General features: G+C 37.6%; 43 protein-coding genes, 2 tRNA genes, 1 pseudogene and 1 other annotated feature (2 of these 47 only partly in view). Of the genes and pseudogenes, 8 read left to right on the top strand and 38 right to left on the bottom strand.

The annotated features are described in order from the left end of the window. The 15 genes and pseudogenes from RK01_RS07470 to RK01_RS07535 all read right to left on the bottom strand — a co-directional run. Positions 1 to 253: the 5' portion of a class II fructose-bisphosphate aldolase gene (locus RK01_RS07470; RefSeq protein ID WP_016172687.1), read on the bottom strand. The gene continues 617 nt to the left of window position 1, outside the view; only the first 253 of its 870 coding nucleotides appear in the window; it begins with the start codon at positions 251 to 253; its stop codon lies off the left edge, out of view. 413 nt (positions 254 to 666) lie between these two features. Next, a complete protein-coding gene (locus tag RK01_RS07475) occupies positions 667 to 2,268 on the bottom strand; it encodes a CTP synthase (RefSeq protein WP_016172688.1) in 1,602 nt (533 codons plus the stop codon). A 332-nt stretch (positions 2,269 to 2,600) separates the two neighbouring features. Then, a pseudogene (gene pflA, locus RK01_RS13525) lies at positions 2,601 to 2,783 on the bottom strand (pyruvate formate lyase 1-activating protein); the annotation flags it as partial. Continuing rightward, the gene (gene pflB / locus RK01_RS07480; protein ID WP_016172689.1) at positions 2,783 to 5,032 is read right to left on the bottom strand and encodes a formate C-acetyltransferase; all 2,250 of its coding nucleotides are present in this window, start codon (positions 5,030 to 5,032) and stop codon (positions 2,783 to 2,785) included. The gene pflB and the pseudogene pflA, both read right to left, overlap by 1 nt. A gap of 20 nt (positions 5,033 to 5,052) precedes the next feature. Further along, on the bottom strand, positions 5,053 to 5,739 hold the full coding sequence (lrgB, locus tag RK01_RS07485; protein WP_016172690.1) for an antiholin-like protein LrgB: 687 nt from the start codon (positions 5,737 to 5,739) through the stop codon (positions 5,053 to 5,055). A gap of 1 nt (position 5,740) precedes the next feature. Further along, on the bottom strand, positions 5,741 to 6,160 hold the full coding sequence (gene lrgA / locus RK01_RS07490; protein WP_016172691.1) for an antiholin-like murein hydrolase modulator LrgA: 420 nt from the start codon (positions 6,158 to 6,160) through the stop codon (positions 5,741 to 5,743). Between the two features lie 143 nt (positions 6,161 to 6,303). Beyond that, entirely contained in the window at positions 6,304 to 7,029 is a 726-nt protein-coding gene (locus RK01_RS07495) for a LytR/AlgR family response regulator transcription factor (protein WP_016172692.1), read from the bottom strand. Beyond that, complete coding sequence (locus RK01_RS07500) at positions 7,029 to 8,771, bottom strand: sensor histidine kinase (protein WP_016172693.1); 1,743 nt, start codon at positions 8,769 to 8,771, stop codon at positions 7,029 to 7,031. Before RK01_RS07500 ends, RK01_RS07495 begins: the two co-directional genes overlap by 1 nt. Before the next feature lie 165 nt (positions 8,772 to 8,936). Further along, entirely contained in the window at positions 8,937 to 10,277 is a 1,341-nt protein-coding gene (gene glnA, locus RK01_RS07505) for a type I glutamate--ammonia ligase (protein WP_016172694.1), read from the bottom strand. A gap of 42 nt (positions 10,278 to 10,319) precedes the next feature. Continuing rightward, a complete protein-coding gene (locus RK01_RS07510; protein ID WP_016172695.1) occupies positions 10,320 to 10,697 on the bottom strand; it encodes a MerR family transcriptional regulator in 378 nt (125 codons plus the stop codon). A gap of 168 nt (positions 10,698 to 10,865) precedes the next feature. After that, on the bottom strand, positions 10,866 to 12,128 hold the full coding sequence (locus tag RK01_RS07515; RefSeq protein WP_016172696.1) for a methionine gamma-lyase family protein: 1,263 nt from the start codon (positions 12,126 to 12,128) through the stop codon (positions 10,866 to 10,868). After that, positions 12,112 to 13,356 (bottom strand): GTPase HflX, encoded by a 1,245-nt coding sequence (hflX, locus tag RK01_RS07520; protein WP_016172697.1) that lies wholly within the window; start codon positions 13,354 to 13,356, stop codon positions 12,112 to 12,114. Before hflX ends, RK01_RS07515 begins: the two co-directional genes overlap by 17 nt. 1 nt (position 13,357) lies before the next feature. After that, on the bottom strand, positions 13,358 to 14,281 hold the full coding sequence (miaA, locus tag RK01_RS07525) for a tRNA (adenosine(37)-N6)-dimethylallyltransferase MiaA (protein WP_016172698.1): 924 nt from the start codon (positions 14,279 to 14,281) through the stop codon (positions 13,358 to 13,360). 8 nt (positions 14,282 to 14,289) lie between these two features. After that, positions 14,290 to 15,030: a glycerophosphodiester phosphodiesterase family protein gene (locus RK01_RS07530; protein WP_016172699.1), complete on the bottom strand. Its 741-nt coding sequence runs from the start codon at positions 15,028 to 15,030 to the stop codon at positions 14,290 to 14,292. Positions 15,031 to 15,299: 269 nt separating this feature from the next. Continuing rightward, on the bottom strand, positions 15,300 to 15,812 hold the full coding sequence (locus RK01_RS07535) for a hypothetical protein (protein ID WP_195517167.1): 513 nt from the start codon (positions 15,810 to 15,812) through the stop codon (positions 15,300 to 15,302). 270 nt (positions 15,813 to 16,082) lie between these two features. Here RK01_RS07535 and clpP point away from each other — a divergent pair, with 270 nt between their 5' ends. Beyond that, positions 16,083 to 16,664, top strand: coding sequence for an ATP-dependent Clp endopeptidase proteolytic subunit ClpP (clpP, locus tag RK01_RS07540; RefSeq protein ID WP_016172701.1), 582 nt, complete (start codon positions 16,083 to 16,085; stop codon positions 16,662 to 16,664). Between the two features lie 41 nt (positions 16,665 to 16,705). Here clpP and RK01_RS07545 read toward each other — a convergent pair whose 3' ends face one another. The 4 genes from RK01_RS07545 to RK01_RS07560 form a co-directional block, all read right to left on the bottom strand. Next, the gene (locus RK01_RS07545; RefSeq protein ID WP_016172702.1) at positions 16,706 to 17,641 is read right to left on the bottom strand and encodes an NADP-dependent oxidoreductase; all 936 of its coding nucleotides are present in this window, start codon (positions 17,639 to 17,641) and stop codon (positions 16,706 to 16,708) included. A 151-nt stretch (positions 17,642 to 17,792) separates the two neighbouring features. Then, a complete protein-coding gene (locus tag RK01_RS07550) occupies positions 17,793 to 18,281 on the bottom strand; it encodes a gamma carbonic anhydrase family protein (protein WP_016172703.1) in 489 nt (162 codons plus the stop codon). Between the two features lie 104 nt (positions 18,282 to 18,385). Next, a complete protein-coding gene (locus RK01_RS07555) occupies positions 18,386 to 20,149 on the bottom strand; it encodes an ABC transporter ATP-binding protein (RefSeq protein WP_016172704.1) in 1,764 nt (587 codons plus the stop codon). Continuing rightward, positions 20,146 to 21,879, bottom strand: coding sequence for an ABC transporter ATP-binding protein (locus tag RK01_RS07560; RefSeq protein WP_016172705.1), 1,734 nt, complete (start codon positions 21,877 to 21,879; stop codon positions 20,146 to 20,148). The genes RK01_RS07555 and RK01_RS07560 overlap by 4 nt, the downstream gene beginning before the upstream one ends. A 646-nt stretch (positions 21,880 to 22,525) precedes the next feature. Between RK01_RS07560 and RK01_RS07565 the strand changes: the two genes are divergently transcribed. Continuing rightward, a complete protein-coding gene (locus RK01_RS07565) occupies positions 22,526 to 22,738 on the top strand; it encodes a DNA-directed RNA polymerase subunit epsilon (protein WP_016172706.1) in 213 nt (70 codons plus the stop codon). A 1-nt stretch (position 22,739) separates the two neighbouring features. Continuing rightward, a complete protein-coding gene (rnjA, locus tag RK01_RS07570) occupies positions 22,740 to 24,416 on the top strand; it encodes a ribonuclease J1 (RefSeq protein ID WP_016172707.1) in 1,677 nt (558 codons plus the stop codon). Between the two features lie 296 nt (positions 24,417 to 24,712). On the opposite strand, the gene RK01_RS07575 is transcribed toward rnjA, so the two are convergent. The 11 genes from RK01_RS07575 to ezrA all read right to left on the bottom strand — a co-directional run bounded on the left by RK01_RS07575 (position 24,713) and on the right by ezrA (position 38,615). After that, positions 24,713 to 24,913, bottom strand: coding sequence for a cold-shock protein (locus RK01_RS07575; RefSeq protein ID WP_016172708.1), 201 nt, complete (start codon positions 24,911 to 24,913; stop codon positions 24,713 to 24,715). Positions 24,914 to 25,064: 151 nt separating this feature from the next. Next, a complete protein-coding gene (gene radC, locus RK01_RS07580) occupies positions 25,065 to 25,742 on the bottom strand; it encodes a RadC family protein (RefSeq protein ID WP_016172709.1) in 678 nt (225 codons plus the stop codon). 56 nt (positions 25,743 to 25,798) lie between these two features. Next, positions 25,799 to 26,455, bottom strand: coding sequence for an HAD family hydrolase (locus RK01_RS07585; protein ID WP_016172710.1), 657 nt, complete (start codon positions 26,453 to 26,455; stop codon positions 25,799 to 25,801). Then, positions 26,445 to 27,764, bottom strand: a complete 1,320-nt coding sequence (locus tag RK01_RS07590) for a bifunctional folylpolyglutamate synthase/dihydrofolate synthase (protein WP_016172711.1) — start codon at positions 27,762 to 27,764, stop codon at positions 26,445 to 26,447. Before RK01_RS07590 ends, RK01_RS07585 begins: the two co-directional genes overlap by 11 nt. Before the next feature lie 212 nt (positions 27,765 to 27,976). Beyond that, positions 27,977 to 30,616, bottom strand: coding sequence for a valine--tRNA ligase (locus RK01_RS07595; RefSeq protein WP_016172712.1), 2,640 nt, complete (start codon positions 30,614 to 30,616; stop codon positions 27,977 to 27,979). A 145-nt stretch (positions 30,617 to 30,761) separates the two neighbouring features. Then, positions 30,762 to 30,972: a binding site (T-box leader), on the bottom strand. A gap of 40 nt (positions 30,973 to 31,012) precedes the next feature. After that, positions 31,013 to 31,504, bottom strand: a complete 492-nt coding sequence (gene tpx / locus RK01_RS07600; RefSeq protein ID WP_016172713.1) for a thiol peroxidase — start codon at positions 31,502 to 31,504, stop codon at positions 31,013 to 31,015. Positions 31,505 to 31,599: 95 nt separating this feature from the next. Continuing rightward, positions 31,600 to 32,259, bottom strand: a complete 660-nt coding sequence (locus tag RK01_RS07605; RefSeq protein ID WP_016172714.1) for a redox-sensing transcriptional repressor Rex — start codon at positions 32,257 to 32,259, stop codon at positions 31,600 to 31,602. A gap of 162 nt (positions 32,260 to 32,421) precedes the next feature. Beyond that, positions 32,422 to 34,035: a SpaH/EbpB family LPXTG-anchored major pilin gene (locus tag RK01_RS07610; protein ID WP_016172715.1), complete on the bottom strand. Its 1,614-nt coding sequence runs from the start codon at positions 34,033 to 34,035 to the stop codon at positions 32,422 to 32,424. Between the two features lie 346 nt (positions 34,036 to 34,381). Next, positions 34,382 to 35,593 carry a tRNA uracil 4-sulfurtransferase ThiI gene (gene thiI / locus RK01_RS07615; RefSeq protein WP_016172716.1) on the bottom strand — a complete coding sequence of 404 codons (1,212 nt, stop codon included), beginning with the start codon at positions 35,591 to 35,593 and terminating at the stop codon, positions 34,382 to 34,384. Positions 35,594 to 35,610: 17 nt separating this feature from the next. Continuing rightward, positions 35,611 to 36,753, bottom strand: coding sequence for a cysteine desulfurase family protein (locus RK01_RS07620; RefSeq protein ID WP_016172717.1), 1,143 nt, complete (start codon positions 36,751 to 36,753; stop codon positions 35,611 to 35,613). 137 nt (positions 36,754 to 36,890) lie between these two features. Further along, positions 36,891 to 38,615: a septation ring formation regulator EzrA gene (gene ezrA / locus RK01_RS07625; RefSeq protein ID WP_016172718.1), complete on the bottom strand. Its 1,725-nt coding sequence runs from the start codon at positions 38,613 to 38,615 to the stop codon at positions 36,891 to 36,893. Positions 38,616 to 39,086: 471 nt separating this feature from the next. Here ezrA and RK01_RS07630 point away from each other — a divergent pair, with 471 nt between their 5' ends. Continuing rightward, complete coding sequence (locus tag RK01_RS07630) at positions 39,087 to 40,436, top strand: aspartate kinase (RefSeq protein ID WP_016172719.1); 1,350 nt, start codon at positions 39,087 to 39,089, stop codon at positions 40,434 to 40,436. Positions 40,437 to 40,467: 31 nt separating this feature from the next. On the opposite strand, the gene RK01_RS07635 is transcribed toward RK01_RS07630, so the two are convergent. Both RK01_RS07635 and RK01_RS07640 read right to left on the bottom strand, forming a co-directional pair. Beyond that, positions 40,468 to 40,989, bottom strand: coding sequence for a pyrophosphohydrolase domain-containing protein (locus RK01_RS07635; RefSeq protein WP_016172720.1), 522 nt, complete (start codon positions 40,987 to 40,989; stop codon positions 40,468 to 40,470). Positions 40,990 to 41,030: 41 nt separating this feature from the next. Beyond that, entirely contained in the window at positions 41,031 to 41,867 is an 837-nt protein-coding gene (locus RK01_RS07640) for a Cof-type HAD-IIB family hydrolase (RefSeq protein ID WP_016172721.1), read from the bottom strand. A gap of 167 nt (positions 41,868 to 42,034) precedes the next feature. Here RK01_RS07640 and RK01_RS07645 point away from each other — a divergent pair, with 167 nt between their 5' ends. Continuing rightward, entirely contained in the window at positions 42,035 to 43,003 is a 969-nt protein-coding gene (locus tag RK01_RS07645) for an asparaginase (RefSeq protein WP_016172722.1), read from the top strand. A gap of 92 nt (positions 43,004 to 43,095) precedes the next feature. On the opposite strand, the gene RK01_RS07650 is transcribed toward RK01_RS07645, so the two are convergent. The 6 genes from RK01_RS07650 to RK01_RS07675 all read right to left on the bottom strand — a co-directional run bounded on the left by RK01_RS07650 (position 43,096) and on the right by RK01_RS07675 (position 48,623). After that, positions 43,096 to 43,830, bottom strand: a complete 735-nt coding sequence (locus tag RK01_RS07650; RefSeq protein ID WP_034864791.1) for an acyl-ACP thioesterase domain-containing protein — start codon at positions 43,828 to 43,830, stop codon at positions 43,096 to 43,098. Between the two features lie 34 nt (positions 43,831 to 43,864). Further along, on the bottom strand, positions 43,865 to 44,701 hold the full coding sequence (locus RK01_RS07655) for a fructosamine kinase family protein (RefSeq protein WP_016172724.1): 837 nt from the start codon (positions 44,699 to 44,701) through the stop codon (positions 43,865 to 43,867). A gap of 18 nt (positions 44,702 to 44,719) precedes the next feature. Then, positions 44,720 to 45,502, bottom strand: coding sequence for a tyrosine-protein phosphatase (locus tag RK01_RS07660; protein WP_016172725.1), 783 nt, complete (start codon positions 45,500 to 45,502; stop codon positions 44,720 to 44,722). A 209-nt stretch (positions 45,503 to 45,711) separates the two neighbouring features. Then, positions 45,712 to 47,040 (bottom strand): C1 family peptidase, encoded by a 1,329-nt coding sequence (locus tag RK01_RS07665; RefSeq protein WP_016172726.1) that lies wholly within the window; start codon positions 47,038 to 47,040, stop codon positions 45,712 to 45,714. A gap of 135 nt (positions 47,041 to 47,175) precedes the next feature. Next, positions 47,176 to 48,213, bottom strand: a complete 1,038-nt coding sequence (locus RK01_RS07670; RefSeq protein WP_016172727.1) for an acyltransferase family protein — start codon at positions 48,211 to 48,213, stop codon at positions 47,176 to 47,178. A gap of 336 nt (positions 48,214 to 48,549) precedes the next feature. Further along, a tRNA-Asn gene (locus RK01_RS07675) sits at positions 48,550 to 48,623 on the bottom strand. Positions 48,624 to 48,756: 133 nt separating this feature from the next. Here RK01_RS07675 and RK01_RS07680 point away from each other — a divergent pair. From RK01_RS07680 to RK01_RS07690, 3 genes are all read left to right on the top strand, one after another. Continuing rightward, positions 48,757 to 49,983, top strand: a complete 1,227-nt coding sequence (locus RK01_RS07680) for a serine hydrolase domain-containing protein (RefSeq protein WP_016172728.1) — start codon at positions 48,757 to 48,759, stop codon at positions 49,981 to 49,983. Between the two features lie 195 nt (positions 49,984 to 50,178). Continuing rightward, positions 50,179 to 50,251, top strand: a tRNA-Thr gene (locus RK01_RS07685). A 457-nt stretch (positions 50,252 to 50,708) separates the two neighbouring features. Next, on the top strand, positions 50,709 to 51,472 hold the 5' portion of the coding sequence (locus RK01_RS07690) for a C69 family dipeptidase (RefSeq protein WP_016172729.1). It continues 712 nt past the right edge of the window; 764 of the gene's 1,476 nt are visible here — the first part of the coding sequence; it begins with the start codon at positions 50,709 to 50,711; the stop codon falls past the right edge of the window.

Below are 51,472 nucleotides of genomic sequence, written 5' to 3' on the forward strand. Positions count from 1 at the left end.
CTAAGTGGATTGCAACTGGAACTGTAATATTCATTGATTCAACTAAGTCGTTGATCATGTTAACAGCTAATTTGTAACCACCCATGTATTTTGCTGCACCCATTGAAGTTTGGATTAGAACAGGGGCTTTTTTAGCTTCTGCTGCTTCCAAAATCGCTTGAGTCCATTCTAAGTTATTTGTGTTGTAACCGCCGACAGCGTAACCACCTTTACGGGCTGCTTTTAGAAATTCTGCTGCTGATACTACTGGCATAAAAAATTCCTCCTAAGTTTTAATAAACTTTATTTGTTAGGCATATCCTAACCACCGCTACTATTTTAGCAAATATTTCCTGCTATTACCACTAAAATGGCAGATTAATTCTTTCATAAAAAGATTGCACAAATTTAAATAGCGGCTGTTTTCAATAGTTTTTCTGAAAAACTTTGTTACATTCCGCTTTGCCATTGCTTTTTCCTTTCAAAAGATAACAACGCTAATTCTTTTTCTCTGCAAATTATTTCACAGACTTTTTTTAATTTTTTCGTCTATCTTAAAAAAAAGCAAAAAAATACCTGAAATTAGTTATGTGTCTACTCCTCTTTTTTAGCTAAAAGAACAGCTTTTTTCACAACATATTTCAGGTATTCCGTTTATTGATTTAACACGTTGTGACGAACAACGGATTATTGATTTTCTAACGCTGCTCCGACAAAAGCTTTAATTAATTGTTGCGGACGTGTTGGACGAGAAATTAATTCAGGATGGAACTGACAACCGACAAAGAATTTTTTATCTGGTAATTCAACAATTTCTACTAAACGATTGTCTGGTGAAACTCCGGAGAAGACTAAGCCTTCTGCTTCAAACATTTCACGATACTTGTTGTTAAATTCATAACGGTGACGATGACGTTCTTGCACTACTTCTTCATTTCCATAAGCAGCTGCAGTTTTTGTTCCTTTTTTCAACTTACATGGGTACAAACCTAAACGCAAGGTTCCGCCCATATTTTCAATATTTTCTTGATCCGCCATTAAATCAATAATATTGTTTGGTGTGTCTGGATTTGTTTCTGCTGAATTGGCATCTTTCAAGCCGACAACATTGCGGGCAAATTCAACACAGGCCATTTGCATACCTAAACAAATACCCAAAAATGGTACATCATTTTCTCGAGCGTAACGAATCGCTTCAATTTTCCCTTCGACACCACGGTCCCCAAATCCACCAGGAACTAAAATGCCGTCTGCATCTTTTAATACTTCCGCAACATTCTCTTTATTAACATCTGCAGATTGGATCCAGTCAATGGCAATATCAGAATCAAAAGCAAATCCAGCGTGTTTTAATGCTTCTACAACAGAGATATAAGCATCTGGTAATTCCACATATTTTCCGACTAAAGCAATTCGCGTTGTTTTCTTCAAGTTTAGGACTTTTTCTTCTAAAGCACGCCATTCAGTCATATCTGCTTCTGGTACATCTAATTTTAAATGTTCACATACAATTTGATCCATTTTTTGCGCTTGTAAAGCTAAAGGAATCGAATATAATGTTTCCACATCACGGGATTCAATAACAGCTTCTGGTGCTACATCACAAAATTGCGCCAATTTATTTTTAGTACTTTGGGAAACAGGTTGTTCTGTTCGTACTACCAAAATATTGGGTTGAATACCTAACCCACGTAATTCTTTTACACTATGTTGTGTTGGTTTAGTTTTCATTTCACCAGCAGCTTTTAAATAAGGAATTAGTGTCGTATGAATGTACATGACATTATCTGAACCAACATCAGCCTTCATTTGGCGTAGTGCTTCTAAAAATGGTAAAGATTCAATATCACCAACAGTTCCGCCGACTTCTGTAATAATTACATCAGAATCAGTAAGCTTCGCTGCACGCATAATTTTTTCTTTAATTTCATTGGTAATATGAGGAATAACTTGGACAGTGGCGCCTAAGTACTCGCCTTTACGTTCTTTACGTAAAACTTCAGAATAAATTTTACCTGTCGTAACATTGGAATATTTGTTTAAGTTAATGTCAATAAAACGTTCGTAGTGACCAAGATCCAAATCCGTTTCGGCCCCATCATCTGTTACAAAAACTTCTCCGTGTTGGTAAGGACTCATCGTACCAGGATCGACATTGATGTAAGGATCAAATTTTTGAATCGTCACCTTTAAACCACGATTTTTCAATAGACGTCCTAGCGAAGCGGCCACAATACCTTTACCAATCGACGACACAACGCCGCCGGTTACAAAAATATATTTTGTCATTAATTAAAAACTCCTTCTATATTTTTTTACAGGAAAAGCTTCTGTAAATAAAAGAAGCTCCCTATCCAAATTGAATAGGGAGCATATTTTCCAGAACTTTGACCCTAAAGTAATTAGGGTGCCCAAGTAGGATATTACAATCTCTACTATCTTTTGTCAATAACCCATTTTTATAAAAGGCTTTCATCTTAAGAAATAATTTAGTCGTCATTTCCCGTCAGTAAAACCGCCAGCTTATTCTGCTATATTCCAATGCCTCAGCTAAAAATGTGAGAGAATTTTCTAATTTTTATCTGCTTCCTCAAAATAACGCTAAAAACGTTTTCTTAAACTTAAACGCGCAATGGTTCTCTTTCTTGATAACCGGTATAGTTTGCAACGTGTAAAAGTTCCTTTGCATTTTTTATGCGAGTTTCAGTTGGTGGTTCAATGCCTTCCAAAGGATATTTCAAGCCCATTTCCTGCCATTTGTACTTGCCCATCGTATGATAAGGTAAGATTTCTACCTTTTTTATTACATCGATTCGTGCATTGTCCGCGCAATGACATCATCTTGTTGTTCTTTGGTTAACTTGATAAAGTTCACGGCATAACCGGATACCCGAATAGTTAATTGTGGGTATTTTTCTGGATGTGCTTGCGCATCTAACAAGGTATCCCGATTGAAGACGTTAATATTCAAGTGGTGACCACCTTTTGCCGCATAACCGTCTAACATTGTAGCTAAGTTTTCTTCTTGTGTTGCTTCATCACGACCTAATGCCTTTGGCACGATAGAGAAGGTATTGGAAATACCATCTAGTGAGTAGTCATAAGGAATTTTCGCTACAGAAGACAAGCTTGCTAACGCACCGTGAGTATCGCGACCGTGCATTGGGTTAGCTCCTGGCGCAAATGGTTGACCAGCGCGACGCCCGTCTGGTGTATTTCCCGTTTTCTTCCCGTAAACAACATTGGAAGTAATCGTCAAAATAGAAGTGGTATGTTTAGCATCCCGATATGTTTTGTTACGTTTTACTTTTGTCATGAAGGTCTTCAATAAGTTCACAGCGATTTCGTCGACGCGATCATCGTTGTTCCCATATTTTGGATAGTCTCCTTCAATGATATAGTCTTCTACGATACCATTTTCATCACGAACTGTTTTAACTTTGGCATATTTAATCGCAGATAAAGAGTCAACGGCTACAGAGAAGCCTGCAATACCAGTGGCCATAGTGCGTAAGATATCGGTATCTTGTAATGCCATTTCAATACGTTCGTAGGAATATTTATCGTGCATGTAATGGATAATGTTTAATGTATTCAGATACAATTCTGTGATCCAGTCCATCATGGCATCGTATTTTTCAACAACTTCGTCGTAAGCGAGATATTCAGAAGTAATCGGTTGATATTTTGGTCCCACTTGTGCTTTTGATTTTTCATCAACCCCACCATTAATCGCGTATAACAATGTTTTCGCCAAGTTGGCACGCGCGCCAAAGAATTGCATTTGTTTCCCAATGCGCATCGCAGAAACACAACAAGCGATTCCGTAATCGTCACCCCAATGTGGACGCATTACATCATCGTTTTCATATTGAATTGCGGAAGTTTGAATACTCATCTTGGCACAGAATGTTTTGAAGTTATGTGGAAGACGTGTCGACCATAAAACAGTCAAGTTTGGTTCTGGCGCAGGCCCTAAGTTTGATAAGGTGTGCAAGAAACGGAAACTATTTTTTGTGACCATATGACGGCCATCTTCTCCGATACCCCCGATAGATTCTGTTACCCAAGTTGGGTCGCCAGAAAATAGAGCGTTGTAATCAGGTGTCCGCGCAAATTTAACCAAACGCAATTTCATTACAAAATGATCGACAATTTCTTGTGCTTCTTCTTCTGTTAAAACACCATTTTGTAAGTCACGTTCAACATAAATATCTAAGAAAGTTGATGTACGACCAAGAGACATTGCCGCACCATTTTGTTCTTTAATCGCAGCTAAGTAGCCAAGGTATAACCATTGGAAAGCTTCTTTGGCATTAGTAGCCGGTTGTGAAATATCAAAGCCATAAATCGTACCAAGCTCTTTTAATTCGTTTAACGCCCGTAATTGTTCATTTAATTCTTCCCGTTGGCGAATTACGTCATCAGACATCGTACCATTGCCACAGTTGAATAAATCTTTTTGTTTTTCTTTAATTAAGAAGTCTACCCCATATAACGCTACCCGACGATAGTCGCCAATGATACGGCCACGACCATAAGCATCTGGTAAACCAGTGATAACGCCAGAGCGACGTGCTGCGCGCATTTCAGGTGTATAGGCATCAAAAACGCCTTGATTATGTGTTTTACGATAGTCACGGAAAATATGTGAAATTTCAGAATCGATTTCATAGCCATACGCTTCAGCGGCTTGTTCGGACATACGGATTCCACCGAATGGTTGTAAGCTGCGTTTGAAAGGTTTTTCAGTTTGGAAACCGACAACTGTTTCTAATTCTTTGTTTAAATAACCAGGGCCATGAGAAGTAATTGTCGAAACCACTTTGGTATCCATATCTAAAACGCCACCATTGTCACGTTCTTGTTGGTTTAATTCCATTACTTGATCCCAAAGTTTTGTCGTTGCTTCTGTTGGGCCAGCTAGAAATTCATCTGTGCCGTCAAATTGTGTGTAGTTGGCTTGGATAAAATCACGTACGTTCACTTCATTTTGCCAAGCTTTGCCTTTAAATCCGTTCCACGTATTTGTCTGTAAATCTGTCTTTTGCATTTGTCTATACTCCTTTATTTTTAAATAATTCCCATTACACTTGCTACAATTGGAACCACTACCGCTGTTGTAATTCCGACCACGACCACCGAAATACTGGCCATCGCTGTTTCTGTTTCTCCCATTTCCATGCTGACAGCAACCCCTAATGCGTGCCCAGCAGCACCCAAAGCCAAACCTTTTGCAATAGGATTTTTAATCTTAAACCACTTTAAGGCAATTGCGCCTAAAGCATAAACTAAAACGCCATTAAAAATAACTGAAAATGCTGCAATCGATGCAATCCCGCCCACAGAAGTTGCAACTGGAACTGCAATCGCTGTTGTTGCTGCTTGGGGAAGCAGCGATGCAATGAGTTGTGGATGCATTTTAATAATATAACCTGCTAAAACAACTGAGGCCGCTGAAACGACAGAACCAATCGTGATTGCCACCATAATTTCCATAAAATACTTTTTTAAGATATCCCGTTTTTTGTACAAAGGAATAGCAAAAGCAATCGTTGCCGGTTCTAGAAAGAACATAATAATTTTGCCACCTTCGTTATAATCGTCATAACTGATACCTGTAACTTTTAATACTAAAACACCTAAAATCATCGCAACAAATAATGGGGTAAATAAGAAGAAGCCTTTACTTTTCTTAAATAAAAAGGTTCCAATTCCAAAAACGACTAGAGAGATAATAATACCAACATAAGGTGTCATATTAAGAAACCTCCTTTAAACCTTTATTAAGTGATTTTTCTTCGCCTGCTTGGGTATGGCGATCTTTAACACCTAACAATAAACTTGAGCCCCACCCTGTTGCAGCCAGTAGCGCCAAAGTAGCAATTAAGATAACCGCCAGAATTTGAATACCTGAGCTTTTCATAATGCCTAGGGAATTTACTAATGAAATACCTGAAGGAACAAATAGAAAAGTGATGACACTGGATAGATTGTTTGCTAAATCTTCTATTTGTTCAAGTTTCACAATACCGGTACATAAAGCACCAAATAAAAGCAACATACCAATTAGTGAAGGCGAAATAGCAATTGGTAATATTTTTGCAATGCCATTTGAAATTAACATAATAAGGGCAAAGACGAAGGCTTGTTGTAAGAATGAATAAACTTTTTTTTCCATGTTTTTTCGCTCCTTTGTTTTGTTTACATGCTTAGTATACGAAAATCCACGTTTTTGTTACCGCTTTCTTCATAAGTTGCGCGATCTAGAACATGAAATGCAAAAAAAAACGCTTGACTTGCAGCAAGCGCCAGACAAAATATCTATTCTAAATTTAAGCGCTCTTTAAAAACTTTTAAATAAGAACGACTAACTGGTACTTTTTCACCATTTTCCATTGTAAGTTGTAAAGTATGATTAAACCAAGGCTGAATTTCTTTTACTTTTGTCACATTAATAATAAAACTTCGATGCGTTTTAATAAAAAGAGCTGGGGGAAGTTTTTGTTCAATTCCACTTAGTGTTCCAGTTGTTGAATAATGTTTATCATCAGTAAAAATACGAACGTTACGCTCATCTACAGAAACCATTTGCACGGTTTCTGGATGAATCAAAAAAATCCGATCATCGCTATGAATAGGAAAAGCAGACCATTGTTCAGTTGTCTGGGTGCTCGTATTTTGCGTGCGTGTCCTTTGTTTTTCTGCCTTATTAAGAATCTCCATTACTCGCTTTTCTTCAAAAGGCTTCAATAAGTAATCGTTGGCATTAACTTGAAAAGCTTGCAGGGCATAATCATCATAAGCCGTGGCAAAAACTAAGTAAGGAGGCTCCGTGAGATGCACCAATTTTTCCGCCAACTCAAAGCCACTTTCATCGGTTAAATGAATATCCAAAAATAAAATATCAGGTTTTTGTTCCATCATTTTACCCATTGCTTCTAAAACACCTTCTGCTTGTGCCACACTTATGACAGCAGGATGTTGGCTGACCAAATAACTCAATTCTTCTCTTGCCAGAGGTTCATCATCAACTAAAAGAACATGCATTATTCATTTCCTCCTTTAAGCTCTAATGGCAGCGAGATAGTAAAAATAGCCCCACCATTTTTTTTAGTTTCTACTTTTAACTCACCAGTCTCACCATATAAACTGTGTAAACGTCTACTTAAATTTTCTAAAGCAGTCCCCGTTCCTTTTTCTGAAACAACTGCTTGTTTCCCTAATTGTGACAACAAATCCGCTTTAATGCCAACACCATTATCTTCAACTTGTAAAATTAAAACATTTTTTTCACTGCGAATGGCAACTTCGACGTAATTATTTTCTTTACGATTGGCAAACGCATGTTTGATGGCATTTTCTACCAAAATCTGGACTGCATAAGGCGGGATTAAAGCATTGTTTAATGCATCGTTTGTCTGCACGTCAATCTGATACCGATTGGGAAATCGTGCCTGCTCCAATTGTAAGTAAGCCGCTAAATGTTGCAATTCTTGACTTAATAAAATTTTTGTCTGCCGTGCACCAGTTAAATTTCCTCGGAAATATGTGCTTAATTGCAGTAGTAAACTACGGGCTTGATCTGTATCTCGCCGCATCAAAGCAGAAATGGTGTTAATGGCATTAAAGAAAAAGTGAGGATTGACTTGTGCTTGTAAAGACTTAATTTCAGCATCTTTTAACAGCTGACTTCTTTCTTCTGCTTCCCCTAATTCTATTTGGGAAGAAAAAATAGTTGCTAAGCCTTCAGCTAATTCTTCTTCTACATAAGTTAATTTACTTTCATCAGTAAAATACATTTTTAGTGTTCCGACCACTTTTTCATGGGCAAAAAGTGGAATAACGATAGCTGCTGCTAACGGACAATTGGGATTTTTACAACCAATTTGTTCTTTAGAGTGGGCAATTAACATCTCACCTGACTGCAAAACTTTTTTAGACAGTTCAGTAATCACTTCAAGTTCAGGAATATGATGATCGCTCCCTGCTCCCACATGGGCTAAAATTTGATGCTTATCTGTCATACTAATAGCAGCCAGCTTAGTATAGCGTTGGATAATTTCTGCCGCTGCTTGACTCGATTCGCGTTTTAAACCTGCGCGAAAATAAGGCAGCGTTTGGGCTGCTAAGTTTAATACATCATGCGTTTGGACTGCTTTGGCTTGTTCTTCTTGCTTTAGCGTGATATTGATAATCGACATAAAAATAAACGTTCCGATCCCGTTAATCATAATCATCGGCCCCGCGATCATTTTGGCTAATTCAGTACCACTAAAAACCGCAACAAAAATCATTTGAACAGACTCCATTAAGATGCCAACTAACGCATATACAAAAGATTTATTTTGCCATTGTTTTTTGATTAAAAGCAGACGAATCAATCCCGACACAAGACCTATCAATAAAGAAGAAAAAATGTAAAAACTCCCTTCACCGCTTCCTTGAAAAAAGCGGTGCAAGCCGGCAATGCCGCCAACTGTTGTCCCAACGCTAGGACCACCCACGAGGCCCGCCACACTAATTACCAAAGTGCGGGCATTGGCAATGGAGGTATTCTCAGAAATATGGGTTAAAAAATTGCTAGGCACAATTTTATTACCGGTAATTTCAATGCCGGTAAAGTTAGTTAAGATCGCAAATAAACCAAAAACAACAATCAAAATCACTTTGGAAGAAAGTTGCTCTCTGTTTTCCAACACCCGTTTGAAATATGAAACATTAACTAATAAAAAGGCCAGTAAAATAATTAAGCCGACCCGCTCCATCATTAAAATAAATAAATCCAACATATGTACGCCCTCTTTTACTATCCATTTTCCTAATAGTAGTGGTCAAAAGGTCTGATTGTCAATTTTTAATGAGATAAAAAGCTATATCCAACTAAAATCAACTGCAGAATAAATACAAAACAAACCGCTCCAAGCCAAAGCTCAAAGCGGTTTGTTTTCCTGTTTTTAATACAACTCTAAATATTGTTCTCTTTCCCATTCTGAAACCGTTTGGCGGAATGAAGCCCATTCCAACCGTTTTGCTTCCACAAAATTTTGGCAAATGTGGTTGCCTAACGCATCCACCATTACTTGATCTTTTCGCAATTCTTTAATGGCATTGTGTAATGTTGAAGGCAAATCTTTAATTTGTGCTTCTTCTCTTTCTGCTTCATTCATGACATAAATATTACGGTCAACAGCAGGTGGTGGTGTTAGTTCCCGGTGAATCCCATCCAGACCAGCTTCTAGCAAAACAGCCATTGCTAAATAGGGATTAGCAGAAGGATCGACTGAACGCAATTCCAAACGTGTAGACAATCCACGTGATTCCGGTACCCGAATCAATGGTGAACGGTTGCGACCAGACCACGCTACATATACAGGTGCTTCATATCCTGGAACAAGCCGTTTATAAGAGTTAACGATTGGGTTGCAGACTGCTGTATATGCTCGCGCATGTTCAATCAATCCGCCTAAGAAATGATAAGCGGTCTGGCTTAAGCCCATTTCTCCTGCTTCATCATAAAAAGCATTTTCTTTGCCTTTAAATAAAGACATGTTGCAGTGCATGCCTGAACCGTTAATCCCAAACAATGGTTTTGGCATAAAGGTTGCATGTAATCCATGTTTACGTGCAATGGTTTTGACAACTAATTTAAAAGTTTGGATATTGTCACAAGCGTCAACAACATCCGCATATTTGAAGTCGATTTCATGTTGTCCAGGAGCTACTTCATGGTGAGATGCTTCTACTTCAAAGCCTAAGCTTTCTAATTCTAATACGATATCACGACGGCAGTTTTCACCTAAATCGGTAGGGGCAAAGTCAAAATAGCCACCAGCATCGTTTAATTCGGTCGTAATTTCTCCATCTTCATCTAATTTAAATAAGAAGAATTCTGGTTCTGGTCCTAAGTTAAATGAAGTAAAACCTAGTTGTTTCATGTGGTCCATCGCCCGCTTTAAATTACCGCGTGGATCACCAGCAAAAGGTGTCCCATCAGGATTATAAATATCGCAGATTAAACGCGCAACTTTACCATGTTCACTTTCCCAAGGGAAGATCATCCAAGTAGATAAGTCTGGGTATAAATACATGTCACTTTCTTCGATACGGACAAAACCTTCAATAGAAGAACCATCAAACATCATTTTATTATCTAAAACTTTTTCCAATTGGCTTACTGGAACTTCAACATTTTTGATTGTTCCCATGATGTCTGTGAACATTAGACGTAAGAAACGGACATTTTCTTCTTCGACAATACGTTTGATATCTGTTGCTGTGTAGTTTACGCGCGGCATATAATCCCACCCTTAATTAGTTTTTTTATTTTCAAACAACGCCTACATTCGCGGACCTTGCTTAAATGGATTTTGTTGAGTTAAACCACCTTGGCTTAGTAGTTCATCATAAAAAATTTGGCGTACATCTTGGTCAGTTAACGGTTTTTTATTTTTGGCAATCTTTTCTTGCTGTTTTTGCATCTCATAAGCATGTTTAATTCCCGCCATATTTAAACCTTCAGACAAGTAATCCTTGATTTCAAGCAAAATATCAATATCATTCAAAGAATACATCCGGCGGTTGCCTTCACTTCTTTCAGGATGAATCAAATCTTGTTCTTCGTAATAACGAATTTGCCGCGCAGTGAGATCTGTTAATTTCATCACTGTTCCAATAGGAAAAACTGACATGGATCGGCGCAACTCTTTTTCTCGCATGAAACTACTCCTTTCCGGTTGGTTTTTAACTTGGCATAACTATACCAATCTCATTTTTGAAAGTCAAGGGCATATGTTAGGTTTTATAACATAAATAATAAAAAATTTTCTGACAAATAAAAAGAACCTTGAATTGACAAGGTTCAAAGAATTATAAAAAAACTAAAATTATTTTTTATCTGAATAAAAAACAGCATTAACAGCATTTGCTACCGCAATTTTTACATGCTCATAGGTTAGACCACCTTGTACATACAATGAAAACGGTTCCCGTAATGGGCCATCGGCACTTAATTCAATACTTGCCCCTTGAACAAAAGTCCCAGCCGCCATAATAATATCATCTTCATACCCTGGCATATAAGCCGGTACCGGCGCAACAAACGCATCTACAGGTGAAAAACGTTGAATTGCTTGTGCAAATGTAATCATTGCTTCTTTTTCTTCCAGTTCAACTAACTGGATTAAATCGGTTCTCGGATCATTCCATTTAGGTGTGGAGTCGATGTTATACTCGGCTAATAAAGCAGAAGTAAACACTGCACCCTGGATTGCTTGACTTACAACATGCGGTGCTAAGAAAAAGCCTTGTAACATATCATAAACATTTCCCAACATCGCTCCGCCCTCTGCTCCGACACCAGGAGTTGTAAGACGATAAGCACATTTTTCAATTAAATCTTTCTTTCCCACAAGATAACCGCCTGTTTTGGCAATTCCACCACCAGGATTTTTGATCAATGAACCTGCCATTAAATCTGCACCTACTTGCGTGGGTTCCATTAATTCAGCAAATTCACCATAACAATTATCGACAAAAATCGTCACATCCGGCGCTACTGTTTTAACAAAATCACACATTTCCTTAATTTTGGCAATCGTAAATGAAGGCCGACTAGCATAGCCGCGAGAACGCTGGATTGCCACCACTTTTGTTTTTTCACTGATTTTATTTTTAACCGAATCAAAGTCTACTTCACCAATAGCGGTTAAATCGGCTTGCTCATAGGCAATATTGTATTCTTTCATAGAGCCAATGCCATTACCTGCTAAACCGATAACTTCCAGTAATGTATCATAAGGCGTCCCAGTAATATAAAGCAACTCATCTCCTGGTCGCAATACGCCAAATAACGCAGTAGCAATTGCATGAGTTCCCGAAACAATTTGAGGACGCACAAGGGCAGCCTCGGTTCCAAACGTTTCCGCATAAACTGCCTCTAATGCGTCTCGCCCCATATCATCATTACCATATCCTGTTGAAGGTAAAAAATGCGTTTCAGAAATATGCTGATTTGCAAAAGCCCGTAAAACTTTATTTTGATTATTTAAAGCAATTTGACGCAACTCTTCTAAGCGCGGAGCAATTTTTTGATCCACTCTTTCAATTGCTGCCACCAGCGTTGAATCAAATTCATCTGTCCAATTCATCTTCCATTCTCCTTATAATTGCAGTTTCTGGCAGGGAAAAACCTTTCACCAAATAATTTTCTGAAGCCGGTAAAAACTCTTCATGAACAAGTAGAGTTTCGCTTTTTAGCTGTGCCAGCAATTTCCCTTCATTTTGTGCTAAATAAACAGTATAAGGTTCCAAATTCTCCATTAATTGTAACCGAACTGCAGTCGTTAATTCTTCTTTACTACGACTGCTTTTAGCAGAAATTAAAACATTGGGAAAAAGTGTGGGCACAAAATGAGCAGTATCAATTTTATCCGCTTTATTATAAACCGTTAAAATCGGTGTTTTATCAAAGTCCAAGTCCTTGATTAAATCCAATACTGTTTGTTCTTGTTGACTGCGGTCTGGCGAACTGGCATCGACCACATGCAACAATAGATCCATATCACGGCTTTCTTCTAAAGTAGAATGAAATGCATCAATCAACTGCGTAGGCAAATCTTGAATAAAACCTACTGTATCTGTCAACGTTACTTCAAATCCTTCTGGTAACTTCCAACGTTTGGTTAAGGGATCTAATGTTGCAAAAAGCTCATCTTGTTCATAGGTTTTTGCTTCGGTTAAGACATTCATAATCGTCGACTTCCCTGCATTGGTATAACCAATCAAGCCAATTTGGAAACGATTATTTTTTCTTCTTTGGCGCGTCCGTTCACGGTGAGCAGCCACCTCTTTTAATTCCCGTTTTATGGCTGTAATCTTGTTACGAATATGGCGGCGATCCGTTTCTAGTTTTGTTTCACCTGGGCCTCTGGTACCAATTCCTCCACCTAAACGAGATAAATATTTTCCTTGGCCTACTAGACGAGGTAATAAATATTCTAGTTGGGCTAATTCAACTTGTAGCTTCCCTTCTTTTGATCGGGCGCGCAAGGCAAAAATGTCTAAAATAAGTTGGACGCGATCAATAACCGGTACTACAATAAAATCGGCAATTGTTTGACTTTGCCGCGGCGTCAGCTCATGATTAAAAATTACGAGATCGGCTTCATAGCTTTCAACTAGATTTTTTAATTCCGTTAGTTTTCCTTTACCTATAATCGTTTGACGATCCACTTGAGGACGTTTTTGAACCAAAGAAAAACAAACTTCCCCTTTAGCTGTCTTCGTCAATCCTTTTAACTCTTGCATGGATTCTCCAAAGTTCTTCCAAGTTTCTTCGGTTTCTACCCCAACTAAAATAACTTTCTCCTGTTCCATACTATTCCTCCAGCCATAACTGTATTTTTTGCTGTAAGTTTTCAATTTCTTCTGGTTGTGTAATCAAATCCACCCAAGTCCTCACCGTCATTCGATTGCGAAACCAAGTTAATTGGCGTTTTGCATAACGTCTTGAATCAAGTTTGATGTTTTCTTTTACTTCTTCAAGGCTTATTTGACCTTTGAAATAAGGAAAAAATTCACGATAACCGATTCCTTTTGCCGCTTGAACGTCCTCATAATTTTGTAACAGAGTGGCTTCTTCTAGGAGTCCTGTGGCAAACATCTGCTCTACCCGCTGGTTAATCCTTTCATATAGCACTTCCCGTTCTGTCGTCAAAGCGATTAAAAAATCATCGTAAATTTTTTGCGGTTTTTCTTTTGGTTGGGCGATACTATGTCCAGTCAAGTCAAAGACCTCTAGTGCTCGAATCACTTTACGCTCATTATTAAAATGAATTTTTTCACTCGCTAGTGGATCTTTTTGGGCCAAAACTTGCCACAATGCTTCTTTACCATATTGAGCCGCGTATTCAGTGTACTTTTGGCGTAAATTTTCTCCTTCTTGACCAAAACTTTCTGGGGCTCCTAATTTGTAATCGTAAAGAAGCGCCTGAATATATAATCCCGTCCCGCCTACCACAATTGGCAGCTTTCCTCTGGCAGTAATATCCACGATTTTATCCCGTGCTTCTTTTTGAAAATCAGCAGCAGAATAGTTTTCACTAAAATTACGAATATCAATTAAATAATGTGGGACAGCTTGCGCTTCTTCTTTCGTGACTTTGGCTGTGCCGATATCCAATTGACGATAGACTTGCAAAGAATCACCACTGATAATTTCACCGTCAAATTTTTGAGCCAATTGAATACTCAACGCGGTTTTCCCGACTCCTGTAGGTCCTGCGATCACTAATACTTTCATACGCTTCCTCATTTACTCCGTTTTGCATTACGAATATATTGTTGTGCTTTTTCCGGGAAATTTGTAATAATTCCAGTGGTATTTAACGCCACACATTTTTTCACTAACGCTTCTTCATCAATCGTCCATGGACGAATTGCTAAAGGTAAATCGGCCAAGCTGGCTTCATTTTTTAACACCCAATCCATTTTAGGGTGGATTCCTTCAATATAAGAACGATCCAGCGCTTCAATCACTTTTTTATTACTGGTACTTAAAATCAAGTCCAATTGTGTTTGTGGTTCCAATTTATGGATAATATCTAATGATTTAATATTAAAACTGCAATACCAATGCGTAAAAGGCCACGCGCGACTAGTCATTAAGGTGGCAGTTTTCATTTCAATTTCAGGATAATGATAATGGTCGGTTTTTAATTCAATCGTCAAAACCCCACGGAAATTGCGCATAACTAATAAGTCTAATACTTCTTTTAAAGTTGGAACTTTAGTATTTTGATACGCGGAAGAAAACCAACTACCCGCATTTAATTTTTTTATTTCCGCTAGTGTTTTTTCCCGAATTAACCCTTTACCATTGGTCGTACGTTCGACATCTTCATCGTGCATTACAATCAAATGCCCATCTTTTGATAAATGGACATCCAATTCAATCACATCACTATCTACGCGAACTGCTTCGGCAAAAGAAGGCAGGGTATTTTCCGGCCGTGTACCACTGGCACCGCGATGGGCTACAATTTGTGTCATCACGTCGCCTCCTTATCATTTTTTACTCACTACTAATTGTACCACTTCTAAGCTATTTTATTAACTTTGCAAACTAGAATTTCTAAATCCAAAATCCCAGAGAAATGCCTTTAACAATCTGTTTTTTGATTAATTGGTTAAAAAAATTCTGTGTATAGATACTAAGCAGCTTAAACGCTCTGAAGAAAAAATCGGACAAAGTTCACTCTTTAAAACAAAAAAGATGAGAAAATGTCAACAAGTACATTTTCTCATCCTCTGAAATTTCATTAAGCGCTAAAATAAGTTAGCGTATTGTCTGATAAGCGTTTTAACTCAGCTTTTCTTTCATTAATCAGTTGTGTTAAATCATCGGAAAAATGTTCCATAATGACCCGTCCGCCTTTATAGGCGTATCCTCCTACTTTTATCGTTTCATCGGGGGATAAAATGACTTTACGTTGCGCAATCTTTTTGAAAAATTCTTCTAAAATATAGTTCGGTAAATAAAAATTATTTTGTGCTGAAAAAGATTGCAGGTACGCATAATCGTCAATCGTAATATAACAATCATCAAAAGCGTCAAAGCTGACATACTCTTCCATCAAGACGCTACGCTTTTGCAAAATTTCATTGATTTTTTTATTTAACAGATTTAACGTTTCAATTTCTTTAACTTTAAGTTCTAAAGCGCGGCGCTTTTGTTCTTTTTTTTCATCGTAACGAATGCGTAAATTAAATGCAATCGTGACAATCAAAGCGCCGACAATAACACCCAAAAAACCAGCTACTGCTACTGCTATCATATTTTTCCTCCTGCTTATCAATCTGCCTGTCTTTTATTTTAGCATAAATTGTCGACAATTCGCATTTTTTAATCGCTTTTGCAACTGTAATTTTCCGTCTTATTTTGTCTTTGATTTTCTCTTCATTTTTTTTAATTCCACAGTGTTTTTCATTTGACCTATTTTGACCTATTCGTTATACTTCTTTTTAGAGGTTATCGCTTAAATGTGCTAAACTTGAGACGTATAATATATCACGTCGATTTGATTAAAGGAGGACTTTACATTATGAATTTAATTCCAACAGTCATTGAACAATCATCCCGCGGCGAAAGAGCGTATGACATCTACTCACGTTTATTAAAAGATCGCATTATTATGCTAAGCGGCCAAGTTACAGATGACTTAGCAAACTCAATCATCGCCCAATTACTATTCTTGGATGCACAAGATTCTGAAAAAGATATCTACGTATACATCAATTCACCAGGTGGCAGCGTAACTGCCGGGATGGCAATTTACGATACAATGAACTTTGTTAAAGCAGATGTGCAAACAATTGTAATGGGAATGGCAGCTTCAATGGGTTCATTCTTATTAACAGCTGGTGCGAAAGGCAAACGTTTTGCATTGCCAAATGCTGAAATCATGATTCACCAACCATTAGGTGGTGCCCAAGGACAAGCAACTGAAATTGAAATTGCTGCCCGTCACATTTTACAAACTCGTGATCGCTTAAATCATATTTTGGCTGAACGTACGGGTCAACCACTAGAAGTTATTGAAAAAGATACTGATCGTGATAATTTCATGACTGCTGAAGAAGCAAAAGCTTATGGCTTAATCGATGAAATCATGGTCACAAAATAATTAACACAAAAAAAGAATTGGGAAGTAATCCCAATTCTTTTTTATTTTGCAATGACAATTTTTCCTGCTGTCGGATGTCCAGCAATTTTTTCATGGGCTTCAATCACACTACTTAATTGAAAAGGTAATATTTCTGCGATATTAATAACTAAATTACCCGCAGCATATGTTTGCAATAAATAATCAAAAGCCACATGATCCAAATAATCTTTTTGAGGTGCAAAACCCAAATAGACTCCTTCTTTTCTTTTATCTTCAGAAGGTAAGTCATTTAACGCCACATAAGTACCACCAGGTTTTAAAATGGCTAATCCTGTCTCACTACTTTTACTGCCTTTTGTAGCATCAATCACGACATCAGCTTGTTCAAAAAATACATCCCCCGGATTTTCAGTATCATAAGGGACAAATTCATCAGCACCAAAAGCCCGCACTTTTTCTGCATTCTCTTTTCTGGCACTTGCCAAGATAAAATTACCATTTTGATGCAACAATTGTACTAATAAAGAACCAACTCCACCAGATGCACCTAACACCATTACTGTTTTTTTTGAATCGATTTTTAATAATTGAAACAATAAATTATAGGCTGTAATACCCGTTGTTACCATTCCTGCTGCTTCAGCAAAACTCATTTGATCTGGAATTTTAGCTGCTTTTTTATTTGGCAACACAACTTCTTCCCCATATGTCCCGCTAATCGGATGAATTACTACCCGATCTCCAACAGAAAAATCAGTTTCGTCTGCAAAAACTTCTGTCACAATACCGGCTGCATCATTTCCCAGTACATAAGGAAATGTCAAACTGCGATTTTCTTGCTGTGCCCCACTGCGTAATGAAACATCATACGGATTAATCGCAAAAGCTTTTACTGCCACGCGAATATGACCAGCTGTAAGTTCTCTTGGATTGGCTGTAATAGTTTCAAATACATCCTGCGGCTCTCCATAACCTGTTATTGCAAAGCGCTCCATCAAAATCCCTCCTTATTTCTTTTCGTATATAAAGTGTAGCGAGGAAACAAAAAAAGCGCAAAGATTTGCGCTTTTTAACCTTTCACAAGTGAGCCTCATATATTTAGAGCAACTACCTTTTTAACAAGCTGTCTTTTTTTCATTCTCTATTTCAATTTTTTATTTCGGAATACTTGCCTGCCATAAATTCTTTTCCTAATTGACAATAATGCTGAATATTGGCTTTGTTTTTAGCAATTTCTGCTGGTGTTAATTTGCGAATAACTTGTGCAGGACGTCCAAATGCTAAGACATTAGGCGGAATAATTGTTCCTTGGGTCACAAGGGAACCTGCACCAATGAAACTATTTTCCCCAATTACTGCATGATTTAAAATAATGGAACTCATTCCAATTAATGCACCTTGTTCCACTTTGCAACCATGTAACATACATTGGTGTCCCACTGTTACATCATTAGCAATTTCCGTTGGGGCATCATGGTCGACATGAATAATCGTTCCATCTTGAATATTCGTGCGGGCGCCAATTTTCACAAAATTACTGTCGCCGCGAATAACGCTGTTAAACCAGATCGTAGCCTCTTTTCCTAAAGTCACATTCCCTAATACAACAGCATTTTTAGCGATAAAATTTTCCATCTTTAAGCCTCATCTTTTCTTAAAATTCCTCTTTTATTATCGTCATTATAACACACCAAGAAGAGCTAAAAAAAAGGAGCGCTGCTTTAGCGCTCCTGCATCGTTTAATCGTAATCGCCCTCTTCGGCAAATTGACTTTGATAAAGTTTACTGTAAAAGCCACCTTCAGCCAGTAAGCTTTCATGAGTTCCTTTTTCAATAATGGATCCTTGATTCATCACCAAGATCAAATCCGCTTCACGAATGGTCGATAGTCGGTGAGCAATGACAAAACTTGTGCGTCCTTCCATCACTTTGTCCATTGCTTTTTGAATTAATGCTTCCAAGCGGGTATCGACTGAGCTAGTTGCTTCATCCAAAATCAAAATTTTAGGATCTGAAATAACTGCGCGGGCAATCGTTAACAATTGCTTTTGTCCTAAAGAAACGTTATTACCTTCAGCATTAATCATCATTTCATAACCATCTGGCATCGTTCGGATAAAATGATCGACATTTGCCGTTTTGGCAGCATCTACCACTTCATAGTCTGTCGCATCTAACTTGCCAAAGCGGATATTTTCACCAATGGTGCCTTCATATAACCAGGCATCTTGCAATACCATGCCAAAAACCGATCGGACCTCACTACGTTTCATTTTTTTTGTATCAATACCGTCGATTTTAATCGCCCCAGCATTCACATCGTAAAATCGCATCAACAAGTTAATTAAAGTGGTTTTACCAGCGCCAGTTGGCCCCACAATTGCTACCGTTTGACCTGCTTTGACACTAAAGTTCAAATCTTTAATTAATGGTTTGTCTGGTGTATAGCTAAAAGAAACCTGTTCGAAATCAACGTCTCCAGAAACAACTGTTGGCAGTGCTATATCAGTTTCATTTAAAACTTCTTCTGCTTCATCTAAGATTTCAAAGACCCGTCTCGAGGCTGCCGAGGCACTTTGTAAGACGGAAGAAAGTTGAGTAATATTTCCTAAAGGCTGACTAATTTGCCAAATATATTGAATGAACGCTTGTAATTGACCCACTACAATGACGCCGCCAATCACATAGTAACTTCCAAGAACTGCCATTACGATATACGTAATATAGGCTGTTAAAGATACCAAAGGCATCATTAAACCAGAGATAAAAGTGGCGCGAAAACCATAATGTTTCAATTTGTGGTTAACATTTTTAAAACCTTCTACTGTTTGCGCTTCCCGCCCATATACTTTTAAGACACTAAAGCCTGTCATATTTTCTTGAACGTAACCATTTAATTCTCCTAATGCATTTTGCATTCCTTGAAAATATTTTTGCGAGATTTTCACAATTCCTCGGGAAATGAGGAAAGAAGCCGGAATCATAATGATAGATAATAACGCCATATAAATATTAATATAAAACATCATTGCCAGTGCCATGATAATTCCTAATACCGCATTTACAATTCCAATTAAAGCTTGTTGCATTGCACCACTCACGGCATCCACATCATTGGTTACCCGGGATAAAATATTTCCCTGTTGATTTTTATCAAAATAAGAAACAGGCAGACGATTGATTTTTTCATCAATATCTTGGCGCAAATCATACATTGCACTTTGTACGACATTCGTAATTAAAAGGCCAGAACACAATTGTGCCACACAATACCCGACACCAACCGCAGTAATCCAAACTAAACACTTTAAGACATAGTCAAAATTAATTTTTTCTCCGTTGGCAATATTTTTAGCCACTTCGGTTGTAGGTAATCCTGCCACATAAGGCATCGCAGCATTTAATGCCACGGTTAAAACAACAAAAAATAAAACGAGAAAGACTGTAACCTTATATGGGTTCAAATAGCGTGCTAAACGTTTTAAAGAAGAGAATGATTTCATTGGGCTAATTCCTCCTCTGATAACTGAGAAGCTGCAATATCATAATAAATACTGCAATTTTTCAGAAGTTCTTGGTGAGTTCCCATGCCAACTACATTACCTTCATCTAATACAATAATTTTGTCAGCATGCATAATGGTTCCGACCCGCTGTGCGACAATTAAAACTGTTGATTCAGTCGTTTCTTTTTTCAAGCGTGCCCGTAATTTGGCATCGGTTTGATAATCTAAAGCGGAAAAACTGTCATCAAAAATATAGATTTCAGGATTACGAATAATCGCGCGGGCAATCGCTAAGCGTTGCTTTTGGCCACCAGAAAAATTCGTGCCGCCTTCTGATAAAAGAGCATCAAATCCTTCTGGCGTTTGGCTAATAAAATCCGCAGCTTGAGCGATATCCACCGCTCGCTGCATTTCTGCTTGGGTTGCATCTTCTTTACCGTAACGCAAGTTTTCCGCAATAGTGCCCGTAAAAAGCAAAGCTTTTTGCGGAATATAGCCAATTTTTTCACGTAAACTCTTTAAACGATAGTCCTTGACGTTAACTCCATCAATTAAGACTTCCCCTTCGCTGACATCATAAAAACGTGGGATCAATTGAATCAATGTTGACTTACCAGAACCAGTACTACCGATAAAAGCCACTGTTTCACCAGGTTGTGCAGTAAAACTGACATTGCGAATAATCGGACTTTCTGAGTGTCCCGGATAAGCAAAGGTTACATCTTTGAATTCCACATAGCCATGAGTGGCTGTTTTAGTTACGCCATCTGCTTTTTCCACAATTTCAGAAGTTGCATCCAACGCTTCTTGAATTCGTCTGGCCGATACGGCCGCTCTGGGATACATCATAAAGACAGAGGCAAAGAGCATAAAAGAAAATAAGGCATGGAAAATATATTCGATAAAGGCAATCAAATCCCCAATTTGTAAACTTCCTTGATCAATTTTAATCGTCCCATTCCAAATAATTAGAACCATGACAATATTAAAAAGAAAGAAAAACCCGGGTTGCGCCACTGCCATTAAGCGGAATAAGCTTTTTGAACTGGAAGCATAAGCTTTATTCACCTTTTCAAAACGCTTTTCTTCAAATTTTTCATTAACAAAAGCTCGAATAACGCGTAATCCCGATAAATTTTCTCGTAAAATCGCATTGATTTTGTCCAAATTATTTTGCTGTTTGGTTGATAATGGATCTGAAAACTTCGCAATCGCAATAACTGCCAACAATAAAATAGGCAAAGCAGCCAAAACATACCAACTCAAAGAAGGACTGGTTCGAAATATCATATATAAACTGACGATAAACATCATCGGCGTCATAAAACCAGTTCGCAAGATATTTTGCATAAACAACATAATTTGATAGGCATCATTGGTTACCCGTGTAATTAAAGACGAAACCCCAATCTGCTCATACTCATAGTGAGAGTAGCCTTGTGTCTTGGCAAATAAATCATCGCGAATATCAGCTGTAATATTGGTGGTAATACGGGTGGTAAAATACCCCAGCAAAATATTCATCGCTACCCCTAAAATCGTAATAATGACCATTAATAACCCTAATTGCTGGATTTGACTAAAACTTTTTGCGGGAATTGCCGAATCAATCATCCGTGCCAAAATCGTTGGTAAACCCAGTTCGATAATGATAAACCCAAAGACACAGATGAAATCAAAAAGTAAAAGTTTTTTGTAGCGCATTGTGTAATGCCACATCAATTTCATATTTTTTCCTCCTTTATTAAAATAAAGACAGGCAGCGCCTGTGAACGCGTAAAATTGCCGGAACTGTTTTCAAAAGAAAAATGGCACCTCAAAAATAACTTGAAGTGAGACCACGCGTTACCAAATTTTCGCATTACCCTCACTATAACACAGTATATTTTCTAATTGTAGCCAAATTCACCAGAAATTTTAAGGATTTTTTCTCCTTATTAATAAGAAATGAAAACTGGCTAAATGAGCTGATTTAAAAGTTTCTTGACTTACTTTACTGAAATAAATAGTTTTTAAGAGAAATAAAAATTCCTTTTTGTAACCCTTTTACCCCTTTGCCTTTTCTATACTTATTGAAAAATCTATGCTAAAATAGCATTAATTGGGCGTTAATACGCCAAAGGAACGGTTGAATTGAAACATAAGCGGAAAGTAAAGACGAGACTTTCTCTTTTTAAAGATCTTCTGATTTTTAAAAAGCATCCACATTTTGGCGGAGATTTTGCTAGTTGTTAAAATTATTTGCACTATCCAGCTGCAAATATTTTAGCAAAAAGTACCTCCCCTGTTTTTTGAATGCCTTAATTCTCGTACTTGGTCATCTTTAGATGTCATTTTTATACCGTTTAAATTAACTAATAAAGGAGTCAAACACATGATCTACAAAGTTTACTATCAAGAAACAAAAATTCGCAATCCAAAAAGAGAACAAACACAAGCAATTTACGTTGAGGCAGCCGATGAAGTTACGGCTCGTGCGTTAGTTGAAGAACACACCCCATACAATATTGAATTCATTCAAGGTTTAGATGATAGCCATCTAGCTTATGAAAAAGAAAATACAGACTTCAAGTTGACGGAGTTTTAAAATGAAAGTCTCTTTGAAGAACAACGAAACCGGCGTCTTTGGAATCGGTGGTCTTGGTGAGATTGGAAAAAACTGTTATGGGGTACAATTTCAAGACGAAATCATCATTATTGATGCTGGGATCAAATTTCCAGAAGATGAATTACTTGGAATTGACTATGTCATTTCCGATTATAGTTACATTGTGCAAAACTTACCTAAAGTAAAGGCCCTTGTAATAACTCACGGTCACGAAGATCACATTGGGGGAATTCCCTACCTATTACGTCAAGCGAATATCCCTATCTATGCCGGACCATTAGCACTTGCGCTTATTACAAATAAGTTGGATGAACACGGTTTATTGCGGGATGCGCAGTTACATGAAATTAACGAAGACACAATTATCCGTTTTAGGAAAACTTCTGTTAGCTTTTTCCGCACCACTCACAGTATTCCAGATGCATTAGGAATTGTGGTCAAAACTCCTTCTGGCAATATTGTTCAAACCGGTGATTTTAAATTCGATTTTACACCGGTTGGCGAACCTGCTAATTTACACAAAATGGCACGAATTGGCGAAGAAGGCGTATTGTGTCTGTTATCTGACAGTACAAATGCTGAAATTCCAACATTTACCAAATCTGAAAAAATTATTGGTACTTCCATTTTGAAAATCTTTGAAAAAATTGAAGGCCGTATTATTTTTGCCTCTTTTGCTTCTAATATTTTCAGACTGCAACAAGCAGCAGATGCTGCGGTGGCTACAGGACGTAAAATTGCGGTCTTTGGTCGCAGCATGGAAAATGCGATGATTAACGGACAAAAATTAGGCTATATAAAAGTTCCCGATGGTACTTTTATTGACGCGCATGAAGTCAATCGATTACCAGCCAATGAAGTCTTGATTTTATGTACTGGCTCACAAGGTGAACCAATGGCAGCTTTAAGCCGCATTGCCAACGGTACCCACCGTCAAATTCAAATTCAACCAGATGATACGGTGATCTTTTCTAGCTCACCAATTCCTGGTAATACAACCAGTGTCAACCATTTGATTAACTTACTAATGGAAGCTGGTGCTGAAGTTATTCACGGTAAAATTAACAACATTCATACTTCTGGACATGGTGGCCAAGAAGAACAAAAATTGATGTTGCGCTTAATGAAACCTAAATATTTTATGCCAATTCATGGAGAGTATCGGATGTTAAAAATCCATACCCAACTAGCCCAAGATACAGGCGTACCAAAAGAAAATTGCTTCTTGATGGAAAATGGCGATATGTTAGCTTTAACTGCTGACAGTGCCCGTATTTGCGGCCATTTCAATGCCGGAGATGTTTACGTCGATGGTAGCGGCATTGGAGATATCGGTAACGTAGTTTTACGCGACCGTCATATTTTATCAGAAGAAGGTTTGGTTTTAGCTGTGGCAACAGTCGATATTGCCAAAAAAGAAATTTTGGCTGGTCCTGACATTTTATCTCGTGGTTTTGTCTATATGCGTGAATCCGGCGAAATGATTAACGAAGGACAAACCTTACTGTTCAAAGCCTTAAGAGAAGCGATGAATCAACCAGATTGTAACGAATTCAAACTAAGAGAAGCGATGTCTAACGCATTGCAACCTTATTTGTTTGAAAAAACCGAGCGTCATCCCATGATTTTATCTATGATTATGACACCGGAAAATTAAAGTAACGACTACGGCATAGTTTAATAAATAAATACCCAAGTCGATAGAAAAGTATAAGTGTTCCTCACTTTTCTATCAGACTTGGGTATTTTTATAATAAAAAATTGAGGATATAAAAAATGGGTGCTGACAAAAACTTGTCAGCACCCATTTTACGAACAAACAGCGTTTCATAAATAGCTTCTTAAAAACGAGACAGATAAACACAACATTCCGAAAAGTCATATTCATTCATCCGCACTATTATCAATAGCTGAACACTTTTGTCCGCCCTCAAAGCACCTATTTTAAAATGTTTAGGCTTTTTCTACGTTAGTCGCTTGAGGACCGCGGTCTGATTCTTCAACGTCGAAAGTCACTGCTTGACCTTCTTCTAAAGTTTTGAAACCGTCGCCTTGGATTGCTGAGAAATGTACGAATACATCGCTGCCGTCTTCACGTGAAATGAAGCCAAAACCTTTTTCTGCGTTAAACCATTTTACTGTACCATGTTCCATGGGTGAAAACCTCCTTGTGCTTTGCACAGATTGATGTGTAACGTTGTTGGCAAAGAATAGAGGTGACCCAAATGTTTCAACTTCTATCACTAAACCGCTAAACAAAATTACACTAATATTTTACACTTGCCTGATTTTTTTTGCAAGTCTGCTAATTCCACAAACCTTCTTCTCTTAAGCTAATGTATTCGCTACCGCCAATAACTAAATGATCCAGTAATTCAATCCCCATTAATTCCCCACACTCTTTTAAACGTTTTGTAAAAGCGATATCATTATGGGAGGGCGTAGGACTACCAGAAGGATGATTATGACAAATTACAATGCGAGCTGCCGCCACTTTAACTGCTGTTTTAAAGATTTCGCGTGGATGAGCAATCGATTGATTTAATGAACCAATAAAAATAGTTCTTTTTTGAATAATTTGATTTTTGGTATTTAAATAAATACAGAGTAAATGTTCTTGCTCATAATCCCGCATTTCTTCAGCAAGCATACATCCTAACTCGTAACTAGAAGAAACATGCCCCATTTTTAATTGATTGGATTTGCTGATGCGATGTCCTAATTCGATCATTGCCAAAAGTTCTATCGCCTTTACTTCGCCTATCCCACAAATCAGCATGAATTCTTGTAACTCGGCCGTTTTTAATTGATGCAAGTCGCCAAAAAAATTTAAAATTTCCGCCGCTAATTCAATAGTGGTGGCCTTTTTTGAACCGGTGCGTAAAATAATCGCTAGTAACTCTTGATCGGATAATGCACTGGCCCCTTTTTGCTTTAGTCTTTCTCGCGGTCGCGTATTTAGTGGCAATGTTTTTATTTTCATGAAAAAACTCCTTTACGTTCTTTTTAATAAAGTACGCAAAAGAGTCAAATAAATATTTAAGCTAAAAATTTAGGCACTTCATGTAATGAAGAGACGACTGCCACTGTCTTATTTTTTAAATCTGCATCTGGTGGCAGTAAATCCGGTACCATGATGACCGGAATTTCAGCACGATATGCTGCTAAAACACCATTTTGTGAATCTTCCAATACCAAGGTTTCTTCCTTTTTTGTCCCTAAAAGATTTTGTGCGGCTAAAAAAATTGCCGGATCTGGTTTTGCTTTTGGCACATCTTCAGCTGAGACAACAGTAGAAAAATAAGCTGTTAATTCTGCTTGTTCTAAGAGTTCATCAATTACTGCACGCTGATTACTAGAGGCGATCACCCACTTAATCTTGTTTGCTTTTAAATAAGTTAAAAGTTCCATAACGCCTGGTTTCAAAGTTGCCTTACCCTGGGCAAACAGCAGCCGTGTATTTTCATACGCTGCTTCAATAAAGGCTGTTACGGTGTCGACGCCAAATTTTTCATCAAATAATTCGTGATACCTCATAATAACTTCTTCATCTGAAATCCCCAATAAATTTAAATAAAGTTCCTTGTCATAAGGAAAACCAAAAGTATCAGCGGCGGCTTGCGCACCCGCATAATAAAGCTGCTCCGTATCAAAAATCAAACCATCCATATCAAAAATAACACCTTTAACTGACATGTGGACCTCCCATTTCCAATAATAAACTGCGTACTTCTGCCACAAAATACAGTGATCCTGTTACAAGTAACAGAGATTCATCATCCATTTTCTCTAAAATTTCAGCTAAGCCAAATTGCCATAAAGAAACAATGGAGACACGTTTTTCATCCACATTGACAAAATCATCATCCAATTTAATTGCCCGTGGATAATCAAAAGTTGTCAAATAAATATGACTATTTTTTAATTGCAATAATTCTTGCAGCATCTCAGCAACATTTTTGGTTTCTAATGCTGAAAATAAAATATGCAATTTGCGGTCACTAAATTCATTTTGAACTGATTCAACCAAGCGCTTCATGGCGTGAGTATTATGAGCGCCATCCAAAATAATAAAAGGTTCTGTGCTAAGCCGTTCCATACGAGCGGGCCAAAATGTCTTTTGCAGCGCCTTTTTGATTTCTTTTTCTTGCCAATTAATTTTATTTTGCTCACAGTATAATTGAAATAATTGAATGGCCACCCCTGCATTTTCGGGTTGATGACGACCAATCAAAGCTGTTTTTAAATGTTTCAATTTCCCATTTTGGTTACTAAAATCAAACCATTCTCCCCAATTATCGTCCGGGTGTAAATAATTTACCTGATATTCTTCCCCAAAACGGTAAATAGTTGAATGTTTCTTATCAGCGGTTTGTGTAATAACCCCTAATGCATTTTCTGGAATATTTCCCGTTACAACTGGCACATTTTCTTTAATAATGCCGGCTTTTTGCTCTGCAATTAACTCTAATGTATCCCCTAAAATTTCCGTATGATCATAACCAATGGTTGTAATAGCTGTTAGCATCGGTTCCACCACATTGGTAGAATCGAGTAAGCCGCCTAAACCTACTTCAATAATGGCAACATCCACTTTGCCAACAAAATAATCAAAAGCTAGTGCTGTCAGCACTTCAAATTCTGTAATGCCACTTACCGCTTCTTGTTGATCTAGTTTTTCAACTAAAGGTTGGTATTTATTTACAAGCAGGACCAATTCTTCATCAGTGATAAACTTGCCATCAATGGCAATTCGTTCGTGAAAACTTTCAATATAAGGTGAAGTGAAAGTTCCAACGACAATCCCTGCAGCTTGTAACATTTCCTTTAAATAGCTGATGGTTGAGCCTTTGCCATTCGTACCGGCAATATGAATTGTAGGCACTTTTTTTTCAGGATGACCAACTAAATCTAATAACGCCGCTACCCGTTGTAAACCCGGTCTTGAACCAAATGGTTTACGGCTGTGAATCCATTCAATCGCTTTACTTCCAGTATCTACCATTTTTACCACCTCACCGCTTCATTATAACAAACTCCCTTTACAAAGACAGAAAGAAATATTTCAAATTAAAGCGTTAGCTCATTTTCAGTAGAGCAGTTTGGGGACAAACAGGATGAATTTGCCACTTTCAACTAATCTAAACCGCTTAAAGCCGGTTACAATCTAAAAAAAGACCTGAGAAAATAAATTCTCAAGTCCTAATATTATCTTACTTATTTAATTGTCCGTAATTGTTCAATACGTTCAGCCACGGCTTTTTGTTTATCCAAATAATCGGCTTCTTTTTCTCGCTCTTCTGCTACAACTGCTTCAGGCGCATTTGCAACAAAGCGTTCATTGGCAAGTTTACCTTGCACCCGTTTTACTTCGCTGTTCCATTTTGCCAATTCTTTTTCCAAACGTTGCAATTCTTCATCAATATTGATTAAACCAGCTAGTGGCAAGTAAATTTTGGCCCCCGTTAAGACAGCTGACATTGCAAGTTCGGGTGCCTCGATTTCACCTGAAATCACTAGTTCTTCTGGATTACAGAAACGTTCAATATAATTTTTATTGGCAACTAAAAATTCATCGATTTCTTTATCCGTTGTATGAATCAATAATGTAACTGGTTTTGAAAGCGGTGTGTTGACTTCAGAACGAATATTTCGCACAGCCCGAATTAATTCAATCAGAAATTCCATGCCTTTCACAGCCGCAGCATCGTTAAATTCTTCATGAACAACCGGATAAGCAGCCGTTACTAGAGATTGACCTTCATGTGGTAATTTACTCCAAATTTCTTCTGTTACAAACGGCATAATAGGGTGTAAAAGACGTAAAATCTGATCTAATGTATAAACCAGGATACTCTTGTTCATTTGTTTAGAACCTTCGTCTTCACCGTATAACACTTCTTTACTCATTTCAATATACCAGTCACAGAAGTCATCCCAAATGAAATTATACAATTGTCTGCCCGCTTCCCCAAATTCAAAACGATCAAACAAGTCAGTGACTTTTTCAACTGTTTCATTTAAACGGGTTAAAATCCAACGATCCGCTACTGTTTTTTCGCCTTCTAATTGAATATCACGGGCAGTCATGCCTTCAACATTCATTAAAACAAAGCGAGAAGCATTCCAAATCTTATTGATAAAGTTCCAAGCTGCATCCATTTTTTCATAACTAAAGCGTACATCTTGGCCAGGCGCAGAGCCATTTGATAAGAACCAACGTAAAGCATCTGCACCGTATTTATCAATAACATCCATTGGATCAATCCCATTACCCAATGATTTACTCATTTTACGCCCTTGTTCATCCCGAATCAAACCGTGAATTAAAACGTTGTTAAATGGTCGTTCTCCAGTAAATTCCAAACTTTGGAAAATCATCCGACTCACCCAGAAGAAAATAATATCGTAGCCGGTAACTAAAGTATTGGTTGGGAAATACCGTTTATAGTCTTCACTGTTAGTATCAGGCCAGCCCATTGTTGAAAATGGCCATAAAGCAGAAGAAAACCACGTATCTAATACATCAGGATCTTGCACCCAGTTTTCGCTATCTACTGGCGCTTGCATGCCAACATACATTTCGCCTGTTTCTTTGTGGTACCACGCTGGAATTTGATGTCCCCACCAAAGTTGACGGGAAATAACCCAATCGTGTACATTATCCATCCAACGCAAGAAGGTTTGATTAAAACGTGGGGGATAAAAATCTACCGCGTCATCTGTGGCTTGATTTTCAATGGCTTCTTTGGCTAAAGGTGCCATCTTTACAAACCATTGTGTAGATAACCGGGGTTCAACCACAACGCCTGTTCGTTCCGAATGCCCAACATTATGGTTCATTTTTTCCACTTTAACTAAGCGTCCCATTTCTTTTAAATCCGAAACGATTAATTTTCTCGCTTCAAAACGATCCATCTCAGCATATTTTCCAGCTAATTCATTCATCGTACCGTCATCGTTCATGACATTTATTCGGGGTAAGTTATGACGATTGCCCACTTCAAAGTCATTGGGATCGTGGGCCGGTGTGATTTTTACTACTCCGGTACCAAATTCACGATCAACGTATTCATCAGCAATAATTGGAATTTCTTTATTTACTAGCGGTAAAGTAACAGTTTTTCCAATATATTCTTGGTAACGTTCATCATCTGGATGAACGGCTACCGCAGTATCACCTAACATGGTTTCTGGACGAGTAGTTGCAATTTCTAATTCTCCTGTCCCATCACTTAAAGGATACGTCATATGATAAAAGGCACCTTCAATATCTTTATGAATAACTTCAATATCCGATAATGCAGTGCGGGCTTGGGGGTCCCAGTTGATAATATATTCCCCACGATAAATTAAATCTTTTTCATACAAGGTAACAAAAACTTTGCGAACTGCTTCAGATAAGCCATCATCTAAAGTAAAACGTTCCCGGGAATAGTCTAAAGAAAGACCCATTTTTGCCCATTGTTGGCGAATATGATCCGCATATTCTTCTTTCCAGTCCCAAACATTCTCAACAAATTTTTCCCGCCCCAAATCATAACGAGAAATTCCTTGTTCCCGTAATTTTTCTTCTACTTTGGCTTGGGTTGCAATTCCGGCATGGTCCATCCCTGGTAACCATAAAGTATCAAAACCTTGCATTCTTTTTTGCCGAATAATCATGTCTTGCAACGTAGTATCCCAAGCATGACCAAGATGCAATTTTCCGGTTACATTTGGTGGTGGAATAACAATGGAGTAAGGTTTGGCCTTTTTATCGCCACTGGGTTTAAATAAATCTTCATCAAGCCACTTTTGATAGCGACCCGCTTCCACTTCTTGTGGATTGTACTTGGTTGATAAATTATCAGACATTTTTTTGCCTCCTTAAAATTCTTATCACGTTGTTCTTAAAAAACTACCTATTTGGTCTTACCACTGACTAAACACAAGCGTGGCGTAGAAACTTTTTACTTAAAAAACCACGACTAAAAACCAAAAAAGTCCTAAGATGCCAGCATCTTAGGACGTAAATTTACGCGGTACCACCTAATTTGTAGATTTCTCTACCTCTTAAGCGTGAGGTAACGATCACGAAACGTTTGATGAAACGAACTTGTCCCATCAAAGACTCCCAAGCTACCTTCACAAAACTTGCGTAGAAATCTCTCAGCTTTGATTCCCTCTCTCTAACGCAGTTTTTTGCTACTCCTCTTGTTCAACGTCTGGGCTTATTCTACAATGAAGATAAGTTGGTGTCAAATCAGATTTTTAGCGCAATTTTTTGGCGGCTGCCAAAGCTTTTGCATAATCAGGCTCTTGGCTAATTTCAGGGACGATTTCGCGATATTGAATGACGCCATTTTTATCCAAAACAAAAATTACCCGTGCATAGTGTTTGGTTTCATTAATAAGCAGATGATAATTTTCATTCAATGTATTTTCCGGATCGTGTAGCATCAGCATATCGACACCTTCTTGGCCACACCAAGCAGCTTGCTCCTCTTTTGTATTATCAGAAATTGTCGCAAAATTAATGTCTTTAAGCCGGCTGGCTTCCATATTAAAACGTTTTGTTTGAATGGCACAAACCCGCGTATCAATATCAGGTATAATGCTTAAAATCGTGGGTTTGCCTAAGAAATCCGTGACAGAATGCTTTTTATCATTTATATCTGCTAAGGAAAAATCAGGGGCCATATCCCCAACAGCTGGCTGAGTGCCGGGCAGTGTAACAGGTTGCCCTTTCTTGGTTAATTTCATATTATCCGCTCCTTTAATTGAGTAAAACAAATCTCGCCTACCTACTTGATTACCTTTAGTATAGAGAAGACCGGATAAAAAACCAAAGATACTGCTTAACTGTTTACCAGTGCTTTTTGATAATTTTGATCAAAGAAAATCAATGTTTGTAATTCCGTAGTGAGATCAATGTATTGCACATGAACATTACTAGGAACATCAACGCGGTCCGGGGCAAAATTTAAAATAGCCGTGATTCCCGCAGCTACCATTATATTCACGGCTTCTTGTGAATATTGACTTGGCACAGTGGAAATCGCCACCGTGACACACTTCTCTTTCACAATAGTGTCAAATTCTGCCATGCTATGAATTTTATGTCCATCAATAACTTGATCAACTAAATCTGGATTGTTATCAAAAACAGCCACAATATTTAAATTGCTATTCCGACGAAAATTGTTATTTGCTAACGCTTTACCCAAATTACCAAAACCCACCAGCGCAATTCGTTTTTCATCGTTCGTATCTAAAATACTGTTAAAAACCTCAATCAAATAACTGACATCATAGCCATATCCACTTCGACCCAATTCCCCTAAATGGGAAAAATCTCGCCGAATCGTTGCAGAAGGAACTTGGGTAATTTCTGCAAATTCTTTTGATTTAATTCTTTTTACACCAGAATCTTGTAGCATATTTAAATAGCGTAAGTACAAGGGTAAACGCTTAGCAGTTGCCTTAGGAATTTCTTTTAACTTACTATCTTCAACCATACTTGGCTCCTTTGTTCGTTTTTTCACATAGTTAGTTTATCATGCCCATGTGCCACTAGCAAGTTATTTAGTCGACAAAATCATTTATTGCTCATAATTTTAATAGTAAGACAAAATAAAAAGGAAAGCCGTAGCTCTCCTTTTTATCAGCGCCAAAAGTGATTAGACTTCTTCATTCACTTTAGATTTACGGTACCAGATGAATGCGCCACCCATTAATGCAACACCCACTACTAAGAATGCTACGATACCTGCACCACCGGTTGAAGGTAATACACCTTTTTTAATATTTTCAACGGTTTTTTGATGGGTAGGTGAGCTATCTTCTTCTAAATCTTTATACGTACCATGTGTAATTGTAAAATCTACTGGAGCAGTCAATGGTACATAATCTGCTTTTGGTGTCGTTTCATGAAGTTTGTAATCACCTTTTAATAAACCACGGATCGTTAATTTACCGCCTGTACCAGAAGTAATTTCAGTTGCTTTTTCTTTGCTTTCAGCAAAGCCTGCAAATACCCATTCTTTAGAAGTTGCATCTTGTGTGAAGTTCACAAATTTTTTCCCAGGCGCTTCAACTTTAAAGCCTACGCCTTCTAAAGTTTTTTCAGAGTTCTTGTCAATCTTCACAAAATGGTAACCACCAGTATAAGCATCTGGTCCTTCTAACTCATGTACTTCATTGTCAAAGTTTACCGTTGCTTCATTGGTTGCCGGATCATCTGGAAGGATTTCTTTTTCTACTGTCATTGTATAAGTGATTTTCAATGTTTCGCCAGCATACTTTGTCATTTCTTTCATATTAAATTCAATCATAAAACCATTTGTGTTATCGTTTTTAGTAATGCTATTTCCTGAAATCGTTCCTTTTTTATCCACAGTAACGGTATACAAAGTAGAATCTACAGTTGTAGCACCGGCTTTAACACTTACAATTTCTTTATACTTGAAACCATTCGTAGGAATATCATTTACAAAGAAATGAGTCAACGTTCCAATTTTATCTGGAATTGGAACATCAATATGATATTGTAATAAATCTCCAACCGCTACGTTTTTATATTCTTTGTCTCCAACTGTGATTGTTGGTAAATCTTTAGCACTTTCACCGTCGACGATTCCATCTAATCCCTTTTCCGCATCAGCAATAAGGTTTTTAGGATAAATATGAATGTCTGTTAATGTTTTTCCATCTTTATCCAATAATGGTAAAGAAACCACCATCGGAGCAGCTCGACCTACAACATTTTTAGGTTGCGCAGTTTCTACAAATAAGAAAACACTATCTTTATCTTTTCCATCAACAGTTGTTTTACCTGGTAGATTATCAAACTTAGCAATCCCATCTTCTCCGCCGACTGTTGCTGTTGTTTTAGTATCTGCTTTAGAGCCAAAATTAGTAAAATCAGTAAGTGTTTTTTCTTCTACGGTTACTGGTCCACCGCCATTTTGAATGGTAGTTGCAGCTGCCACAACTTTATTAATGGCTTCTTCGGCAGTTAATGGATTAGTTGCACGTGTAATCCACGGATAAACAAGAGCCGTAATATTATATGCTTCAAAAGTTACTTCATTTAAACCAGCGATTCCTTCAAATTGACTCATTTTTTCTCCGGTATTTTTTAGTGTTTCAGGCATAGTATCATATTTCTTTTTATGCAGAGTAATATCCACATTACCCTGAGTAGCAGCCCCTCCAACAATTCCTCCAACAAACAATGGCACTAACATCGTAATAATTGCCAACAGACCAAACAATTTCGATTTGTGTTTCATTTTGTTTCCCTCCCTTTTTCTTTTAGCTAGACTACATCATCTCTTCTTTTAGATTTCTAACCTAAATTAATCATATCAGAGGAAATTAGAGGGGGCAAAAGTTAGTCTAACAGCGCTTTATCAACCGGTTGGAGTGATTGTGTGTTTTTTTACAAACAAAAAAAGAGGCTAGAAGCCTCTTTCATCATTTTCTAATTGTTATTTAATTTTATCCAAATGTCATTTCAAGCAAAATCAAGGAAAAATCTTTTTAAGATTGATTGAAATTTCCATTATTTATCTTTTATAAACACCTTTTTACCAGTCCGGAAAAACGTTTGTAGCAGATCTTTTTCGTATTTTTTACTTATAATAAATCTGCAAATTCTGCTTCTTTTTTCTCAGTGGCATTGGGTGTGATTTCCTCTATTTTTAGACCACTTAAAGCTCGAGCAATCATACCATCAATATCTAATGCTTTCTCATAATGATGTACTTTATCTAAATTGGGCCGTGTTTTTGGTTGGGGTGGCGCAAAGATTGTACAGCAATCTTCAAATGGTTGGATGGCCAATTCAAAAGTATCAATGGCTTGAGCGATTTCAATAATTTCCAATTTATCCATCGTCACAACAGGACGAATGATTGGTGTTGGCGTCACTTCATTAATGGCCACCATACTTTGTAACGTTTGCGAAGCGACTTGTCCTAATGATTCGCCGTTAATGATGACTAAACCATTACGCGCTTCACGAATTGCATCTGTTAAACGTAACATCATGCGCCGTGTCAAAGTCATCCAGTAACCTTGTGGAACATTGTTTTTGATTTCTTCTTGAATTTCTGTGAAAGGCACTTCAATAAATTGAATATTTCCCACATAAGGTGTTAATTTTTCGGTTAAATCTTTAGCTTTTTGCAAGGCTTGTTCACTTGTATAAGGTGGACTGGCAAAGTGGACTGCTTCAATTTCAACACCACGTTTCATTGCTAAATAGCCTGCGACAGGTGAGTCGATTCCACCTGAGAGCATCAACATCCCTTTGCCGCTGGTTCCTACTGGTAAGCCGCCTGCTCCTTTAATCGTTTCATAGGACAAATAGACACCATCCAAACGAATTTCCACTCGTAAATTAATATCCGGCATTTTCATTTGAACTTTGATATCAGGATACAAAGAAAAGACATAACTGCCCAATGTTTGATTTAGTTCATTACTGGTTAATTCAAAATCATGATCAGAACGTTTGGCATTAATTTTAAATGTTTCATTTCCCGTATAAGCGTAAGCCATAATTTCAGCTATTCCAGCTTTAATTGCTGCTAGATTTTTTTCAACTCGTAAACTCGGGGAAAAATTTTGAATACCAAAAACTTTTTGCAAGCGTGCAATAACTGGTTGGCTATCTTCGCCATTTAATAAAATGTGCATGCGATCGCGTTGGGCATCGATTTTTAAGTTAGGATAGGCTGCCAGTGCCCCTTTGACATTATCTGCTAATTGCCGGATAAAACTGCGACGATTTTTTCCCTTAGTGGAAAGCTCACCATATCGCACCATAATCTCTGTGTAATTCACTTTAAAACTCCTGTCTATTAATTAATTTTGCTAAATTTCTGATACAACTGATGAAAGACAATTAAAAATTGTTCGACTTCAGCCATAGTATTATTTTCATCTAAGCTAACCCGAATAGCCGTTGTGGCTAGAGTAGCAGGAACATTCATCGCATGCAGGGTGCTGCTTTCTACATGTTTACGGCTAGAGCATGCACTGGTTGTAGAGACAAAGATTTGTTTTTCTTCCAAAGCATGGACCAAAACCTCTCCCCGAATATCTTTAATACCAAAACATAAAATATGGGGGGCATAATTTTTATCGCCACTAAAAATAGTTACTTTTTCATATTTTGCTAAAGCTTCATACAAATATTGGCGTAATGTCGCCACATGCTCTGGTCGCTCCGCTTTTTTTTCCAGTGTTAAGCGTAACGCTTTAGCGGTGGCAACGATACCCGGTACATTTTCGGTGCCACTGCGCTGATTGTTCTCTTGGCCGCCACCAGTTAGTAATGGCGCGATTCGTCGGCCTTTGCGCCAAAAAATAAAACCCACTCCCCGAGGGCCATGAAATTTATGAGCTGAAAAAGTAGCAAAGTCCACCCGTGGCGTAAGCCATTTTTCTTGTGCTACTTTTCCAACAGCTTGGACAGCATCCACGTGAAAATGAATTTTGGGATAATCAGCTAATACAGCACTAATCGCTTCAATTGGCTGAACTGCACCTACTTCATTATTCACCGCCATCACAGAAACCAAAATGGTGTCTTTGCGAATTAATTCTTTTAGTTTAGCAACATCAACTAAACCATCTTTACCTACTGGTGCCACACTGACATCAAAGCCATTTTCCGCTAACTGAGCGGCGGTTTCACTCACTGCTGGATGTTCTACACTGGAAATAATAATATGACGCCCAAATTCCTTTTTATCAATAGCGGTGCCTTTTAAAACCCAATTGTCGCCTTCAGTGCCGCCAGAAGTAAAATAAATTTCACTTGTATCTACCGTTAGTAAATCCGCAATTTGCTTACGAGCTTGTTGCAATAAGCGATTAGCTTGGTTGCCTAAATCGTGTAAACTGGAGGGATTACCGATAACACGTTGACTCGTCTTCATATATGCATCCAATGCAAGGGGCGCAATCGCCGTAGTTGCACTGTTATCAAAATAAATCATGAAAAAACTCCCCTTCTCAAATTCTTTCCTATTATAAACGGACAGCGGCTTTGTTTCAAGGTAACGTACTTTATGTTTTTATAAAGGTGAATTTTTTGACCAACAAAAAAAGCGAGCCCACCTGGACTCGCTTTTACTTAGACTAAATCACGATTCTTAAAGTAGAAGTTTTCAATTCGCTTGAATGCCCCTGGTTCAACACGTTCTAAGGCGGCACCAATTTCATCTAACGCATCTTGGTAACGATATTCCTTATTAAACAGTTCTAACGCACCTTCAATTGCTGCTTTAATTTCAGCATGAGAATGACGGTAACGGTTCGCATATTGCATCATTTGTTCCGTTAAGGCTGCTGCGTCGACTAAGTCATGCGTTCGTGTGTCTAACTCTTTAATGTCAGACTCACAGTTTTTCATGATCTTATTTACATCTTCCATGTTCACGCGAATTTTATTTAAGGCTTTGCCTAAATCTTCCACGCGGTCTGTTGCCATGAAGAAAAATTCTAAATAATCATTTGGTAAACCTGGTAAGCGTTGTTTTTCAACGAAGCGTTTTAAGTTACGTAATTGAAATTCAAATTGTTCCACTTTTTCTTGGGCAACTTTTTCACCCTTACGTAATTCTCTTAACTCATTATCAATTTCAACTTGTTGATTTTCCAAATCATCTAAAATTTTATAAGCATCTTTGTAAAAAGCTTGAATTTCAGAGAATGGAATTTCATGAGCTTCCATTTTTGGTTCTAAATCTTTGTTACGTTTTGTCAGTTCGTCAATTTCACTTTGGAAACCTCGAACCCGACCTAATTCATTGTGATTCAAAGTATAGCTTTGCGCTGTATGGTCAATTTCAATCATTAATTGATGATTGTTGCGATGAGCATGGGTGATATAATCGGCAATCACTGGTTTGTTTTTAACGACATAACGACGTGCATTAATTTCACGTTCCATCACAGTATAAAGTGAATCAATACCGCTTGCAGTGTCACGATTTGCAACTTCAACCGTATCTACTTCTGTTTTTTCTAAGTCGCCCATTGAAGTTTCTACGCGTTTTTTCACACGATCAATTTCTGCTTGGAAATTTTCTTCTGGAAAAACGTAATGATCTTCTAAAAGTTTTTTGTAGCCATCTTGAATTTCTTTTAACTGATCTGGGAAAGTCTTGTTTAATTCTTCGTAAGCTGCTGGAATTCGTTTCATGCGATCTTCTAATTCATAAGTATGTTGTTCCGCATTTTCTAAGACTTCACGGGCTTCCACTGGATCACCAGATGTATTTAATGTAACAAACTGAGTAAATTCGATTTCGATATTTTTGATTTGCTTTTGCAATTCTGAATAAGCTGGACCAAATTCTTCTCCTTGCTCTCGCAAGTTTTTCTTCAAGTCTTCGTAAATATCCAACGCTTTTTGTACTTCTAATGAATTACGTTCTTCACTTTCACGTAGCTCTTTTAGGCCAGCGCGAATTTGTTCCACTTCTTTTTCCATCGTATCCATGGTTTGTTCTGCATCTGCAATTGCATTTTTAGCTTTAAAAAAGCGGAATGTTTCATTTAAGCTTTCCACTTCAAAAATCTGACTTTCAAGTTCAGCAAAAGAAGAAGTAGAGATATCATTCCATTTTTGATTCCATTCCCGGAAAGTATTTTGGCTTTGACCAACCAAATGCATTTTTTTAACATCGTCAACTTCTTCTAAGACCGGTAGATCAAAAAGCTGCTCCCTACGATCTTCTAGTGCTTGTAAGCGTTCCTGATTTTTCTTTCTCATGAAATAACTGATCAGATACAAGATCGCTGCCACAACAATAATGGCGATGACTATTCCAATGACTACATTACTACTTCCCATTGATGGTTCCTCCACTTTCAAAATAAATATCAGTATCATATGCTGCATGGCAGCTTTTTTTCTTATCTAAAATACTATGTTTTTCTACTATAGTATTGAAAAATGACAGTTCAGTCCAGAAGACATCTACGCTAGATTATAACACAAAGAAAAAAGACTGGCACTAAAGAATAGCAAAATCTTTACAATTTTTTTCAGAAGCCGATTTTCACAAGCGCCGGTTAAAAAAACTCTTTATAAACTCTTAAAAACCTTTTTAACTACCAAAGTTTGTGATTCCTTTATCAATAACCCTTGCTTTTTTTTATAGATTTTTGTACCCTTATAAGAAATAATCGCAGCGTATACCAGTAAAATCGATTTTGATTGGTTAGTAAAATCGAATTTTTCCGCTGCTAAAAAAGATCTGTAAAACCTTAGCGGCTAATGGTTCCTCTCGCTATGAAAACTGCAAAAAAAGGAGATACTATTATGAAAGTAGTGAAATTTGGCGGAAGCTCACTGGCCTCTGCTCAGCAAGTTCAAAAAGTCATCGCAATTATTGCAGATGACCCAACCAGAAAATTCGTGGTAGTATCTGCACCTGGCAAACGAGACAAAGAAGATACAAAAGTAACAGATCACCTCATTGCACTTTATGATGCCAAAATAAAAGGCAAAGAGGTACAGGATTTGATCTCTACGATTGCAAAACGCTATGCTGCCATTGCAAAATCATTTCATGTCGATGAAAAAATTATGGTGGATATTACTAATCATTTAGAAAAATTAGCTGATCTTCCTGTAGAAGGAAACGAATTTTTGAAAGATGAAATTGTCGCCAGTGGGGAAGATAATAACGCCAAGTTAATTGCAGGCATCTTACAAGCACAAGGAATAAACGCACGCTATGTAAATCCTAAAGATTTTGGCATCATCGTCTCCAGTGAACCAGGAAACGCCCGCATCTTATTTAAAGCTTACCAAAAAATGAAAAAATGGGCAGATACTCAAGATGTTTTAATCATCCCCGGTTTCTTTGGTTATACCGAAGGCGGCCAAGTGTGTACTTTCTCCCGTGGCGGCTCAGATATTACCGGTTCCATTGTAGCAGCCGGTGTAAAAGCTGAATTATATGAAAACTTTACTGATGTTGATGGCATTTACGCGGCCCATCCTGGCTATATTCACAAACCGGAAATTATTAAAGAATTAACATATCGGGAAATGCGGGAATTAGCTTACGCTGGTTTTACTGTTTTTCATGATGAAGCTCTGATGCCGTCTTATCGGGCAAAAATTCCCGTGGTGATTAAAAATACGAATAATCCCCACTGTCAAGGTACAAAAATTACCACAACACGGGATGCAACCGATAATCCTGTCGTAGGTATTGCCAGTGATGAGGGCTTTACGATGATTTATATTAATAAATATCTTATGAATAGAGAGATTGGTTTTACGCGTCGTGTTTTGAGTATTTTAGAAGATTTTGGTTTGAGCTATGAACATATGCCATCTGGAATTGATGATATTTCAATCATTTTGCGAGCCAATCAATTGGATAAAACACTAGAAGAAGAACTTTTACGTACCTTGGCTTATGAGATTGACCCTGATGAATTACGCATCACCCATGATCTTTCCATGATTATGGTAGTAGGTGAAGGTATGCGGCAACGCGTGGGTTGTACAGCGGATAGTACCGCTGCTTTAGCCCGCAAAAAAATCAACTTGGAAATGATTAACCAAGGCTCTTCTGAAGTTAGTATCATGTTTGGCATTCATAAAGAACAAGAAAAACTCGCCATTCGTACATTGTATTATACTTTCTTTGATTAAACCTAACCCAAAAAAAGGTAGCCCACTTGAATTAACTTTCAAGCTGGGCTATCTTTTTTTGTCGTTTCAATTCTGCTGCAATTTTTGCCTCTGGTGCATACTTTTCTTGCCAACTCGCTGGTTTTAATACTTTATTGGTTACCGGATCATAATGTGGTTGTCCATCTGGAAAAAGTTTATTCATATTGGCATCATGCACAATTGTCATAATCGGTTCTGGATCAATTCCCATTAAAGCAAATGAACCATAGGTTAAATAAAGTAAGTCCACTAAGGCATCCACTTGTCCTACTAAAGGATCCGCGGCTATTTGATCACGTCGTTTGCTTAAAACTTTTTGAACAGCAACATCCATTTCTTCATGCAATTTTTTAATCGCTTCGAAAAATTCTGCTTCTTCATTGGCACTCTCATATAAAAATTCGACTAACTCTTCCATTTTAAAGGCCGCCCGAAATGTTGCCTCTTTGGCAGAAAAAGCGGTCGGTTTTTTCGGAATGCGTGCATCAAAAATTTGATGAAATTCTTTAGCCATCTCATAGGGTTTTGCCATCTACTTTAACTCCTCTAACCTGCTACTATTTTTTTATTTAATCAAATAATATGATAATAGCGTAATGCTTGTGCGATACCATTGTGGTTATTGCTATCAGTGACATAACTAGCCGCTTCTTTTGTGATTCGTTTGGCATTACCCATCGCCACGCCAATGCCCACTCCTTTCAGCATGGAGATATCATTGTAATGATCCCCAAAAGCCATCGCTTCAGATGGTGCAATCCCCTTGTGTTGCAAAAAGACTTCGATGCCTTTTAACTTGGATCCACCTTTGGGAACGATATCGACTGAAAAAGAATTGGAGCGATGAAAACCACAATCGGGCAACTCTTTTTTCAACAGGTCTGTTTCGGATTCAGGGCTTAACATCATACATTGGTAAATAGGTTGATTCAAAATGCTCATTTTTTCGTAATGATCATCTTTTTTATAAAAACTGACAAGCTGCATCACATTTTGCATCGTTTTAACCGGAAATCGACGCGGAATAAACCGTGCTAACCGCTGGACAACAGCAGACTGCCCCAAACGCATCAAGCGACTGCCTGCTACTTGGTTACGGGTGCCAAAATTAATCGAACGGTTATGGGCATCAGCAAACTGCGTTACCTGCTCTAAAACTGCAGGCTTGAAAGATTGCGCAAAGATAGTCTGCTTTGGCGTGTAAACTAACTGTCCATTATAAGTCACAAACATATCCAATCCCACGTCTTCTAAGAGCTCTTTTACTTTGACTGGATCGCGACCAGTGGCTACTCCCACGTAAATATTTTTAGCTTGCGCTTGTTTGATTGCTGCTTTGGTACTGGGCAAAACTTTTCCATTATCGGCTAAAAGTGTACCATCTATATCAAAAAAAATTGCTTTAATCATATTCTTTTCCTTTTCATTTTGCTACGTTTTAGTTTACCACAAAGCCTAGACAAAACACTATTTTCTAAAATGAAAATATTTTTTCTCTCTAGTTTATCGCCTCGCAATCCGCTACAATAAACACTATAAATCTTATTCCTATTTCAAAATATGAAAGGAAATGAAGTATGAAAAAATTACTTGTCTTGCACACAGGCGGAACGATTGCCATGAAAGAAGATCATTTAACCGGTGGTGTGAGTCCTGATGTCGCTAATCCTTTAATGGATGCCAATTTAGAAATTCCCGCTGAGATTGAATTAGTGGTGGAAGATATTTTCAATTTACCTAGCCCACACGTCACACCTGTTGAAATGCTGCAGCTAAAAGAACGCATTCAAGATGCGAAACTTAGTGGCTGTGACGGCGTTGTCATTACCCATGGGACTGATACATTAGAAGAAACAGCTTTTTTCCTTGACACTACGATTGGGAGCTTGTTGCCGATTGTTCTTACCGGTGCGATGCGTTCTAGTAACGAGCTTGGCAGCGACGGGCTTTACAATTTTATTACTGCCATTCGGGTAGCCGCTTGTGATGAGGCCAAAGGAAAAGGAGTTTTGGTGGTAATGAATGATGAAATTCATTCAGCGCGTTACGTGACCAAAACGCATACGACCAATGTAGCAACTTTTCGCACACCGACATTAGGGCCGGTTGGTCTTGTTACCAAAAGCCGTATTATTTTTATGCAGGAAGTTTTGCCCACGGTGCACATTGATGTCGATAGGGTTGATGGTATGATTCCAATCGTAAAAGCATACGCGGGGATGCATGGCGATTTATTTGAAGCGTTAGCCCAAAGTAAGATTGACGGCCTAGTCATTGAAGCATTAGGGGCAGGTAATTTACCACCTGACACCATCCCGCCCTTAAAAAAATTATTAGCACAAAAAGTCCCCATCGTTTTAGTTTCCCGCTGTTTTAATGGCATTGCGGAAGCTGTTTATGATTATGAAGGCGGGGGCGCGCAATTACAAAAGATGGGAATTATTTTTGCCAATAGTATCAACTCGCAAAAAGCTCGCTTAAAGTTGCTCATTGCCAAAAATCGTCAGCTAACAGTGCCTGAGTTAAAAGCATTTATTGAAAGATAACTATTCTTTTTAATCTTAAAGGTGAACGTGGCTATTTCGCACGTCAATAAAAATGGCTGTGACAAAAGACTTGTCACAGCCATTTTTATTAATTATTTTATGTCCCATAAAATATTTGCTTCACAGTAAAGTTGGTCGCCAATTTTAATTTCATGACGACTTTCAGTACCACTATCTTCAATAACTTCAAAATGGCTCATCACTTCATTGCCGTACTCCACCTCTTTATCAAAGCGAATATTCACTTCACGGGGGACATGCGTCGTTAGAAAATCAAAACCTAATACATCAATCATCCAATTGAAATACATGGCATTATTGACATGCTGATTACTATCAATATCATAAAATCTTACCCGATAAGGTAAGCTTTCTCCAGCTGAAATTTTGGTGATTGCTTTAAAGCGTTTAATACGTTTGATTTTTTCACTTTCAAAAGGTGCTATGATTTCTTCTGGTACACTCGCCATTTTGCGATTTTTCATATCCATTAGGACAAAGACCGATTCAATCCTTAACAGTTCGTGACCATCTTCATCGTGAAACCAAAAATTGCGATAGCAAAAATACTTGTTGTACTCCATTGCTTGCGTAGTAATTTGAATTTTTTCGCCAACTTTTGGCAAACGCTCAATTTGAAAATGATAATTGGTAATGACCCAAGTTAAGCCAAAGCTATGAATAAAATCAGCACTACGATTTAACATATCGCTTTGTTCTTCAGATGTCTTAATTGCCACGCCAATCATAGCTGGAAATGTCATCGTTTGATTCACGTCACATTCATAGTATGCTACTTCATGATCGCGGGTATACTTTACTGCCACAAAAATTCCTCCTAAATTTGCTACCTCACTTCGGTTAGCTAAAACGTTGCAAAATCTCATCAACTTGCCCACCATAGCTTTCGCCAAATTGATTTAAATGAACAAGTAAATAATAGAGTTGATAAACAGGCTGACGCTGCTCCCATCCTGTTGGCAGTGGAAATAAATCGTGATAAGTTTGGAAAAATTCCTCTCGAAAACCCCCGAAAAGCTGGGCCATCGCGATATCCATCTCCCGATCGCCATAAGAAACAGCCGGATCAATCAAAACAGGCTGACCTTTTTGATCAAAGAAATAATTGCCACTCCAAAAATCGCCATGCAATAAACTAGCTGCAACTTCCCGATCTTGCCATTTGGCATAGATTTTTTCTTTTAACCGTAAGTATCGCTCTTCACGGACTGGACTCCATACATTATGCAACTTTGCTAATTCCACTTGCACATCCAAACGACAGGTTAAAAAATAATTCACCCAATTATTCGTTTGCGCATTCACCTGGGGTAAAATCCCAATATAATTATCTTCATAAAAACCAAATAGTTCTTGAGTGTGATGATGAAGCGTACTTAAAGTAGCTGCCAGTTCTTCTTGGCTACCATCTCCTGGTTCAATCCACTCCATGACTAAATAAGAACCCTCACCCGTTTGTCCCCAATTATAAACTTGCGGAACACGGACAAAATCAGCTAATTCTTTGAGGCCATTAATCTCAGCTTGAAAAAATGTCTGGTCGATCCCCGGGTGAAACTTCAAAAAATAATTGTTTTCATCGGTTACGATACGGTAGGTTTGATTCACATCGCCACCGACAATAGGAATGGCTTTGCCTTCAAGTGCTAGTGAAGCTAAGATTTCTTTTGGTAACATCTTCATCCCTCCTTGCTTCTACTTGGTTAAATACAATTTTTGCAAATCCTTTATTTCGCCTGCGGTAAATCCTAATCCTTCTGTAGCGTAGTGCTTTAAATCACCATATTGCTCTTTAGCTGCTGTATAGCTTTCATTCAAGTATGCAGCATCAGCTTTCATTAACGCTTCGATGCCATTCACCAGTAGTTCTGGTGCGCCTTGTTTTTTAGCTGCAGCCGTCATTTGTGCCGTACGTTCAGTTAAGTACTGATTAGTGGCTAGATAATCTGACATGATCGTTTGGCGATCCACTCCAAGTAAATCCAATACTAATGCTGCGCCAAAGCCAGTTCGATCTTTTCCAGCAGTACAATGGAAAAGTACACTTTTTTGCTCACCGTCATTGGCCAAAAGAATTTGTAAAAATTCTTGATAAGCTTTTTTTGCATGTTCATCTTCAATAAAGTGCCGATAAACTTTTATCATTTGCGCGTGGGCGGTCATCCCTTGTTCCAATTGTTTCAACAATTCTTGTGGCGAAATAGAAGCTTTGGTTTCGTCATGGCCAAATACCGGTAAAAAAAACTCTTTTGCAGTGGGAATCTTTTTATCAGGTGCCTCTTTGGCTTCACTTGGCGAACGAAAATCCACAACATCTTTTACCCCATATTGCTGCAATAGCTCTTGATCATTGTCTGAAAGATCTGACAGACTCGCACCTCGCACTACTTTGTTAAAACGGACAATGCCATCTTTTGTTTTGTATCCCCCTAAATCACGGACATTTGCTGCTTTTTCTAATGGAATAATTTTCACCATTTTTTTTCTGCCTCCTGTTAAACTACCGGCCAATTTAGCTCGTCTTCTTATTTAATAAAAAGTATAACAGAAAATAGAAAAGACCGTCTTTAAATTGAATGATTCCAACTGTGTTTTCTTAAAAAAAGGACTAGATCATTGTCAAATTTGACAAAATCCAGTCCCAAAAAATTATTCGTTTCAAACTTTCACGCGAATGGATACAAAATTTATGCTAACGCGCCCATCGGATCCCAAGGTGCTAAAACCATTGGTGCTTTTTCATAAGCTGCCAACTGTTCGGCTGTTAACAAGTCTTTACGGACAACGATTTGATAAGTATATTCATCCATCCATTCATCACTCATTACAAAAAATCCTTTGGTGCCGACTTTTTCACCCCAACTGTTTTCAACTTTCCATTTTGTTGATTGACCATCGACCACATCAACACCAGTTAAAACCATCGCATGGGTCATTAAACTTTCGCCAAAATCTAAGCGCTCTGCTTTGGTCATCGTAAAATCAATATCAAACAAGTCATTCATATCATAAGCGTCCATTGCCATAATACCAGAATCGCGTGTGGAGGATTGGCCAACATCACAACCAAACCAGACTGATTCTCCTTGTTCAAGCTGTGCAACCGCTAATTTCTTGAAAGTCATCATATCCACATTTAAATATTTCACTTCTTTACCATCTACAACATTGCCTAACATCTCAACTGTATAGGATTGATTATAAGGTTTATCAGCGGTGGGGGCATTAATAATGCTGACATAGTCATTTAAATTCAACCCAACATATTTTTCATAAAAACTTTGTGGTGTAAGATTTTGATCCAAATGATAATTTTTTTCTTCATCACGATATTCAAAGTCAAATGTTTCTGGTGGGTTCCCTAAAGAAATCGCCAAAAAGTTATAGACTTCTTCCAACATTTTTTCTTTTGCACTTTGAATTGCTGCCGCTTCTTTTCCTGCGGCTACTAAATTACGCAATGTAACGGCATCTTTACGCAATTTTTTATTCAAGTAATTATTCAAATCTCGTGAATTAGAGGAGTTACTGCTTTCTGGCATTGCCGTCTTAGGAACGACGCCGTATTTTTCAAAAATTGAAACAATCATATCCCATTGGCCACCGTCTTGTTGTGGTGTTTGCAAAAGGAATGCCACTTTACGACTAGTTAATTCTTCTGACGCAGTAGCTAAGATATTTTCATAAAAATAGTTGGCTTTTTCATATTTATCCCAGAAAAAAGTATAGTTTTGGGATAATTCAAAATCCTTCAAATGAAAGGTATTCAACATTTTATGACGGAAAGTATTCAATGCGGCAAACATCCAGCAACGACCGGATTGCATTTGGTTTGCTACTTTTCCCGTGGCCAGATCAACTGAAAAGATTGGCACATTATTTACATGAGCACTCATATTTTCAGCTGAAGCGCTGATACCATTTTTCACTACACCTCGTTGTAATGCATTTTGTTTATTGTTTTCTTTAAAGGCAGCAGCAAATTTGGCTGTCAATTCTTTGTCGATTGCTGACATTTTCTTCATCCTCTCACATTGAAATAACATACTTTTTTATTTTACTCCTGCCACCAGAAAATTACAACTGATGGGAAAATTCTGACAATTACCCTTTCTATCTTTTCTTTTTAATCGAATTTTACATGCATCATTTTACAATGGGAAGTTTATAAAAAATGGAATCTTTCTAATCTCACAAAATTTGCTACTGTTGCCGAACACTTTTTTGCAACTTTTCCTGCAAGTTCTCATAAATTGCTGCCATTTGGGTGACGCTAGCCAGAATGTTAATCCTACGCTAAAGATAAGTAAACTGATAAAGCCGCCAATTCCTAGATTGAACTCCGCAATATTTAACGCCCGCAGTCCTTTGATCACAAATCCTTGTAATAAATAGACCGTCAAAGTGTTGCGCCCCAAGTCCGAATAAATTGTTTTTTGCCTTGGCACAATGAGTAAAAACGATAATATTCCGACAAAACCTAACAACATTACCAATAAGCGAATAAACGCGCCCAGCTGTGGATCACTAAGGAAATCTGCGTAAGGTTTTGAGCCAAACACCAAATATTTATTGAAAGTTTCAAATTGATTTATAAATGCAAAAATGCTGCCAAAACCCACTAAAGCAAAAGAATAACGATGACTCTGGCGTATTGCGACTAATTTTTCCCAAGAAAAATAATGACCAATTAGAAAGAATGGTAAAAAGACAAAGGACCGCTGCATTGCAAGATTTCGGTCAATAAAAGGCAAGTATCCTACTACTAAGGCTAAAAGGATACTTACAGCAATCGCAAGAGGTGGTGATATTTTTTTAAATAGAGTTAAGGAACACTGCCAACAAAAAAGACTGATTAAAAACCATAATGACCAGTTTGGTAGCAACAAGTTCCACGAAAAACTATCTTCTAAACCAATTAAAGTATAATAGCACGAATACACCAATTGAAAAATCAGATAAGGAAATAGGGTTTTCTTTAAAATCTTGCCAGCATTGCTCTTTTGTAATCCTTTAGAAAAATAACCCGCAATCAAAACAAAAGCCGGCATATGGAAAATGAAAATAAAATAGTAAAGATTATGATACCCTTGCCAATCTTCAATAAAAGGCTCTAATAAATGAGTAAATACGACAAGAATCATCAAAATAAACTTTGCATTATCAAAAAATGCCAATCGCTGCTTCATAATAGCCTCCTTTAGCCATTCATCCACTATCATTAGGAATGACTATAAAAAGGATAACAAATAAAACTTAAGCTTACCTTTAACCCCTTTGTCGTTTTCTTAACAAGTCTTTTACAAAAAAATACTCTTCTATTACAAATGCTAGTTTCCGTAAATTTCATTTTTATAATGACCTAAAAAACATCACACTGTTGAAATCGTACATATTTTTGAATATAAGAAAAGCTGAACGGACTCGTTCAGCTTTTACGCAATAAGATGAAATTTTAATAAAGGGTTGTACTTGATTTGACAATCCGCCCACAAAAAAAGCTCTCGATAAAATCGAGAGCAAAACTCCGGCAGTAGGACTCGAACCTACGACATCATGATTAACAGTCATGCGCTACTACCAACTGAGCTATGCCGGAATACTGTAACAATATGATAGCAATTCTTTTAAATTTTCGCAAGATTAATTTAAACTTTTTCTCCTGTTTTTTTAAAATACTTTTCTTTTCTTAAAAAGACGAGTAAAATAAATTGAATTTTGGAGGTAGAACGATGCATGGACGTCACTTTAAAAATAAGAAAAACCGATTGATTTATCCTTTAATTGTATTATTTATCATTGGGGGATTAAGTTATTGGCTGTATGGCAATAAAGAGAGTCTCTTTTTTGCAACGGCAAGTACCACTGAAAACAATGAAGAACCACCAACTACCAGTACGAGCTATTCAGAAAATCAAAACGAAGTCGTTAATGAAGATACTATTACCACACCTTTATCTGCTGATGATTATCAAAATTTAAGTAAAGATATTTTAGCACCGGTGGGAGAAAGTTTTGATACTCGTTTGAAATTAGATAATTTTGTCGGTACTGCCCTGATTGTTAAAAAAGGCCAGATTATTTTACAACAAGGCTACGGTTACCAAGATTTCGCTAATCAAAAACGGAATAGCATTGCTTCTCTTTATCAAATTGGGTCGGTTCAAAAAAGTTTAACAGCTACTTTAATCTACAAACAAATCGAAGCTGGTCGTTTAACGTTGGATACACCCTTAAGTCAATTTTTCCCACAAATTTATGGCAGTGAAAATATTACAATCAGACAGATGTTGCATATGACTTCCGGCCTTGGGTTACCAGAGATTCCTCTAAGTGTAAACAGTGAAGCAGAAGTTGTGAATTTTGCTGTAAATAATGCGCAAATTAAGTATAGTGGTCGCTTTTTTTATTCGCCTGTTAACTACATTTTGTTAGCTGGAATTTTACGCGAAATTACCCACACCAGCTACGCTCAGCTTATTCAAAATACTTTTGGTAATCAGTTAGGATTAAAACAAATTGTGCAATACCCGAACTGGTACCAAAATAGTAATCATACTGTCTCTTATGGCGGCAAAGATGCAGCGGATTATAGCCAAGTTGTCACCGAAAAAAAAGGCCAATTTGTCCGGGAATTAGGGACAGGCAATCTCGGGATGACAGCCGGCGATTTGTACTGGTATTATCACCAATTGCTAGCGGGTACTTTAGTGAGTTCAGATGTTTTAAATGCTGCTTGGCAACGAGAAACCGATGCAACTTACAATGGGGGGCAATATGATAAAGGCTTATATCTCCGTGCAAATGGCATGATCGCCTCCCAACACTGTATGGTCCTTATCAGTAAGGATGGACAAGATGCCGTTTTACTCCTTAGTAATCATGGGAATGTCATCAATCAAAAGACGCTCATGGGTGTACTCTATCAGGATTTAACTGGTGTGCCAGCTAAATTTTAATAACAATCAGGCCAAACAAAAAATCTTGAGAAGACGATTCTTGTTTTCCCAAGATTTTTTGTTTAAGCTACTGTTTTTCATAAAATTAAAATTCGTAAAATCTAACTTTCACTAGAAAATTACACTTCAAAAAATATTGACTTTAAGAATTAGCTTCGTTATAATACTTCTTGTGTTTGATTGAAATAACAATATGCCGCTTTAGCTCAGCAGGTAGAGCGCAGCCATGGTAAGGCTGAGGTCGTCGGTTCAAGCCCGACAAGTGGCTCTTTTTGGAACCTTGATAAATCAAGGTTCTTTTTTGTATTTTCAAATTCTACCCTATTTTCGCTTGAAATATTGTGATACTAGAAGTGACAAATCTCAGCAACTGAGGTCCTGTTCGTTTCTATAACAAAATTAAGCGAAATTACTTTCAAAATTTGCCTAAAGTGCTTTTATTCTGGTGTAAAAAAATTAGACCCAGTCACTCAATCTTTTAGATGACATTGACTAGATTTCGTTCCATTAAAAATTAATAAACTTCTTCCTATTTTTTTATTCACTGTTATTTTTAATAATCTGAAAAATAGCTATATTTCCATTAGTGTTACGATTATAAAATGCAATCATTAATTGCTATTTCATTTGTGATTTCTTTTACATTCTTTCTTATTTCAGTTGTAAGCGCATACATTTATTGTTATGCTCATTTTGTCAGAAATTAATTGTAGGAGGAGAACAAAATGATTCAAACAAACTGGATAAAAAAATTAGGAATAGTACTAATTGCGTCTGGAGTTACTTTGGCAATTTCATCAACCGCTGATGCTTGTACAACGGTATTAGTAGGTAAAGATGCTAGCGAAGATGGATCGACCATGATAGCACGCAATGAGGATATGGGGACAGCTTGGGCAAAACACTTTGTAGTGCGTCAAGCCAATACCAACCCTACCAATTATATTTCAAATGGAAATAAATTTTCTTTGACATTACCAAAAGAGCAATTAAAATACACAGCAACACCAGAATGGGATACTTCAGAAGGTTTATATGAAGAAGCTGGTATTAATAGTAAAAATGTTGCAATGAGCGGTACAGAGTCTGCTACTACAAAAGAAAAAGTATTGAAATTAGATCCATTGGTCGAGAATGGTATCGCAGAAGATTCCATTGTTACAGTGGTTCTCCCTTATATTTCTTCACCGCAAGAAGGAATCACACGCTTAGGTAAAATTGTAGAAGAAAAAGGGGCAGCAGAAGTAAATGGTGTTATCTTCTCAAATAAAGAGGAAATCTGGTACATGGAAATCGTTTCAGGCCACAACTGGGCAGCTGTACGTGTTCCAGACGATCATTACGCCGTTATCGCAAATACATTGACAATTGGTGACATTGACTTAGCAGATACGAATAACGTGCGCGTCTCAACAGGTTTAAAAGAGTTTATTGAAAAAAATGACCTCGCTAAAAACCCAGAAAAATTTTCTGTACGCCAAGTATTTGC

This window comes from Enterococcus dispar ATCC 51266, assembly GCF_000406945.1.
Taxonomy (GTDB): Bacteria; Bacillota; Bacilli; order Lactobacillales; family Enterococcaceae; genus Enterococcus_C; species Enterococcus_C dispar.

Bases quoted from the DNA above. Each gene is read 5' to 3' on its own strand.
- RK01_RS07590 (WP_016172711.1), bottom strand. From the start codon at position 27,764: ATGGTAGATACTGGAAGTAAAGCGATTGAATGGATTCACAGCCGTAAA.
- RK01_RS07545 (WP_016172702.1), bottom strand. From the start codon at position 17,641: ATGGAGCGCTTTGCAATAACAGGTTATGGAGAGCCGCAGGATGTATTT.
- tpx (WP_016172713.1), bottom strand. From the start codon at position 31,504: ATGAAATTAACCAAGAAAGGGCAACCTGTTACACTGCCCGGCACTCAG.
- glnA (WP_016172694.1), bottom strand. From the start codon at position 10,277: ATGCCGCGCGTAAACTACACAGCAACAGATATCAAACGTATTGTCGAA.
- pflB (WP_016172689.1), bottom strand. From the start codon at position 5,032: ATGCAAAAGACAGATTTACAGACAAATACGTGGAACGGATTTAAAGGC.
- lrgA (WP_016172691.1), bottom strand. From the start codon at position 6,160: ATGGAAAAAAAAGTTTATTCATTCTTACAACAAGCCTTCGTCTTTGCC.
- RK01_RS07670 (WP_016172727.1), bottom strand. From the start codon at position 48,213: ATGAAGCAGCGATTGGCATTTTTTGATAATGCAAAGTTTATTTTGATG.
- RK01_RS07605 (WP_016172714.1), bottom strand. From the start codon at position 32,259: ATGGTTGAAGATAGTAAGTTAAAAGAAATTCCTAAGGCAACTGCTAAG.
- RK01_RS07620 (WP_016172717.1), bottom strand. From the start codon at position 36,753: ATGATTTATTTTGATAACAGTGCAACTACGGCGATTGCGCCCCTTGCA.
- RK01_RS07640 (WP_016172721.1), bottom strand. From the start codon at position 41,867: ATGATTAAAGCAATTTTTTTTGATATAGATGGTACACTTTTAGCCGAT.
- RK01_RS07635 (WP_016172720.1), bottom strand. From the start codon at position 40,989: ATGGCAAAACCCTATGAGATGGCTAAAGAATTTCATCAAATTTTTGAT.
- RK01_RS07475 (WP_016172688.1), bottom strand. From the start codon at position 2,268: ATGACAAAATATATTTTTGTAACCGGCGGCGTTGTGTCGTCGATTGGT.
- RK01_RS07500 (WP_016172693.1), bottom strand. From the start codon at position 8,771: ATGTTGGATTTATTTATTTTAATGATGGAGCGGGTCGGCTTAATTATT.
- RK01_RS07655 (WP_016172724.1), bottom strand. From the start codon at position 44,701: ATGTTACCAAAAGAAATCTTAGCTTCACTAGCACTTGAAGGCAAAGCC.
- RK01_RS07565 (WP_016172706.1), top strand. From the start codon at position 22,526: ATGATCTACAAAGTTTACTATCAAGAAACAAAAATTCGCAATCCAAAA.
- RK01_RS07645 (WP_016172722.1), top strand. From the start codon at position 42,035: ATGAAAAAATTACTTGTCTTGCACACAGGCGGAACGATTGCCATGAAA.
- RK01_RS07575 (WP_016172708.1), bottom strand. From the start codon at position 24,913: ATGGAACATGGTACAGTAAAATGGTTTAACGCAGAAAAAGGTTTTGGC.
- RK01_RS07585 (WP_016172710.1), bottom strand. From the start codon at position 26,455: ATGTCAGTTAAAGGTGTTATTTTTGATATGGATGGTTTGATTTTTGAT.
- ezrA (WP_016172718.1), bottom strand. From the start codon at position 38,615: ATGGGAAGTAGTAATGTAGTCATTGGAATAGTCATCGCCATTATTGTT.
- RK01_RS07550 (WP_016172703.1), bottom strand. From the start codon at position 18,281: ATGGAAAATTTTATCGCTAAAAATGCTGTTGTATTAGGGAATGTGACT.
- RK01_RS07630 (WP_016172719.1), top strand. From the start codon at position 39,087: ATGAAAGTAGTGAAATTTGGCGGAAGCTCACTGGCCTCTGCTCAGCAA.
- RK01_RS07495 (WP_016172692.1), bottom strand. From the start codon at position 7,029: ATGCATGTTCTTTTAGTTGATGATGAACCTCTGGCAAGAGAAGAATTG.
- RK01_RS07510 (WP_016172695.1), bottom strand. From the start codon at position 10,697: ATGCGAGAAAAAGAGTTGCGCCGATCCATGTCAGTTTTTCCTATTGGA.
- RK01_RS07515 (WP_016172696.1), bottom strand. From the start codon at position 12,128: ATGAATTGGACAGATGAATTTGATTCAACGCTGGTGGCAGCAATTGAA.
- RK01_RS07555 (WP_016172704.1), bottom strand. From the start codon at position 20,149: ATGAAATCATTCTCTTCTTTAAAACGTTTAGCACGCTATTTGAACCCA.
- RK01_RS07665 (WP_016172726.1), bottom strand. From the start codon at position 47,040: ATGTCAGCAATCGACAAAGAATTGACAGCCAAATTTGCTGCTGCCTTT.
- hflX (WP_016172697.1), bottom strand. From the start codon at position 13,356: ATGGAACAGGAGAAAGTTATTTTAGTTGGGGTAGAAACCGAAGAAACT.
- RK01_RS07680 (WP_016172728.1), top strand. From the start codon at position 48,757: ATGCATGGACGTCACTTTAAAAATAAGAAAAACCGATTGATTTATCCT.
- RK01_RS07610 (WP_016172715.1), bottom strand. From the start codon at position 34,035: ATGAAACACAAATCGAAATTGTTTGGTCTGTTGGCAATTATTACGATG.
- RK01_RS07595 (WP_016172712.1), bottom strand. From the start codon at position 30,616: ATGTCTGATAATTTATCAACCAAGTACAATCCACAAGAAGTGGAAGCG.
- radC (WP_016172709.1), bottom strand. From the start codon at position 25,742: ATGAAAATAAAAACATTGCCACTAAATACGCGACCGCGAGAAAGACTA.
- RK01_RS07560 (WP_016172705.1), bottom strand. From the start codon at position 21,879: ATGAAATTGATGTGGCATTACACAATGCGCTACAAAAAACTTTTACTT.
- clpP (WP_016172701.1), top strand. From the start codon at position 16,083: ATGAATTTAATTCCAACAGTCATTGAACAATCATCCCGCGGCGAAAGA.
- miaA (WP_016172698.1), bottom strand. From the start codon at position 14,281: ATGAAAGTATTAGTGATCGCAGGACCTACAGGAGTCGGGAAAACCGCG.
- RK01_RS07660 (WP_016172725.1), bottom strand. From the start codon at position 45,502: ATGGTGAAAATTATTCCATTAGAAAAAGCAGCAAATGTCCGTGATTTA.
- rnjA (WP_016172707.1), top strand. From the start codon at position 22,740: ATGAAAGTCTCTTTGAAGAACAACGAAACCGGCGTCTTTGGAATCGGT.
- RK01_RS07530 (WP_016172699.1), bottom strand. From the start codon at position 15,030: ATGACACAAATTGTAGCCCATCGCGGTGCCAGTGGTACACGGCCGGAA.
- lrgB (WP_016172690.1), bottom strand. From the start codon at position 5,739: ATGACACCTTATGTTGGTATTATTATCTCTCTAGTCGTTTTTGGAATT.